The sequence below is a fragment of the Pseudomonas sp. PS02303 genome (genome assembly GCF_029959925.1).
GTDB classification, from domain to species: domain Bacteria; phylum Pseudomonadota; class Gammaproteobacteria; order Pseudomonadales; family Pseudomonadaceae; genus Aquipseudomonas; species Aquipseudomonas mandelii.
This window is the reverse complement of record NZ_JASCOM010000028.1, coordinates 1-51,375: the sequence shown is the minus strand read 5'-3', so window position 1 is coordinate 51,375 and position 51,375 is coordinate 1. Positions and strand designations below refer to the sequence as shown.

Annotated in this window: 60 protein-coding genes and 1 tRNA gene; 22 read left to right on the top strand and 39 right to left on the bottom strand. The window is 57.6% G+C overall.

From position 1 onward, the window contains the following. From QMX98_RS10260 to QMX98_RS10225, 8 genes are all read left to right on the top strand, one after another. Positions 1-1,322 (top strand): carboxyltransferase domain-containing protein (locus QMX98_RS10260; protein WP_282410711.1); only part of this gene is annotated, 1,322 nt, incomplete at its 5' end. A gap of 26 nt (positions 1,323-1,348) precedes the next feature. Further along, a complete protein-coding gene (atzF, locus tag QMX98_RS10255) occupies positions 1,349-3,115 on the top strand; it encodes an allophanate hydrolase (RefSeq protein WP_282410710.1) in 1,767 nt (588 codons plus the stop codon). Between the two features lie 210 nt (positions 3,116-3,325). After that, positions 3,326-4,813: a sensor domain-containing diguanylate cyclase gene (locus tag QMX98_RS10250; protein ID WP_282410709.1), complete on the top strand. Its 1,488-nt coding sequence runs from the start codon at positions 3,326-3,328 to the stop codon at positions 4,811-4,813. Positions 4,814-4,819: 6 nt separating this feature from the next. After that, positions 4,820-5,014 (top strand): cysteine-rich CWC family protein, encoded by a 195-nt coding sequence (locus QMX98_RS10245; RefSeq protein WP_282410708.1) that lies wholly within the window; start codon positions 4,820-4,822, stop codon positions 5,012-5,014. Positions 5,015-5,071: 57 nt separating this feature from the next. Beyond that, a complete protein-coding gene (locus QMX98_RS10240; protein WP_010462322.1) occupies positions 5,072-5,764 on the top strand; it encodes a pseudouridine synthase in 693 nt (230 codons plus the stop codon). Between the two features lie 313 nt (positions 5,765-6,077). Next, positions 6,078-6,962: an alpha/beta hydrolase gene (locus QMX98_RS10235; RefSeq protein ID WP_145307415.1), complete on the top strand. Its 885-nt coding sequence runs from the start codon at positions 6,078-6,080 to the stop codon at positions 6,960-6,962. A 181-nt stretch (positions 6,963-7,143) separates the two neighbouring features. After that, positions 7,144-7,217, top strand: a tRNA-Gly gene (locus tag QMX98_RS10230). Positions 7,218-7,559: 342 nt separating this feature from the next. Next, positions 7,560-8,408, top strand: a complete 849-nt coding sequence (locus tag QMX98_RS10225) for a hypothetical protein (RefSeq protein ID WP_282410707.1) — start codon at positions 7,560-7,562, stop codon at positions 8,406-8,408. Positions 8,409-8,847: 439 nt separating this feature from the next. On the opposite strand, the gene QMX98_RS10220 is transcribed toward QMX98_RS10225, so the two are convergent. The 37 genes from QMX98_RS10220 to QMX98_RS10040 all read right to left on the bottom strand — a co-directional run bounded on the left by QMX98_RS10220 (position 8,848) and on the right by QMX98_RS10040 (position 41,348). Beyond that, positions 8,848-11,442, bottom strand: a complete 2,595-nt coding sequence (locus QMX98_RS10220; protein ID WP_282410706.1) for a hypothetical protein — start codon at positions 11,440-11,442, stop codon at positions 8,848-8,850. A 54-nt stretch (positions 11,443-11,496) separates the two neighbouring features. Further along, positions 11,497-11,922: a GtrA family protein gene (locus tag QMX98_RS10215; protein WP_142579812.1), complete on the bottom strand. Its 426-nt coding sequence runs from the start codon at positions 11,920-11,922 to the stop codon at positions 11,497-11,499. 239 nt (positions 11,923-12,161) lie between these two features. Next, complete coding sequence (locus QMX98_RS10210; protein WP_282410705.1) at positions 12,162-13,121, bottom strand: glycosyltransferase family 2 protein; 960 nt, start codon at positions 13,119-13,121, stop codon at positions 12,162-12,164. 353 nt (positions 13,122-13,474) lie between these two features. After that, positions 13,475-14,269: a DNA adenine methylase gene (locus QMX98_RS10205; protein WP_142579814.1), complete on the bottom strand. Its 795-nt coding sequence runs from the start codon at positions 14,267-14,269 to the stop codon at positions 13,475-13,477. Between the two features lie 151 nt (positions 14,270-14,420). Continuing rightward, positions 14,421-14,963, bottom strand: a complete 543-nt coding sequence (locus QMX98_RS10200) for a lysis system i-spanin subunit Rz (protein ID WP_282410704.1) — start codon at positions 14,961-14,963, stop codon at positions 14,421-14,423. After that, positions 14,945-15,508, bottom strand: coding sequence for a glycoside hydrolase family 19 protein (locus tag QMX98_RS10195; protein ID WP_282410703.1), 564 nt, complete (start codon positions 15,506-15,508; stop codon positions 14,945-14,947). Before QMX98_RS10195 ends, QMX98_RS10200 begins: the two co-directional genes overlap by 19 nt. Before the next feature lie 48 nt (positions 15,509-15,556). Then, the gene (locus QMX98_RS10190) at positions 15,557-16,603 is read right to left on the bottom strand and encodes a contractile injection system protein, VgrG/Pvc8 family (RefSeq protein WP_282410702.1); all 1,047 of its coding nucleotides are present in this window, start codon (positions 16,601-16,603) and stop codon (positions 15,557-15,559) included. A 98-nt stretch (positions 16,604-16,701) separates the two neighbouring features. Continuing rightward, positions 16,702-16,908 (bottom strand): tail protein X, encoded by a 207-nt coding sequence (locus tag QMX98_RS10185; protein WP_282410701.1) that lies wholly within the window; start codon positions 16,906-16,908, stop codon positions 16,702-16,704. Next, positions 16,883-17,743, bottom strand: a complete 861-nt coding sequence (locus tag QMX98_RS10180; protein WP_282410700.1) for a phage tail protein — start codon at positions 17,741-17,743, stop codon at positions 16,883-16,885. Before QMX98_RS10180 ends, QMX98_RS10185 begins: the two co-directional genes overlap by 26 nt. 12 nt (positions 17,744-17,755) lie before the next feature. After that, the gene (locus tag QMX98_RS10175; protein ID WP_282410699.1) at positions 17,756-20,515 is read right to left on the bottom strand and encodes a phage tail tape measure protein; all 2,760 of its coding nucleotides are present in this window, start codon (positions 20,513-20,515) and stop codon (positions 17,756-17,758) included. Positions 20,516-20,663: 148 nt separating this feature from the next. Next, entirely contained in the window at positions 20,664-20,984 is a 321-nt protein-coding gene (locus QMX98_RS10170; RefSeq protein ID WP_282410698.1) for a phage tail assembly protein, read from the bottom strand. 13 nt (positions 20,985-20,997) lie between these two features. Continuing rightward, positions 20,998-21,501, bottom strand: a complete 504-nt coding sequence (locus tag QMX98_RS10165; protein WP_282410697.1) for a phage major tail tube protein — start codon at positions 21,499-21,501, stop codon at positions 20,998-21,000. Between the two features lie 12 nt (positions 21,502-21,513). Continuing rightward, positions 21,514-22,686, bottom strand: a complete 1,173-nt coding sequence (locus QMX98_RS10160; RefSeq protein ID WP_282410696.1) for a phage tail sheath family protein — start codon at positions 22,684-22,686, stop codon at positions 21,514-21,516. A 102-nt stretch (positions 22,687-22,788) separates the two neighbouring features. After that, positions 22,789-23,220 carry a phage tail protein gene (locus QMX98_RS10155; RefSeq protein ID WP_282410695.1) on the bottom strand — a complete coding sequence of 144 codons (432 nt, stop codon included), beginning with the start codon at positions 23,218-23,220 and terminating at the stop codon, positions 22,789-22,791. Continuing rightward, positions 23,217-24,767 carry a phage tail protein gene (locus tag QMX98_RS10150; protein ID WP_282410694.1) on the bottom strand — a complete coding sequence of 517 codons (1,551 nt, stop codon included), beginning with the start codon at positions 24,765-24,767 and terminating at the stop codon, positions 23,217-23,219. The genes QMX98_RS10155 and QMX98_RS10150 overlap by 4 nt, the downstream gene beginning before the upstream one ends. Beyond that, the gene (locus tag QMX98_RS10145) at positions 24,760-25,368 is read right to left on the bottom strand and encodes a phage tail protein I (protein ID WP_282410693.1); all 609 of its coding nucleotides are present in this window, start codon (positions 25,366-25,368) and stop codon (positions 24,760-24,762) included. Before QMX98_RS10145 ends, QMX98_RS10150 begins: the two co-directional genes overlap by 8 nt. Then, entirely contained in the window at positions 25,365-26,252 is an 888-nt protein-coding gene (locus QMX98_RS10140) for a baseplate J/gp47 family protein (protein WP_282410692.1), read from the bottom strand. Before QMX98_RS10140 ends, QMX98_RS10145 begins: the two co-directional genes overlap by 4 nt. After that, a complete protein-coding gene (locus QMX98_RS10135; protein WP_083376233.1) occupies positions 26,249-26,575 on the bottom strand; it encodes a GPW/gp25 family protein in 327 nt (108 codons plus the stop codon). Before QMX98_RS10135 ends, QMX98_RS10140 begins: the two co-directional genes overlap by 4 nt. 5 nt (positions 26,576-26,580) lie before the next feature. Further along, complete coding sequence (locus QMX98_RS10130) at positions 26,581-26,841, bottom strand: hypothetical protein (protein ID WP_282410691.1); 261 nt, start codon at positions 26,839-26,841, stop codon at positions 26,581-26,583. 54 nt (positions 26,842-26,895) lie between these two features. Further along, complete coding sequence (locus QMX98_RS10125) at positions 26,896-27,429, bottom strand: phage baseplate assembly protein V (protein ID WP_282410712.1); 534 nt, start codon at positions 27,427-27,429, stop codon at positions 26,896-26,898. A gap of 29 nt (positions 27,430-27,458) precedes the next feature. Then, positions 27,459-27,974: a hypothetical protein gene (locus QMX98_RS10120; RefSeq protein ID WP_282410690.1), complete on the bottom strand. Its 516-nt coding sequence runs from the start codon at positions 27,972-27,974 to the stop codon at positions 27,459-27,461. After that, on the bottom strand, positions 27,974-28,633 hold the full coding sequence (locus QMX98_RS10115; RefSeq protein ID WP_282410689.1) for a hypothetical protein: 660 nt from the start codon (positions 28,631-28,633) through the stop codon (positions 27,974-27,976). The genes QMX98_RS10120 and QMX98_RS10115 overlap by 1 nt, the downstream gene beginning before the upstream one ends. Further along, positions 28,630-28,950: a hypothetical protein gene (locus QMX98_RS10110; protein WP_282410688.1), complete on the bottom strand. Its 321-nt coding sequence runs from the start codon at positions 28,948-28,950 to the stop codon at positions 28,630-28,632. Before QMX98_RS10110 ends, QMX98_RS10115 begins: the two co-directional genes overlap by 4 nt. Before the next feature lie 2 nt (positions 28,951-28,952). Continuing rightward, positions 28,953-29,948: a major capsid protein gene (locus QMX98_RS10105; RefSeq protein WP_282410687.1), complete on the bottom strand. Its 996-nt coding sequence runs from the start codon at positions 29,946-29,948 to the stop codon at positions 28,953-28,955. Positions 29,949-30,010: 62 nt separating this feature from the next. Continuing rightward, positions 30,011-30,355, bottom strand: a complete 345-nt coding sequence (locus tag QMX98_RS10100) for a head decoration protein (RefSeq protein WP_282410686.1) — start codon at positions 30,353-30,355, stop codon at positions 30,011-30,013. Next, on the bottom strand, positions 30,352-31,512 hold the full coding sequence (locus QMX98_RS10095) for a head maturation protease, ClpP-related (RefSeq protein ID WP_282410685.1): 1,161 nt from the start codon (positions 31,510-31,512) through the stop codon (positions 30,352-30,354). The genes QMX98_RS10100 and QMX98_RS10095 overlap by 4 nt, the downstream gene beginning before the upstream one ends. Beyond that, positions 31,509-32,990, bottom strand: a complete 1,482-nt coding sequence (locus QMX98_RS10090; RefSeq protein ID WP_282410684.1) for a phage portal protein — start codon at positions 32,988-32,990, stop codon at positions 31,509-31,511. The genes QMX98_RS10095 and QMX98_RS10090 overlap by 4 nt, the downstream gene beginning before the upstream one ends. Continuing rightward, a complete protein-coding gene (locus tag QMX98_RS10085) occupies positions 32,990-33,196 on the bottom strand; it encodes a hypothetical protein (RefSeq protein WP_282410683.1) in 207 nt (68 codons plus the stop codon). The genes QMX98_RS10090 and QMX98_RS10085 overlap by 1 nt, the downstream gene beginning before the upstream one ends. Before the next feature lies 1 nt (position 33,197). After that, positions 33,198-35,219: a phage terminase large subunit family protein gene (locus QMX98_RS10080; protein ID WP_282410682.1), complete on the bottom strand. Its 2,022-nt coding sequence runs from the start codon at positions 35,217-35,219 to the stop codon at positions 33,198-33,200. Between the two features lie 4 nt (positions 35,220-35,223). Continuing rightward, a complete protein-coding gene (locus QMX98_RS10075; RefSeq protein ID WP_282410681.1) occupies positions 35,224-35,826 on the bottom strand; it encodes a terminase small subunit in 603 nt (200 codons plus the stop codon). 167 nt (positions 35,827-35,993) lie between these two features. Continuing rightward, complete coding sequence (locus tag QMX98_RS10070; protein WP_095128712.1) at positions 35,994-36,338, bottom strand: phage holin family protein; 345 nt, start codon at positions 36,336-36,338, stop codon at positions 35,994-35,996. Between the two features lie 268 nt (positions 36,339-36,606). Further along, positions 36,607-37,086 (bottom strand): hypothetical protein, encoded by a 480-nt coding sequence (locus QMX98_RS10065; protein WP_282410680.1) that lies wholly within the window; start codon positions 37,084-37,086, stop codon positions 36,607-36,609. Beyond that, on the bottom strand, positions 37,083-37,418 hold the full coding sequence (locus QMX98_RS10060) for a hypothetical protein (RefSeq protein WP_282410679.1): 336 nt from the start codon (positions 37,416-37,418) through the stop codon (positions 37,083-37,085). The genes QMX98_RS10065 and QMX98_RS10060 overlap by 4 nt, the downstream gene beginning before the upstream one ends. Next, on the bottom strand, positions 37,415-40,114 hold the full coding sequence (locus QMX98_RS10055; protein WP_282410678.1) for a DUF5906 domain-containing protein: 2,700 nt from the start codon (positions 40,112-40,114) through the stop codon (positions 37,415-37,417). Before QMX98_RS10055 ends, QMX98_RS10060 begins: the two co-directional genes overlap by 4 nt. Then, the gene (locus QMX98_RS10050) at positions 40,111-40,317 is read right to left on the bottom strand and encodes a TraR/DksA C4-type zinc finger protein (RefSeq protein ID WP_282410677.1); all 207 of its coding nucleotides are present in this window, start codon (positions 40,315-40,317) and stop codon (positions 40,111-40,113) included. Before QMX98_RS10050 ends, QMX98_RS10055 begins: the two co-directional genes overlap by 4 nt. Continuing rightward, positions 40,310-40,798 (bottom strand): phage regulatory CII family protein, encoded by a 489-nt coding sequence (locus QMX98_RS10045; protein ID WP_095128716.1) that lies wholly within the window; start codon positions 40,796-40,798, stop codon positions 40,310-40,312. Before QMX98_RS10045 ends, QMX98_RS10050 begins: the two co-directional genes overlap by 8 nt. A gap of 322 nt (positions 40,799-41,120) precedes the next feature. Further along, on the bottom strand, positions 41,121-41,348 hold the full coding sequence (locus QMX98_RS10040) for a YdaS family helix-turn-helix protein (RefSeq protein WP_282410676.1): 228 nt from the start codon (positions 41,346-41,348) through the stop codon (positions 41,121-41,123). A gap of 99 nt (positions 41,349-41,447) precedes the next feature. Between QMX98_RS10040 and QMX98_RS10035 the strand changes: the two genes are divergently transcribed. The 11 genes from QMX98_RS10035 (at position 41,448) to QMX98_RS09985 (ending at position 47,796) form a co-directional block, all read left to right on the top strand. Continuing rightward, positions 41,448-42,191 (top strand): helix-turn-helix transcriptional regulator, encoded by a 744-nt coding sequence (locus tag QMX98_RS10035; protein ID WP_282410675.1) that lies wholly within the window; start codon positions 41,448-41,450, stop codon positions 42,189-42,191. A 338-nt stretch (positions 42,192-42,529) separates the two neighbouring features. Next, positions 42,530-43,102: a deoxynucleotide monophosphate kinase gene (locus QMX98_RS10030; protein WP_282410674.1), complete on the top strand. Its 573-nt coding sequence runs from the start codon at positions 42,530-42,532 to the stop codon at positions 43,100-43,102. An 11-nt stretch (positions 43,103-43,113) separates the two neighbouring features. Continuing rightward, entirely contained in the window at positions 43,114-43,395 is a 282-nt protein-coding gene (locus QMX98_RS10025; protein ID WP_282410673.1) for a hypothetical protein, read from the top strand. Continuing rightward, entirely contained in the window at positions 43,392-43,766 is a 375-nt protein-coding gene (locus tag QMX98_RS10020; protein ID WP_282410672.1) for a hypothetical protein, read from the top strand. Before QMX98_RS10025 ends, QMX98_RS10020 begins: the two co-directional genes overlap by 4 nt. Beyond that, positions 43,763-44,002 (top strand): pyocin activator PrtN family protein, encoded by a 240-nt coding sequence (locus QMX98_RS10015; RefSeq protein ID WP_282410671.1) that lies wholly within the window; start codon positions 43,763-43,765, stop codon positions 44,000-44,002. The genes QMX98_RS10020 and QMX98_RS10015 overlap by 4 nt, the downstream gene beginning before the upstream one ends. Before the next feature lie 59 nt (positions 44,003-44,061). Continuing rightward, complete coding sequence (locus tag QMX98_RS10010; RefSeq protein ID WP_095128723.1) at positions 44,062-44,412, top strand: hypothetical protein; 351 nt, start codon at positions 44,062-44,064, stop codon at positions 44,410-44,412. Between the two features lie 42 nt (positions 44,413-44,454). After that, positions 44,455-45,267 carry a DUF2303 family protein gene (locus QMX98_RS10005; RefSeq protein WP_282410670.1) on the top strand — a complete coding sequence of 271 codons (813 nt, stop codon included), beginning with the start codon at positions 44,455-44,457 and terminating at the stop codon, positions 45,265-45,267. A 74-nt stretch (positions 45,268-45,341) separates the two neighbouring features. Next, positions 45,342-45,812 (top strand): hypothetical protein, encoded by a 471-nt coding sequence (locus QMX98_RS10000; protein WP_282410669.1) that lies wholly within the window; start codon positions 45,342-45,344, stop codon positions 45,810-45,812. A gap of 267 nt (positions 45,813-46,079) precedes the next feature. Then, complete coding sequence (locus tag QMX98_RS09995; protein ID WP_282410668.1) at positions 46,080-46,643, top strand: hypothetical protein; 564 nt, start codon at positions 46,080-46,082, stop codon at positions 46,641-46,643. Positions 46,644-46,647: 4 nt separating this feature from the next. Beyond that, positions 46,648-46,851, top strand: a complete 204-nt coding sequence (locus tag QMX98_RS09990; protein ID WP_282410667.1) for an AlpA family phage regulatory protein — start codon at positions 46,648-46,650, stop codon at positions 46,849-46,851. A gap of 75 nt (positions 46,852-46,926) precedes the next feature. Next, on the top strand, positions 46,927-47,796 hold the full coding sequence (locus QMX98_RS09985; protein WP_282410666.1) for a hypothetical protein: 870 nt from the start codon (positions 46,927-46,929) through the stop codon (positions 47,794-47,796). A 17-nt stretch (positions 47,797-47,813) separates the two neighbouring features. Here the strand turns inward: QMX98_RS09985 and QMX98_RS09980 are convergent, their stop codons facing one another. After that, on the bottom strand, positions 47,814-49,016 hold the full coding sequence (locus QMX98_RS09980; protein WP_282410665.1) for an integrase family protein: 1,203 nt from the start codon (positions 49,014-49,016) through the stop codon (positions 47,814-47,816). 484 nt (positions 49,017-49,500) lie between these two features. On the opposite strand from QMX98_RS09980, the gene QMX98_RS09975 reads away from it, so the two are divergent. Then, on the top strand, positions 49,501-49,803 hold the full coding sequence (locus QMX98_RS09975; RefSeq protein ID WP_169856199.1) for a type II toxin-antitoxin system HigB family toxin: 303 nt from the start codon (positions 49,501-49,503) through the stop codon (positions 49,801-49,803). Further along, the gene (locus QMX98_RS09970; protein WP_077749600.1) at positions 49,803-50,162 is read left to right on the top strand and encodes a transcriptional regulator; all 360 of its coding nucleotides are present in this window, start codon (positions 49,803-49,805) and stop codon (positions 50,160-50,162) included. Before QMX98_RS09975 ends, QMX98_RS09970 begins: the two co-directional genes overlap by 1 nt. Before the next feature lie 144 nt (positions 50,163-50,306). On the opposite strand, the gene QMX98_RS09965 is transcribed toward QMX98_RS09970, so the two are convergent. Beyond that, the gene (locus QMX98_RS09965; RefSeq protein ID WP_229801735.1) at positions 50,307-50,528 is read right to left on the bottom strand and encodes a DUF6500 family protein; all 222 of its coding nucleotides are present in this window, start codon (positions 50,526-50,528) and stop codon (positions 50,307-50,309) included. Positions 50,529-50,937: 409 nt separating this feature from the next. On the opposite strand from QMX98_RS09965, the gene QMX98_RS09960 reads away from it, so the two are divergent. Continuing rightward, complete coding sequence (locus tag QMX98_RS09960; protein ID WP_010462435.1) at positions 50,938-51,201, top strand: hypothetical protein; 264 nt, start codon at positions 50,938-50,940, stop codon at positions 51,199-51,201. Positions 51,202-51,375 lie beyond the last annotated feature (174 nt).

Genomic DNA, 51,375 nt, shown 5'->3' with positions numbered 1-51,375 from the left:
GCGGCGGTACAGCCAACGTTGATGTGACTGACACACCGCTATCGCGAGCAGGCTCACGCCTACAAGAGATTGTGTCGCCTGTGGTGTTGGCTTTGGGTCAGGGCGATACGCGACTTGTGGCGAGGTTGTCGGGGGATACGCACCTTCTCCTTGAGATCGGCGCACCTGAACTTGACCTGGTCCTGCGCTTCCGCGCCCACGCCCTCATGCAAGCCCTGGAAAGCAAAACCCTGCATGGTGTCATCGACCTCACACCGGGCATTCGCTCGCTGCAAATCCACTACCAACCCGAACAACTGCCGCTGGCCGACCTGCTCGGCATTGTCGCCGGTGAATGGGACGCCGTGTGCGCCGCCCGGGACCTGCAAGTACCGTCGCGCATCGTGCATTTGCCGCTGTCCTGGGACGACCCGGCCTGTCAGTTGGCGATCGAAAAATACATGACCACCGTGCGCAAAGACGCCCCGTGGTGCCCGAGCAATCTGGAGTTCATCCGTCGCATCAACGACCTGCCGAACCTCGACGAAGTGCAGCGCACGGTGTTCGACGCCAGCTATCTGGTGATGGGCCTGGGCGACGTTTACCTCGGCGCACCGGTCGCCACCCCGCTCGACCCGCGCCATCGCCTGGTAACCACCAAATACAACCCCGCGCGCACCTGGACGGCGGAAAACTCGGTGGGCATCGGTGGCGCCTACATGTGCGTTTACGGCATGGAAGGCCCCGGCGGTTATCAGTTTGTCGGTCGCACGTTGCAGATGTGGAACCGTTATCGCGAAGTCGCCGCGTTCGACGGCAAACCGTGGCTGCTACGCTTTTTCGATCAGATCCGCTTCTACCCGGTGAGCGCCGAGGAACTGCTGCGCATCCGTCGGGACTTCCCGCTCGGGCGCTTCGATTTGAACATCGAACACAGTCAGTTGAACCTCGCGGATTACCAGGCCTTCTTGACGAAAGAGGCCGATACCATCGCGGCGTTTCGCGATCAGCAAAAAGGCGCGTTCAACGCCGAACGCGAGCGCTGGATCGCCAGCGGCCAGGCGCATTTCGACAGCGAGGAACCGGCCCCCGAAGCCACCGAAGACGCACCACTCGCCAGCAATGAAATGAGCGTCGACAGCCACATCGCCGGCAACCTCTGGCAGGTTCAGGTCCAGACCGGAAGCCGGGTCGCCGCCGGTGATGTGCTGGTGATTCTGGAGTCGATGAAGATGGAAATTCCGCTGCTCGCGCCCATGGCCGGCGTGGTGCGCGAGGTCCGCGTGCAACCGGGTTCGGCGGTGCGCGCCGGACAGCGCGTCGTGGTGCTGGAACTCGACTGAACCCATTTTGAAAAAGGAATGACGCCATGAATATCAATCTGCAACTCGACGCCCTGCGCAGCGCTTATCGCGTCGGCAACATCACGCCCCGTCAATTGCTGCTGGGCCTGCGTGACAAAGCCGCAGCGCTGAACCCGGATTATCACCTGTTCATCCACTTGCTCAGTGTCGAGGAACTGGAACCGTACCTCGCCGCGCTCGACGGTGGCGACCTCGACAGCCTGCCGCTGTACGGCGTGCCCTTCGCGATCAAGGACAACATCGACCTGGCGGGCATTCCCACCACCGCCGCGTGCCCGGCGTTTGCCTATGTGCCGCAGCGTTCGGCGACCATCGTCGAGCAGTTGCTGGCGCTGGGCGCGATTCCGCTGGGCAAGACCAATCTGGATCAGTTCGCGACCGGGTTGAACGGCAGCCGCTCGCCGTATGGCGCGTGCCCGAACAGCGTATTGCCGGAGTATCCGTCGGGCGGTTCCAGCGCCGGCTCGTCGCTGGCGGTGGCGCTGGGCGTGGCGAGTTTTTCGTTGGGTACGGACACGGCAGGATCGGGACGTGTGCCGGCGGCGTTGAATAATCTGGTGGGATTGAAAGCCACCAAAGGGCTTATCTCCACGGCGGGTGTGGTGCCGGCCTGTCGCACGCTCGATTGCGTGACGACGTTCACCGCAACGGCTCGGGAGGCCAGCCAGTTGCTGGCGCTGACCGCGCACCTCGATCCGCGAGATGAATACAGCCGCAGCAACCCGATGTGGAATGACGGGTCGGCGTTCGGTACGCCGCGTCCGTTCCGTTTCGGCGTCCCGCGTGCGCAGGACCTGGAATTCTTCGGCTGCCCTGAAAGCCCGCTGTTGTTCGGTGATGCCATTGATCGGCTCAAGGCGCTGGGCGGTACAGCTGTGGAACTGGATCTGTCGCCTTTCCTCGAAGCGGCGCGTTTGCTCTATGAAGGCCCGTGGGTGGCCGAGCGTTACAGCGTGGCCGGCGAGTTGATGGAGCAGAATCCCGAAGCCGTTTTGCCGGTGATTCGCGCGGTGCTGGCCAAGGCGCCGGCGGTGACGGGCGTGCAGGCGTTCCGTGCCCAATATCGGCTGCAAGCCTTGAAGGCGTTGTGCGACAAGGCGCTGGAAAATCTTGATTGTGTCGTCACGCCCACCATCGGCCGCCCCGTCACATCGGCGGAACTGGACGCCGAACCGGTCCTGCGCAATTCGGAACTGGGTTACTACACCAACTTCATGAACCTGCTCGATTACGCGGCCGTCGCCGTGCCCAGCGGCTTCATGGGCAATGGTTTGCCCTGGGGTGTGACCGTGTTTGGCCGGGCGTTTACCGATCAGTATTTGTTGGGAGTGGCGGATGCCTTGCAGCGCCGCTCGGCTGAGCCTGCACCGACGACTGTCGCTCGCCATGATCGCGCACGACTGGTGGTCTGTGGCGCGCATCTGGATGGGTTGGCGTTGAACTGGCAACTGAAGCGACGCGGGGCTCGGTTGGTTGAGACGACTTACAGTTCGCCGGATTATCAGCTGTATGCGTTGGCCGGCGGTCCGCCGTTTCGTCCGGGGATGGTGCGGGTGAAGGATGGCGGCGTGGCGATTGCGGTGGAGGTTTGGGAATTGCCGAGCAGTGAACTGGGCTCTTTTCTGACGGGGATTCCTGCGCCGCTGGGGTTGGGCAAGGTGCAACTGGCGGACGGGCGCTGGGAGAGCGGGTTTATCTGTGAAGCGTATGGGTTGGAGGGGGCAGCCAATATCAGCCATTTAGGCGGATGGCGTGCTTACCTCGCCAAATGATTGTTCCCACGCTCTGAGTGGAAATGCCGCCCGGGACGCTCCGCGTCCCATCGCAAGCGTCACAGGATGCATTCCCACGCGGAGCGTGGGAATGATCAAGCTCCCGCAGGAGGCGTGTGTGGACAATCATTCGCGCTGCACATAGAGCAGTTATTTTTCCCGCAGTGCCATTAGAATGCCTGCCATTGGGTCACTGCCGACGGAATCGCCATGCCGCTTCACTCGCCGCTGTATTCGCAACGTTCGTTGGTCCTGACGCTTATCGCGTTGTTGGGCGCAGGCTTTCTCGCGACCTCTTTGCTCAGTTACTACGCCTCGCGAGCCTCCATCCGTGACAGCATCGTCAACACCGAGCTGCCGCTGACCTCGGACACGGTCTACTCGGAAATCCAGAAAGACCTTGTCAGACCGATCCTGATTTCCTCGATGATGTCCCGCGACACCTTCATGCGTGACTGGGTGGTCAACGGCGAGCAAGACGCCGAGAAAATAACTCGCTACCTCAACGAGGTCATGACCCACTACGGCGCCTACACGGCATTTTTTGTCTCCAACACCAGCCTCACCTACTACCACGCCAAAGGCGTGCTCAAACAGGTCAAGTCCACGGAACCTCGCGATGCCTGGTATTTCCGTGTCCGCGACATGGCCGATCCCTACGAGATCAATGTCGACCCGGACCTCGCCAACAAGGACAACCTGACCTTCTTCATCAACTACAAGGTTTATGACTACAACAACCGTTTCATCGGCGCTGCCGGCGTTGGCCTGACGGTCGATGCGGTGATCAAGCTGATCGACAAATACCAACAGCGTTACCAGCGCAGCGTGTATTTCGTCGACAACTTCGGCCGCCTGGTGCTGACGGGCGCCGAGGGTGGCCCGCAAGGCGCGCACATCGGCCAGAAGCTCGGCGACCTCGATTACATGAAGGACCTGGTCAGCCAGCTGCCAAAACCTCACAGCGGCAGCTACGAATATTCCGTCCAGGGCCAGGGCCATTTCCTCAACGTGCGGTTCATTCCCGAGCTGAACTGGTACCTGTTTGTCGACAAGCGCGAGGACGGCGCCCTCAGTGAAATCCGCCAGTCGCTGTACCTCAATCTGCTGATTTGTCTGCTTGTCACGCTGATCGTGCTGTTGCTGCTCAACCGTGTGATCAAGCGCTACCAAGGCAAGATCCAGGCACAATCGACGCTCGACAGCCTGACCGAACTGCCGAATCGTCGTGGCTTCGACCTGCTGGCGGCGCAGGCCATGCTCGAAGCCCGGCGCGAGCCCAAGCCGCTGACTGCGATGTTGTTGGACCTGGATCATTTCAAGGCTTTGAACGACACCTACGGTCACCTGGCCGGCGATCAGGTGCTGATCGGTTTCGCGCGGGATCTGGAGAGTTGCCTGCGGCACTCCGACATCGTCTGCCGCTGGGGTGGCGAAGAGTTCATCGTGCTGCTCAAGGACACCGACGGTGAGACCGGTCTGATGATCGCCGAGAAAATTCGTCAACATGTCGAACAACAGCGTTATGCCTACGACGGCAAGGAACTGCAGTTGACCGTCAGCATCGGCCTCACCACCTTGCAAGTCGATGAAACCTTGCACACCCTGCTCTCCCGGGCCGATCATGCGATGTACCGGGCCAAACAGGCCGGCCGTAACCGAACCTGCGTGGAATTGCCTCACTCCAGCTATGAATAGTCCTGCATGAACAAGCCAGACCAATGCCCCGCCTGCGGCGCCGCCAACGCCTGCACCCTGGCCGACCCGCGCACCGTCGATCAGGCGTGCTGGTGCTTTGGCGTCAGTATCGACCCCGCTGTGCTTGAAGCGCTGCCAGCCGAACTGCGCGACAAATCCTGCCTGTGCCCGCGCTGCGTCGAGGTCGAGGCGCAGTTGTAAGCAGCCGCCGGGCCGATCACGTAAGATACGCGGCCCTTTTCCAACCGATCCCCAGCCATGCGCGTTGACCGTTTCCTCAGCAACCTGCCGCGCTTCAACCGTAAGCAGGTACGCCTGTTGCTGGTGGAAAAGCGCGTTCAGGTTGACGGAAAAATCGTCAGCGACCCGCATGCCGAAGTGCTCGAGTTCAGCCGTGTCGAGGTCGACGGGGAAGTCCTGCAAGTCGGCAAGCCCGCACGCTACTTCATGCTGCACAAACCGCCCGGCTGCGTCAGCGCCACCCGCGACCCGGAGCATCCGACCGTACTCGACCTGATCCATGAGCCGGACAGCGATGACCTGCACATCGCCGGTCGCCTGGATTTCAACACCACCGGCCTGATGCTGATCACCAACGACGGCAGCTGGTCGCGGCGCCTGACTCAGCCGCAGACCAAACTGCCGAAGGTCTATTACGTCGAGACCGAGCAGGAGATTGGCCCGCAATACGCATTGAAATTTGCCGAGGGTCTGTACTTCGCGTTCGAAGACCTCACCACGCAACCGGCCGAGCTGATCGTACTCGGGCCGAAAGCGGCGCGACTGAGCATCGTCGAGGGCCGGTACCATCAGGTGAAGCGGATGTTCGGCCACTTCGACAACAAAGTGCTGCGCCTGCACCGCGAAAGCATGGGCCCGCTGGTGCTCGATAATGCGCTGAAACCGGGCGAGTACCGAGCACTGCGCACCGAAGAGATCCATTTGATCTAAGCAGCCTACCGCTCAGCAGAAGTTGTCGAACAATTTACGAATGACACTTGCGCGATGACGTGACCCCTGCTTGAATCAGGACGTCGGCCGAAATGTGACCGACGAGTCACAACATACTTCTAAGAAACTTTTTGCCGGTTAGAGAACCCTCAGGTTCCGCCTCAGACCGGCAGACTGCCCGCCAATAACAATACCCGTCGACCGGACTGCACTGGATCGACATGGGCCTCCAAATTCAAGGCGTATGCCTACCTGTCACAAAGCTCGTGCAATCTCATTTGCGCGCATACCCGCTTGCTTGGAGTCTTATGACATGAGGCCAGAAATCGCTGTGCTGGATATACAGGGTCAGTATCGGGTTTACACGGAGTTCTATCGCGCAGACGCCGCAGAGAAGACCATAATTCTGGTCAACGGCTCGATGGCCACGACTGCGTCGTTTGCACAAACCGTGAAAAACCTTCACCCGCAGTTCAATGTGGTCTGCTACGACCAGCCCTACGCGGGCAAGTCAAAAGCCCACAACCTGCATGAGAAATTGCTGACCAAGGAAGTCGAAGGGCAGATCCTCCTGGAGCTGATCGACCACTTCGCCGCCGAACACGTGCTGTCGTTTTCCTGGGGTGGCGCCGCGACCCTGGTTGCCCTGGCCCAACAGCCACGACGCATCGAAAAAGCCGTGATCAGCTCGTTCTCCCCGGAGATCAACGCGCACATGCTCGATTACCTCGAGCGCGGCATCGATTACCTCGGCAGTCGGGATGGGGATCGGGTCGGCAACCTGGTGAACAGCACCATCGGCAAACACCTGCCGACGTTGTTCAAGCGTTTCAACTATCGCCACGTCAGCTCGCTCGCCGAGCATGAATACGGGCAGATGCACTTCCACATCAGCGACCTGCTCCATAGCGACCGCCAGTGCTTTCTCAAAGCGGCAGAGAAAATCAACGTGCCAGTGCTGTTCATGAACGGCGAATGGGACGAATACACCGCCGCCGATGGCGCCCGGTTGTTCGCCAACCACGTGCAAAACGCCACCTTCAGCACCCTGCAGGCCACCGGCCACTTTCTCGACATGGAACACAAAGCCGCCTGCCGAGACAGCCGAGACGCACTGATGGGCTTCCTGAAACCGGCGCAACACACCAGCCGACCGCGTTACCACTACGTCCAGGACCAACATGCATTGGCCATCTGAAACAGCGTCATCGCGAGCAAGCTTCGCACTACAGTGTTGAACGCATTCCTGTAGGCGCGAGGCTTGCCCGCGAACGACCGTCACGTGGTCTGATGTCTTGTGTCACCTGCGCCAAAGCTATCCGGCGCAAAGAAAAACTTCATTTCCACGCGCACATCTGGTACAAAGTCAGCCGCTCTGAGCGGGTGTCGTATAATGGCATTACTCCAGCTTCCCAAGCTGATAACGAGGGTTCGATTCCCTTCACCCGCTCCACTATTTTCAAGGCCTCCAGCCTACCCCGCTACTCCAAGGTGTCTGTTAAGGTGTCTGTTACCGTATTCACGCGACTGACAACGAACAGAAACAGACACCTCCGTCATCTGCAGGCCATCGTCTACAACTGATCAAGCCTGGCCCTATAGCTCTGACTCTCCATCCCGCACCGCCCCCCACATTCAGTACCTTCCACAAAGAATAACAAAACGCGACTCCACACAATTCGAGCGAGCGATTCACTAGAATCCCCTACGGAAATTGCCAGGATCGCATCGATAGCAAAGCTGGCTTTGCGCCCTCCCAGCAGGGGCAGCCACCAACGACGGAGCGGTGTCCCGTATGGGTTCAGAGATAGCGCGGGTCAAGCAACGATCCGCAAGCAGGAAGCTGATCGAGGATTTGTACGAAGAGTCGCAACGGGCGTACGTGGTGCACTATTCGTGCGAATCGTTCTATGAGAACTCCACGGGAGGGTCCACCAGAGTTACGTCGATCGCTATTCGCAACCTTCAGTCGGCACAGACCAAGTCATGGTCGATTCACAAGGCAGCCGAACTTCAAGGATGCCTTGGCGAAATCAACGAAAACTTTCCTGCCCTGGAGAAAGCGATGCTTGAGGGATACTTCGATTTCCTTCGGCAAAACAGTGGGTGCCGATTCCTTCACTGGAACATGCGCGACGAAAATTACGGTTTCTTCGCCTTGGAGCACAGGTATCGAACGCTCGGAGGGACACCCTTCGAGCTTCAGGATGACCGGAAAGTAGATCTTGCTCGTATTCTGGTATCAATCTACGGTCGACAGTACGCCTCTCACACGTCTGAGTCGGGACGAAAAGGCAGGATTTTCAGCATCGTCGAACTCAACAAGATTGCGGACAAAGACGGGCTCACCGGCGCGCAGGAAGCTGAAGCTTTTGAGAAAGGTGAGTACTTGAAACTGCATCAATCCACACTCAGAAAGCTCGACATGTTCTGCAATATTTTCGAGCGAATGCATGCGAAGAACCTCAAGACGAGCGGAAGCTGGCTTGACGTAAACGGCATTCATCCGGTGTACATACTCGAACAGATAAAGACACACTGGTTAACCACATTGATCGTAGTCTCGGGCGGGCTGATAGGCGCGGGTGTCAAATACTGGGATGCCATCAAAGCGATCTTTGGTGGCGGACCCGGCGCCGCATAGATGTCCACGAAACAATTGTGAGTTTCACCGCACGGCGCCCCCCCTCTCCTGCGCTTTTCTCAGCCTAAACGAAAAAGCCCCGTAGCTTCTCAGCTACGGGGCTTTTCGATTAATGGCAGAGATAGGGATTCGAACCCACTCCAGCGCCCTTGCAGGCCGCTTAAGGCCTATAATTAGTGCATAGCCGCTCTTTGCCTTTGGCCCAATGCGGTCTATAACGGCCCAGAGTTTGCCCTAAATATGCCCTAAGCCAGGGCTCCCTAAATCCTGCCACATCAGATCTGGCCACTTCCCAAACTGTGTCGCACGTAGTTTTTTGGAGAGGAGCCCAAAAACGCCTTAGCTCAACGTTTTCATTAGACGCAGCCCTGAGCAACGCAATCCACTGCTCTGCGCTGCGCAAGGCCTCTTATGTTTAAAACCAGGTGAAACCGTTTTTTCACTGACCACCAGCTAGGCTGGAGTGTCCAGAGTCCTTACTTCCCAAGAATCGTTTAACAAGATTATCGTACTCATCATTAGTGATCCCCCTAATTGATCGATAGGCATAAATCTCGATATTGTCACCCATTAAAAATACCTTAGGGGTTCGCTCAACAGACATACCGATACCAGTCCCCTTTACCATATCTTCTTGAATAATCCCCAAAGTATATTGTTGATTAGGCTGCACATGTGCTTGAAAAGGTACCCCAACCAAAAATATCTCACATTGTTTAACAAGCGGAACAGGAGGACCATTAACGCTATCTATTTGGCCAAGTTGAATCAAGCGCTGATCGTAAGCGTTCTTTGTAATACCTGGAACTACCTGCCACAACTCGCCAAAAATAGCTTGATTTATTGTTTCACTTGAAGCAATGAGACAGAATTTTTTCGTTTCATTTTCCGGTAATGCGAGCCACTGAGCCAAGTGGACATAGCCGTCAATATACTTTTGATGTTTTGGCATCCAGCCTTCAAAACTGGCAAAAAGCGTGACACCAAACCTCTTATTTATTGGACTCATTGATAGAGAGGCAGCCAAAACCAAAAACATAGTAAAAAAGAAAGACGCCGCAACGCCAAATCGACGAGCCATCAGTATTGCTAATCCAGCTAGTGATGCGCCAAACATTGGCATAAGCAACATATAGTGGTGACGGGCGGGGCTTTGAACATACAAAAACAGTGCACAAGCTACAAAAGTCGAAACTAGAAGAATGAAAAATAGTCGCCGAGCCTTTCCTAGATAACATAGCAATCCGGCACCACCAGCACAAAGCAATGGTACAACAACACCAAACCACCTCATAAAAACACCAACATCATGCGCTGATGAAAATTTATAAGAAGCATACAAATTCGCATAATCATGCTGACCGAAGTCACGTGCCCACGCGAACAACACCCAACACAAAAACGGCAATACAGAAAACACGATCAGAACAACAGAGGCAATGGCACGAAAGAATATTATCTTACGAAATCCCCGCGAGAGCAGAATTTCTACTAGGACAAGAAAAAACAGGGAGAATGCTATTCCCACTGCAGCAAATACATACCAGCGCCGAAAAACAAACATAACACTGAGAATCACACCGAGACTGATACTAGATCGGAAAAGCTCTTTCGACACCAGCGAACGCTCAGTAGAAGAGTTCCGACTTACAACCGTATCAATCAAACTTGAAGCACACAATACCGCTCCAACAAATAAGGCAACTCCCCCTATATCAGGCATCAAATAAAGTGTGACATCAAAGTAGAGCGGAAGACCAAAAAACACTGCAAGACTAGCCAAAACCCAACCGCCACGTACGTATGTATCCGCGGCGACCGTGTTACCATCAATAAGCCTTTTTGCCAAATACGCAATCATAATATATGCTGGAACAGCATACAGCACAGTTATTGAAAGAGCATAAGTTATTCTGCTCGGATACCCCACGATCAAACTCAACAACGCTGGCAACACTGTTGGCAACATGGAATAATCTGCGGCATAAGTAGTCGAAAATACATTCGCAATCTGCGCCCAGGCACCAGAGCGAATAAGCTCGTACATCAACTCTGTTTTTGACCAGTAGTTCCTATAGTCCCAAAAATACACATAGGATGTGCTAAATTGAGACCAGTATGCTACAAGCGCAATACAAACCAGAACTAAAAAACCATAAAAATAAAGCTTAGAGAAAACAAGCTGACGACGAACTGCAGAACCTGAAAAAAAACTATTAAAATTAAGTATCAAAGACAGTAGTATAAGAAAAAAACCTACGCACACAAGCACAACCTTACCTACAACCTCTGCATACGCGTACCAATTTGAAACTCGAAACCCAACAATTGTAGAGTCATAGTTTGGTGTACTCCCTTCCGCCCCCCAACCCAAAGTAACCTTTATCGAAGCAATTCCCTCCTCCGCCTTTACAGTAGTTTTAATCCATCTATCCTTAAGAAACTCATCTTGTGATATTAAAAACCTCTTCGAATAGCTAATATTACCTTCGACATCGAAAGCGTTCAGCTCGACTGATATACCATCACTTTCGGTCGCTTTTCCATCCTCAAGAAAAAGAGCTGATTTCGGCTTTGTAAACAGAACACTTACTTCTTTCGGGCGAGATGAAAAATTAGCTACCAGAGAGTCCGGCACTACAGCTGCGCCGTACGCAGGATGCATATCGTAACCATACACTAACTGCCCCCAAAGGCTCACGACATTGGGTTTCATCCCCTCCGTTTTTGTGCCATCCGAATAGTAAACTTGGGCAGAGTCCGCAGACTGATCATCAACTCCGAAATTGGCGAGTAGTCCCAACCCAAGCAATAGCGTGAGACAAAGCAACCAATATTTTGCTACTCCCATTTGCCGTATCGTTTGACACATAAATAGTCCAGCCAAAAAGAATATGACCGCGACCAAAAAGGCTGAAAGCATCCTTATACTATAGGGCATTGACCCTAGTGCCTGATAAAATACAAAAGAGATCGGTGCGACAATCAACACACCTAACAACATAAACATCACCGCGCACTTCTTATTAATCATTTTCAAATCCCTTCACATCGTTCCAGTTGCCGCCTATGAACCTATCGAACATCGTTAATGATCAGCTTTATCATTAGCCCCCTTGGGCGAGAGGCTTGAAGAGAACACAAAAAAACGAGTCAAGCAATACATAGAAACTGTATAACATCCCGCCGCGACAAGCTGTGCCAACACAACTGGAAAGTTTGGCCACTTCATAAGAGCATGCAAAACTACAAAATTCAAAAAAAACGCAACAAAGAATGCGACTAAATACCTCACACTCTCCATCACAAATCCACCATTACTACGGAAAACTATCTTCTTGGACAATATAAAACCAAATACAAAGCCAACAGCATAGCCTGCTATATTTGCGACAAATGGCGAGACACCTGCCCACATCAAAGCAAAAATGATGGAAAACCCTATCAACGTATTGAACGCACCACTGCCAGCATAACGCTTTAAATAAATCGACTCAGCACGCCATTTAGACATAGCAGTTTTTCCTCGCAAAAAAGCATATAAGCAAACCACACCACTCCTACAAAACCAAAACCCTCAAAAACAAAGAGATCTAGCACAGTGAAGAACTGCTTTGCCCCTTACAAAGCCCCTCAAATATCTCGTTGTCGGCCATAACAAGACTTTTTGAAAAACCTCGAAATTCTGTAAGAGCCTGAAGAGGTTAATCTTCAGCCCCCATACAGAAGCCTATAAGTAAACTACTACAGACGTCATCCAGCGCGCCTTCCCCAAGTAGTACTACCTATAATAAATTGCTGCCGCCTATTGAGTTTCAAATAGGTTCGACCAAGATACTCACCTACCATACCAATACACAAAGTTTGTACCCCACCTATAAATAGGATCACTGCAATTAACGACGCCCATCCAGGTGGGTATTCTGGATGCAAAAACTTAGCTACCACAACGAAGACAACCATAACTAGACTTAGTGCAGCCAAAGCAAAGCCCATATACGTAGCAAATCTTAACGGGAGGATCGAAAAGCTAGTCGCCATCTTTAACCACAATGATAAAAGCCGACGAAGATTATAGTTACTTTCACCTTCATGGCGCGCTTGGTGAACAATATCAACCGATGTAATAGATTGAGTAACATCCAAAATCAACCCATCAATATAAGTGTAAGGCCCATCATACTTTATGATCTCGTCAACAATCTCACGTCGCATCGCTTTAAATGAAGATAGGTATAGCCCTTTAGGCTTACCCAACAACAATGTCGCAACATAATCATTGAAGCGACTACCAGCCTGCTTCCACCCTGCATGCTGTCTATTTAAATATTTCGTGTAGCACACGTCATGCCCTTCTTCAAGAGCACGCATAATATCTATTAATGCGCTCGGCGGATGCTGAAGATCATCATCCATAACAGCAACTATACGGCCGCGGACATGATTAAATCCTGCCATAATTGCATTATGCTGCCCCGCATTCTTCCGAAGATTGATACCTCGAATAAATTTATGGGTTTCAGCTAAGGATCGTATTACATCCCAGCTATTATCAGGGCCTGCGTCGTTTACGAGAATGAGTTCGAACGCATCTGAAAGCCCTTCGTTAACCATTACTTCCTGAACCTGCTGCACAAGCACCGGCAAAATAGAAGCACTTCGGTATACCGGCACAACAATCGAAAGCTTCAGAGTTTCATCTTTTAAATCCATAAGTTTCAACATTCCAGTTTTCGCCAGCCATCATTAGTTAATTCTAAAAACCACAAACCACTTCTTTCCGCGCTGAACCGGCACTCTCAGCAAGCCAAAAACAAACCTATCCTTCCTAGCCTTATAAAAAGCAACTCGCTTAATTTTGCTACTAGTTAAAAAGCACTTATTTTATTTTTTGCTAACAATTTTACTCACAAAAGATGTTTGGTTGGAAGCATTTTTCTGCTATCGCGTGTATCTCGGGATTCGTAACAGCTTCAACAGCAGAGAGCGCCTATCGACAGCGAGGCGTCTTATTTCACATCTGTAATATTGAAATTCGCAGTCAAAGCATTCCTGCGCCTCGAACGCTAGAACAATGCTCCCAGCTCCTCTGGCTGCCAATTCATGATCACCAACTCACCCCTAACCTCCGATTTTCCCTGGCGCTGGTTGCTGTTGCTGTAGCGAATATTCAATGTCTCGAAGTGGAAACCTCCGAACACACGGCGGATGTCCGGGTGATCGTTAATACTGACCATCACCTTACCTTTGCAGCGCCGCATGAAATCGGCCATTCGCTCGTAATTTTCGAACGGAAAATCTACGCCGTAGCCGGCGGTCTGCCAGTAAGGGGGATCCATGTAGTGGAAGGTGTGGGCACGGTCGTAGCGTTCGGCGCATTCCAGCCAGGGCAGGTTTTCGACGTACGTGCCGGACAGGCGCTGCCAAGCGGCCGAAAGGTTCTCCTCGATCCGCAGCAGGTTAATGGCCGGGCCGGTGGTGGCGGTACCGAACGTCTGCCCGGTGACCTTGCCGGCGAAGGCATGGTGCTGCAGGTAGAAAAATCGAGCGGCGCGCTGGATGTCGGTGAGGGTTTCGGGGCGGGTCATCTTCTGCCATTCGAACACCTGACGAGAGCTGAGCGCCCACTTGAACTGGCGCACAAATTCTTCAAGGTGGTTCTGCACGACGCGGTACAGCGTCACCAGGTCGCCATTGATGTCATTGAGGACTTCCACGGGCGCGGCCTGGGGTCGCATGAAGTACAGCGCGGCACCGCCGGCAAAGACTTCGACGTAGCATTCGTGTGGCGGAAAAAGCGGAATGAGGCGGTCGGCCAGGCGGCGTTTGCCGCCCATCCAAGGGATGATGGGTGTAGACATTGAGAGCAAGACCTTTACTGTATGGATAAACAGGTGCTAGGCTCGTCGCGCTTCGTGCACGGAGTATGAGCCTAGGCTGGACTTGCAGGGCCAATCTGCGAGGACGGCGGTCGGGCTGGATGTTGACGCATCCACTCCGACCGCTCTTTTTTCACTTCGGTGTTGAGACTTCTTTGGCGTAGGCCTGACAGGCCGCCAACGCGATCAATCCTTGGTCGCCGGCATCGGTGATGCCGATAATTCGTTGAGCATGCGCTGGGTCAAGTTGGGCTCTTGTGGCGCCATGAACCAGGCCGCTGGTTGAGGTGGGGGCTGGCACTGTGTCGTTGCCGGCGGTCGCGGTGGCATCGAGTAGGACTGACAGGCGCAGATCAGCAGTAGCAAGGCGGTCGCGCAGGCGAGCCTGGTTGGTTTGTGCATCACTCAGTTCCTTGTAGTGGGTTTGTTCACTGGCCGACAGCCGCTGCTCAAGGTCCCGGCGGTTGTCCTGTGCCGTGCGCAGCTGGTGAGCGGCGGCGTTGCCGATGGCGATCAGATCGTCCTTGTGCAGACCGGCCTGTTCGGCGAGTTGCTGGCCGTAGCGCCAGTCCTGAACCTTCCAGGCCGACGCGGCAGATCCGCCGGCCAATGCGGTCAGCAGCACGCCAACGGCCAACAGCCGGAACGGCGCGGGGATCAGGTCGACGACACGCATAGCACTGCCCTCGCCCGTTTCCACAGCTGCAGCCGATCCCCCAGGCCGTTGAGTCCACCGTTGATCTTGCGGGTGATCGCCTCGAACTCATCCCGATCCGCCAGGGCATTCAGTTCGCGCACCCACCAGAACCACGCGGCCGACTCGGCAGCCCATTGCGGCTGCTCGAGCAGCTCAGGAGTGCGCAACAAACGTTCGTCACCGAACAACGCTAGGCTGCAGCGCAGGTAGTTGCTATGGCCGGTCACCTGGATCAGGCCGCGACCGCGATAGCGCTGGCCATCGCCGTCAGCCTCTGGGGTGTTGCCCAGTTTCACGGCCAGATTGCCGGTGTCGTACTTGCTCAGGTACTGATCGCCCCCCAACTCACGGACGTACTGCAGCTGGCCCGACTCGTGTCCGAGCTGGGCCAGGAACGCCGCCTGACGTTTCGACGTATTGATTTGCCGATGCGCCATGGCCGCGTTTAAGGCGGATACAAAAACGCCCGCTTGGCGGCGGGCGTTGGGCATGATGCGTTGTAGCTGTTGCTCCGTAATGGACATACACACTCCTGACATAAAAAAACCGCACTCAGGCGGTGATGGGATGCGCTATTGCTTCTCGACGCTCACAACCTTGAGCGGCGGTTTAGCTTTCTTTTTCTTACCCTTGGATTTGCCCTGCTTGCCGGCATTGCACTCGACGGTGGTCGACCAGCCGGATTGGGTAAACACCTGCTCCACCGAATCCGCCAAGTACTCGCCATCAAGGCCGACCTTGAAGCCCTGGGCGTTAATCGGCCGCTCGGCAAAGATATCGGTCCGGCCGGGCATCTCGAAACGCACGTCAGCGGTCGAGCGATTGAACGCCGCCAAACGCGCCTTGGCGGCCGACTCGGCGGCGGTCTTGTTCGGGTAGATATGCCGATCGGTATGCACCGCCGGCAGGCCGGCCGGCAGGTCGTCATTGTCCAGGGACACCACCACCAGCTTTCCGGTTTTCTTGTCCTGATGCTTGGCCCCGACCGACTTGTGTGTGTTGCGATCGCCGAGGCTGAATTGCCAGCGACTCACGTCGCTGCGCGTCAGGGTGATCGCGCCGAAGGCCTTGCCGCTGGCGGTCTGCCCGCCCTGACGCGGCATCACCAACAACTTGCCGTCCGCCACCTTGGCCGTACAGTCGTATTGCTTAGCCAGGCGCGTGATGAAATTGAAGTCCGATTCATTGAGCTGGTCCGCCCGGGCGACCTTCGTCGACACCGGACACCCCGGCGCCCAACCGTTACGCGCGGCGATATCGCCGACGATCTTCGACAATGGCACGCCCTCCCAGCTCCCGCTGCGGATGGTCTTGCCACTGCCGCGCATGTCGCTGGCCTTGCCCTTGATCACGATCGTATCCGGCGGGCCGGACACCGTGACCTCGTCGACCACGTAGCGGCCCAGGCGAGCCAGCCCCGTCTCGGCATAGCCAAGATAGACCTCGATCCCGATGCCGCGCCGAGGCAAGGTCACCAGCCCGTCGCGGTCATCAATGCGCAGTTCGAACGTGTCCGAATCCATGCCCGGCTTGTCGGTGGTGCTGAGCTGAATCAGCCGATCGTTGATCAGGCCGGTGATGTCGGCGCCATCGGCCACGATGCGAAACATGGGGGTCATGGATTTTTTCCAAAAGAAAACCCGCACAAGGCGGGCTAAAGGTGGGAGTGAGCGTTACGCGTAACGAACTGATTCGCCGGCAGGCGCGCCGGACGGCGTCAGTCCCACAGCGTGACTTGCTCCTGGGCGGGGGCCGCCAGATCCGGCAACAGGATCACCACGCCGTCGCGGTACGGTTGCGGCTCATCGGCCAGCCCCTGATTGGCATCAAGGACCGCCTCCACGCTGCCGCTGAGGTGGCCATAGAAGTTATGGCAGATGGTGTCCAGCAGATCCCCGTCAGACGTTCTGCATGTCGTCGCCATAGCGCACAAACTCCAGAGTGAACCCTTGTTTACGCGGAATGCCGCCCTGCATCAGCGCGCTTTGTTCTTCGTCGACGCTTTTCAGGCACCAGGTGCCGAGCGCGTCGCCGTAGCCCGTGGTCAGGGTCAGCGGCTTGAGCTGGGCGCCGAGCGCGCGCAGCGTGTCGAGCTGCTTCAGGCCGCCCTTGAACCCGGGGAAAATCGCGCCCTTGAGCGTGATCTTTTCGTCGCCCATGCCGACACCTTGTTGCGCCGGGCGACGCGACAGGCGCTCTTGGGAGGCCCAGCGGAATTCGGTCGAGCGGCGCAGCTCATCAAAGGCCGCCGTGTCGAGATTGAAAAAATACGGCGGGGCCTTGGGGTCTTGCGGCTGGATGATCAGCAGGTGCGGAAACGGCTTCACCGCCTCCGGCGCCGGCGTCTGGTCCGTGGCAAAGGCCCCCGTGGGCACGATGTTGGCCAGCGACGGACTGACCTTGCCGGCGATCTTGTTGATCGCCGTCGCCGCCTTGCCCGCCTGTTCCTTCAGCACCCCCATACGCTCATCAATCTGCGACAGCGCCCGGGTGGCCGTGCCGTACATGGCCACCACTTTTCCAACCTGGGCCTGAGCCGCATTCACCCCGCGCATGACGCGCTGAAGCTTGGCCCCGATCGCCGGCCCGACGAAGGGCAAGCCCTCCAGCTCGGACGCCGCGCCGGTGATTTCCCCGATCGCCCCATTCACCGGCCCCAACATGCCGTCCAGGCTGCGCCGGCCGGTTTCCCCAGCCGTGGCCAGAAACTTCATTCCCGACTGTAACTGCTGCAATGCAGTCTTGTTTTGATCAGACATAGGCCCTCCCGATTAAACGTGCGGCGCGTCAAAGAGCTGAGCGCTTCCCACCTGCTTGGCCATGTCGCGATAGTACTGATCGAGCTGCGGCTTGATCTGCGCAAAAAGCTGATTGCCATCCTTCACGTCGCCGTTGACCGTCAGCGAAAACGGCGCCTGAATCGCCACATTGGACTCGACTTTGGGCGCCTCCGCTTTCGCCGCCATCGGCTTGACCAAGGCCCCCGCCGCCGCGTCCGCGCTGGCCGGCGGCAACATCATGGCTTTGGCCGCTTGCCCCGGTTGCGGCGCCGGATCTTCCAAGCCCGAACGAATGACTTTCGGTCGACGCAACTCAGAGCCCGGAAAGCGCACCTTGTTGGCAAAGTGCGGCATCAGCATGGCGTCTTTCGAGTCGAGGTCGCGCGGGTCATACGACACCGGCGGCGCGGCCGGCATGATCGGCGCAGCGGCCGTCGTCGCGGCGACACTCGCCCCCGGGCCGGCGCCGGGATTGGCCAGCATCAGCGGCCCGGTGGTCGCCGGGGCGAACGACTGGGCAATCCCGCCCAGCACCGGCGGGATGTCCTTGCCGGCATTGGCCATCATCAGCGGCCCCGCCGCCGGCAGGCGCTTCAGCTCGTCGGGCGTGCCAAACGCCGCCTTGCCCAGATAGCCCCCCAAAACGTCGCCGCCCATGTTGCCGAGGACACCGCCGACAAGGCCGCCAATCGCCGTACCAATGACCGGCAATAGCAGGGTGCCCAACGCGGCGCCCGCAGCAGCCCCGGACAACGTACCCGCCAAGCCCCCAGCGGCCGCGCCGTAGCCTTCGGCCTTTTCGTCCTGCGTCACCGCGTTGTCGTAGGTGTCCTTGGCCTTCAGACCCGCCTCAACGACCGCAAAGATGGCCGGCCCCTTGACCCCCGAGGCCACGGTTCGACCGACGCCACTCACCGCCCGCCCGACCGAACCGGCAGCGCCGGCCGTGCTGGCCGCCTTGGCCGTGTTTGCGGCGGTCGAGGCGACACCGCCCAACTTGCCGCCTTTACCACCCCGGCGGCCCTTCCTGCCCTTCTTGTCGCGCTTGCCGTCGTCGTCCAGATCGCCGGCATCCAGACCACCACCCCCGCCGCCACCGCCACCGCCACCGCCCACCACAATGACTTTTTGCGGGATGTTCGGGTTACCCATCAGCGAACCGCGCCCGATGTTGAGCAAGCCCTTGGCGATCTTGAAGGTACTCATGGCGCTCTGAAAGGCGATCACCGCCGCCACGGCCGCGCCGATCCCGGTCACCAGCTTGGGCGATTCGTCAGACAGTTTGCTCAGGCCTTGGGTGACGTAGGTCAGCCCGTCCGCCACGGCATCGGTGACCGGGCGAAACGCGTCGCCGATCGCGCGCATGGCGTCGTCCGCGCCCTGGGCCATTTCCGCCCACTTCTGCGCCGACGATTGCCGGCGTTCCTCCAGGTTCTTGTCCAAGATCCCGGTGGCGTTGGCCGAGTCCTTTTTCAGACTGGCGTACAGCTCCTTGTTTTGCATGAACGCCGTCAAGGCGCCCTTGACCTGCATGTCGGCGAACAGATCACCGGTGCGCAAGGCTTGCTCCAGGGACGCGATCATGGCCTTGGCCTTTTCCGGGTCGGCCTCCTTGCTGATCTTGGCCGTGGCTTCGGCCATGGCGGCGGCCTTCTTCGGATCGGTCGCGGCGATGTACTTTTGCGCCAGTTCAAAGCTGGATTCCAGAGTGGATTTACCATTCTGCAGCCCGGTATTCATCGACGCCTGATAGTCAATGCCCACGTCTTTGTAGGCCTTTACCGTATCCCCCGAGCCGATCTTTTCCATCCAGTTTTTGAGGTTGTTGGCCGCCTCATCGGAGCCGCCGGCAGTCTTCATTTGCACCTGAAGCATGGCGCCCAGTTGCGACACCGAGTCCATGCCGGTGATGCCCAGCTTGCCCATCCCCGCCAGCAACTCGGGGAACCAACGCGCCATGTCGGCCGCCTCAAAACTGCCCGCCTGCCCTTGGTAGGCGATCGCCTCCAGGGCCTTTTGCATCATGGCCGGGTCGGTGATCTTGGCGTTCTGCCCCAGGGCGTTGATCATGCGCGCCGTTTCGCCGCCGTCGGATCCCTGCCCCACGGCGAACTTGGCGGCGGTCGGGGCGTATTGCAGGGCCTTGTCCAGCTCCATACCGGCGCCCACCAGGGCGTTGACCACCTCGGCCACCTGATTGCGTGCCATGCCCGTATCGCGCGACGTGTCGACGATCTTTTTCGACAGCTGCGCTTCTTCGGGTTTGTTGGCAATGTTCGACTTGATCGCGATGTCACGGATGATCGCGCCATAGTCCGCGCTGACCTTGGTCGGAATGGCCATCGCCGCCGTGGCGGCCACCGCTTGGCCGACACTGCTTTTGAGTTTCTGCTTGCCTTCGTCGAGTTGCTGGTGACCTTTGGCCTTTAGCTCGGCCTTGTTCGCCGCCTGCCCCATGGCCGCATAGGCCTTGGTCAGATTGCGCACTTCCACGCCTTCTTTCTTCAGGCTGTTCAGGTTGCTTTCGAGTTGCTTTTGCAACGCCGAGGCACCCTTCTCGCCCGCCATGTGCGCCCGGCGCCATTCGTCGCGCAGGCGCATGGTGTCGCCAATGGTCTTTTCCAGCACCCGGGCTTTTTTGCCTTCCGTCTCCAGGCGCTTGATGCGACTGGTGACGTCCTTGAACGCCGAGCCCACCGTGGAGCTGACCGCCCCGCCAATGACCAGACCGAGCGCGAGTTTGTTCGCCATGTGCGTGCCCTATACGTCGGGGAGTTCAAAGGCGGCTCAATCCGTGAGCCACCACAGCATCTGATCGAAGGGCAGCGACTCAATCTCGGCCGCCGAGAACCCAGTCTCTTTGGCCAAGCGTTGAGCCGTGCCCTGGAGCGTGACGGTGTTAAACGTCGTCTTCTTCGACCAGGCGAAAATAGCCCGCCGAAAGACGGTTGTAGTCCTTGTATTTCAAGGTCAGCAGGTCCGCTTCGGTCAGTCCGGTCATGCTGCCAAACAACGACAGTTCCTGTTTTTCATAGTCACCGTTGCCGGCGACCTTGGACGCGCGCCAGTCCTTGACGCTGGGCGCGCGCATGGTCACCACGTCGGTCAACACATTGCTGATCAGGGTTGGATATTTGAGCGTTACGGTCACACCCTCATCGCTCAGCTTCAGCCACTTCGGCAAGGACGGCGCGGTGGTGTCTTGGGTTGCTTGAGTCATGTTCTTTGAGTCCTTAGAGGCCGAGGGCCGAACGTTCTGCCGCCAGTTGATCGACACCGTCGACCACCTGAATCATGTTGAGTGGGTCGATTTCGTACATCACGCGACCGTCGATTTCGAGCTTGTAATAAATGCCCTTGATCGCATGCTTGATTTCCGCCTTGTCGCCCGGCTTCCAGTCGCCCATGTCGACCTCTTTGATACCGCCGCGCAGGGTGACCACTACCGGCGTGATCGCACCCCTGAGGCCCTTGAAGGCGCCTCGAAACACGATGGTGCAAGCGGTCTGATCGGCCAGCCCGAAGTACTTCAGCGATTCACGGCGCACGCCGTTGGTGGTGAACGCCGCTTCCAGCTTTTCCAGGCCCATGCCCATTTCGATCGGGGCAGACATGCCGCCCCCCTGATAGTCGTCGGTCTTTTGCGTCAGCTTGGGCAGCGACAGGGTGGGCACGTCGCCGGCGAAACTCACACCGTCGACAAACGCGTTCATGTTGGAGAGAACTTGAGGAATCATTGAGCGGCCCCCTTAGGCGGTTTCAAGAACTTCGGTCAGCCATTCGTTGGTGACTTCAATGAGGAAATTCGGGTTTTCTGCCGGCGGCACGTCGGTGAAGCGGATGCGCCAGTAAATTTTGCCCTGCTCGATTTGGCTGGCCGTGTTCATCTCCTTGTCCGCATAGACTTCGAAGTTGATCACCGCGCCGGCGTTCTTCTGGTCGCGCATGAATGCCTGAAGGCCTTCGGTCACGTCCTGCACGTAGGTCTTGGTGATCGAGCGATCGACCGCCCATTTGTGCCCGGCCTGGATCGCATCCATGAGGATGTCGCAGGTGCGCACCCGGGTGACGAACGCCCATTTCGGATCGCTGGACAGCGTGCGGTTGCCCCACAGGCGATAACCGCCGTCACGCAAAATCGTGGCGATGTTCGCGTTATTCAGCAGGTTCGCCCGGCAGGTTTCGTCACCGTCCAAGTACTCGATCGGGCGCGTGGTGCCGGTGATGCCGACAAACTCTTTGTTCGACGGCGACGCCCAGTAGCCGTAATTGGCATCGGTCCAGGCGAACAGACCCGCCACCCACGCCGAACCCGGCGCGTCGACCGCGGCACTGGTGACGGTGTCCCAATACTTGACGCCGGGGTCGACCAGATACAGACGCTTGCTGCCGAACTCCAGGGCGTAGGCCATGGCCGCCTCATCGGTGGTGTTCGGGCCGTCGATAATCGCGATCGCGCGCAACTTGCCGGCCAGCGCATCCATGGCCGTGGCCACCGCTTGCGTCGAGGAATGTCCCGGGGCGATCAGCAGCTTGGGCTGGGCGTTGTGCTTGCTCTTGCCGTCCAGCAGCGCTTGCAGGCCGGTACGCTGGCCATCGGCCAGAACGCCACCAATGATGGCGGACGTTTGCAACGCCTCGTCAGCGAGCTTAGGCACGCCGATGGCGACGATCACCGCCTTGGCGCGCACGTAGATCGCCTGGGCGGCCTTGGTGATTGCCGAGTCAGGGCCGAACGCGGCAATGGCTTCGCGTTCGGACGTGAGCAACACCAGCTCGCCGGCCAGGGCCTTGCCGCCGCCCAGCAGTCCCGGGGTGAAGGTGCCGCACAGACCAATGATCGACGACGACGGCAGCGAGATGGTGCGCGCACCGGTGTCGATCAGCGTGGTGGTGACGCCGTGGAAAAATCCAGTAGCCATTTATCAATCTCCAGAAACGAAAAAACCCCGCATAAGCGAGGCTGTTCAGGGTGTTCGTGTTACGCGTAACGGAAAAGAAAACGCCCCGTCAGTGCGGGGCGTTTATTGCGGCAGCGTTGAAAGCCATTCTGGCACTGAGGGTCGGTGCTCACTCAGGGGAAATTCGCCAGCTTCTGGCCAGTTGCGCAATAACCGGCGGTACGCCTGCAACTCTGCGTATTGCTCAAGGGTTAGCGTGGTTGGCGAACCTTCCTCCACCTCGTCACGGTGACGAGTCACTATCCCGTCAGTTGTCGTCAACTGCACCGACCGCCAATAACGCTCGATTTCGGCCAGCTCATCCGGCGACTGCGCAAAGGCATCCATCAGCACCGGTAATCCGTCCGGCCCACAGACCAAACGTCTGCCGTTACTGACTTGTGCAAGAAGCGCATCCCGCTCTTCTGCTGCGAACTCATGGGCGTCCTCAGGAATGAACGTAGAAACCCGGTCATCGTAAAAGTAGCCAGTTCCTGGGCTATAGAAAACAGTCATGCTCTACCCCTCACTCTCCAAAAGAAAGACGCCGCCGATCCGTACAAGTTGCGCACAGTGATGGTCCCCAACGTGCTGTTTCTTGCCTGTAAGACTGGAGCTTGGCCGACGGCGATGGAGTTGTAAAAATCGGCAAATGTCAGCTCGATATGGGTCGGCGCCGCTAGCATCGCCACCGGCAGCGTAACCACCACATCCGCCCCAGATGGCGCAGCCAAATAGACCCCCCATTGCTCGATGTCACCGCCAGTCAGCCTTTGATAGCAATTAGGCCCAGGTAACGATGAGGCAAACTCATTGGAGTACTTGAGTATGGAAAGTCCTTCCTCAAGGACAAACTGGGCGTTCCCAGTTGCGAGCACCGCGTTGGATACCGTCTGAATAGTGAAGCTTGTAAGCGTCTTTGAGAACGCCACGATAACGTCAGCGCCTTGACGAACTGCCGTTACATCAGCAGGTGATGTGCTGTGGATGTAAAACTTTGAACCGACAGGACACGACGAAAACGCTGGCAACGTTAGTGTCCCCGTCCCGCTAAGCACAATCCTGGTACCCGCCATCTCGGGAGTTATTGTCGCGGGCAAGGTGAGGCTTGTCTGGGCAGCAAAGTTACCCTGTGCGCGCCGTACAAATTCGGTAGTCGCCAGCAACTTGCTGCTGTCGAACTGGATAGCCGTGGGGGCCGTTGGGGTGCCCAGCAAGGCCGGGGAGTTGATCGGCGCAAACCCTTGAGTCACGTTCTGGAACGTCAGGGCCGTAGTGCCCAGGACAATCACCCCATCAGTGATCAACTGCCAACGGGTGTCGGCCTGCGTGGTGCCCTGCTCGACCGATACCAGCAGCGCCGAGGTCACTTCGGCATTGGTGTCGGCATCCAGCGCGCGCACCCAAGCAGGCGCGCCGGCAATGTAAATGCCGTTGTCCTTGGCCACGGTCTGGTTTTTCACCAACACCCGGTCGCCTGCCAACAACGTGACACCGTCGATAACCTGAAGACCCGCTAGTGCGATGTTGGCCGTGGTGGCCACCCGCACCGACTGCTTGCTGTCGAGCTTGTACAGCTCTTCCATGATCCGCGTATCGACATATTCGCGGGTCGCCAGCACCACCGCCGGGTCAATCTTGAGCGTGATGTTGCCGGTGCTGGATACGATGAAATTCATCCGCACCACTTGCGTGCGGCCGGAACCTTGCGACAGCACCGGCTTGAAGCTCGGCGCGCAGTTGGCCACCGCCACCAGATCGCCGTCCGCGTCATACAGCCCGATTTCGCGAATCCAGAAACCACCCTCATCGGCCGGAATGACTTGCTCGGCAATGATCACCGCCGGGTTGACCGGATCAATCTTGAGCTGATTGAGCGGACGGCGGCGCCATTCGCGGATCAGTTGGGTTTGCGTTGCGCTCGGAATCGGGTCGGTCAGGTTGGCATCACCCACGCCCATTTCCGTAAGCTTCCAGGGAATGCCGAGTGCGTCGGCGTTCGCCTGCTTGGCCATCCCCACGTTCGTGAGGATCGCAAAAAACTGCGAATTCGCATCAATCATAATAAACGTCCAGGGTGTCTATGGAGTGTTCGCGGCCGACTACGCCGACGGTTCCGGTGACCTCGATGTCACGCATGACCGGCGGATATACGTCGATTTCGTCGCCGTCATACACGGCGACACTGATGTCTAAAACGCCTTGGGTTTCCAGGCTGATCGCCAACCCGGTCAGGTGCCGCGTGACGGGTTTCGCGTCGTCGATCAGGCGTTCCAGCTCCTGATACATTTCCTCGGTGATCCCGGTGTCCAGCACGCCGACCTTCAGCGCAAAGGTGCCCGGCGGGCCTTCCGGCACCGCGTTAAACCACTCGACGATTTCAATCAGGTAACCCAAGGGCTCGACCACCCGGCGCAACGCGCCGATGGTCCCCTTGTGGGCATGGATGTAATAAGACGCCTTGATGGCCGCGCGCTTGGTCGCCTCGGTCCACCCGGGATCCCAGCGATCGACCGACCACGCCCACGCCAAATGCGGCAGCAGATGCACCGGGCAGGTATCGGCGTTGTACAGGGTGCGCAACGGGACAATGGTTCGCTCATAAAACGCCGCCTCCAGGGCGCGCTCCAGTTGCGTGCTATTGCTCGGCAGCAGGCTTTTCATGATGCCCCCGCCAGCTTCACGTCATAGTCCACGCAATACGCCGCCTGCGCCTTGGTCGGCGCCAGATCCGACCAGCCGACCAGCTCAACCCGGGCCACGCCGGCAACGTGCAATTGCGCGTCGACCGCCGAGCGCGCCACCTCGACCCCCAAGCGCTTGCGCGGATTGATCCACGCCGCCAAGCGTCGGTTGGCTTCGGCCAAACTGGCATCCCCTTCAGGCCCCACGCCGGCCATGTGCAAAATGGCGTCAATGCGATAATCAATAATCTGCGCACTCTGCACCGTCACCCGATCGCACACCGGCCGCACGTCTTCGTCATTCAACGCCGCCTTGACCGTGGCCAGCAGCTCGGCACTGGCCTCCCCCTTGCCTTCGGAACTCAACACCGTGACGGTGACGTAACACGGCGCCGGGCTTTCCGCCGTGGCGTCCATCACCAACCCCGAGGCGTTACGGGCATGCAGGATGTAGCTTGCGCGCGGACCGGCCGTGGTCAGCCCCTCAAAGGCCAACTGGATGCGCTCGCGAAACGGGTCGTCCTGCTCCTTGACCTCAGGCACCGGCGGCACCGCCGACAGATCCTCGGCCTGAATCACCAGGCGATCGAGGTTGTAATTGGCGCCCAGGTGATCAAGGTCAGGGCCGATCGCATGGGCCAACAGCAGCGCCTTGCAGCCATCGTTAACCCGGGCACGGTTAGTGACCTTCATATAGGCCCCCACCTCCAGCACCTTAACCACCGGCTCGCTCTCAATCGGCGCGCTCCAGTTGTCGCCCATGTAGCCGCGAAACGTGCCCAGGGCTTCGTCATAGGTGTCTTCGAAGTCCAACGGCTCCAGCACGTCCGGCGCCGGCAGCGCCGACAGATCCACGATGCTCATACGCTCACCTCAAACAGAAAACGGTCGCCGAGGTATTCGCCGGCAATGCTCAGATTGATTTGCCCGCCCAGCACCGAGAGTGCGCGGACGCGCTCCAGCTTGACGCGCGGCTCCCAGCGGCTAATCGCCCGGACCGCCTCGGCTTGCACCGAGCTTTTCCAGCCTTCGTTAACCGGCATGTCGACGTACAAGGGGACATTGCTGCCGTATTCCGGCCGGTGCCGGCGACTGCCCACCCGCGTGCCCAGGATGTCGGCAATGCACTGGCGCAGATGCGCGATGCCGGAAATGGGTTGGCCGGTGTGGCGATCCATTCCGATCATCTAAATCACTCCTTCAGCGGCTCGAATTCTTCGTTGGCTTTCAGGAACTTGACGGCGTCGGTATCGGACGCCAGCACTTCTACCACCCCTTTGTTCACCGGCAAGGTACGGTCGGTGTCGGGGACGATCAGCAGCCGCGACGTATAGACTTTGTCGCGGAACTTGAGCAGCTCCGATGTCGCCGATGCAGTAAGCAATAGCGGTTCCCGCATCGGTGATGCGGACACTTGTTCATCGGAAACAAGTGCGTCGACGATCTTGGCCATGTGTTTCTCCAGGCATGAAAAAACCCGCACTGGGCGGGCTGTCGTAAGTTGAAATTAATGCGTGTGATGGTTGCTGTTGCCGCCAGCGTCGATGATCGCGCCGGCACTGGTGATGCCCTTCGTGACGTGTAACGCACCGTCGATGGTCACCGCCGCCTTTAGGTTGATGTTGCCGGTGGTCACGTTCACGGCGCTGTCCGTTATAACCGCCTCCGTGCTGGCGACTTTGATCGTCACCGTACCGCTGGGCAGGGTGATGCTGTAGCTCTTGGCCTGCCAGTCGTAGATCAGCGAACCACCATCATCAAAGCGCCAGACTTCCACATGATCTCGGTTATCCGGTGGTGCGCCGGCATTGCCATACAAGCCTGGGATAAACGTGCCTTGTGCCACGTCACCGCTGGCACTGACCAACGTCCCCTGCTCCAACATGGACGGCGCCCGCCAGTGCCTGGCCTTACCGGCAGCGATACTGTGCCAGCGCACCCACGCGCTGACCCATTCGCCATCCGAAACGCGGCACACCGGCGGGGAGGCGGTCAGGTCGACCGCCACCACATAACAAGCCTTCACCACCCCGGCGAGCATGCGATCGTGCTGGGCGCTTGCGTAGCCGCTCACATGTCCTCCGCTGGCACAAAGTCCTCTTTGACATCGTTGTTAAATCCGAACAACAGCGAGCCCGGGGGTTGATCAGGCCAAGGCCACTCCTCGGGGCCGACGTACACCTGCTGCGTCCATTCCACCAGCCAGACGGTGTAGCCATCCAACGCCGGCTGGGTCCAGTCCTGCAGAGCCTGAACGAACTCGGCCGGCTCGACCTCCAGCCCCCAGGTCTGTGCCCGCAGTAGGACGGCGAGCTGAGTGGCCAGCTGCACGGCCTGCTGCTGATGAAGCGGCTGGATCGGGTCAACGATGATGCGCGCCTCGAACTTGCAGACCAACGTGGTTTCGCCCGTGCCGATGTCGGTGCCCGGTTCAATCTCGGCCAGCTCCAGAAACACCGCCGGTAATGCGATGCGGTCTTGGATGTTCGGCCAGGCACTCACGGTCTGAACCCCCGGCAGATGGGTCGTCAGGTGTTGCTCGACCGCCTGGTAAAGCTGGTCCAGGCTAAAAGGTTGGTCGGACATTAAGCATTCCTCTTGAGGTACTTCTGTAGCTCAAAGTTGAGCTCCTGTTTCAGGATCTCCAGCAAGCGTTCATCGGCCTTTTGTACCCAGCTTTCAAAGTGCGGTCGGGCTTGCTCCAGAGACACTTTGGCCTTGGCCAACGGAAAGCGACTGCCATTTTCCGCCACCCACCCCGAACTCGGCCCGCGACCCGGTGACACCGTGCTGTCGGGGTAGTCGTCCGCGTTGAAGTGCTTGCTCGCCGTGCGAATCCAGATGTCGGGCTTGTTGCCGTAGACCTTCTTGAGGAACGCGCCCTGGTACCGCCGCCCGGCTACCGACACACCGCTGCCGGTCTGCCGCGCCCGGCCGATCCGGCTGGACTCGATGGCGTTTAGACCAAACCACAGCTTGCCGCTGGAAGCCCCGCCGGAAACCGGGTAGCTGCGCAACCGTTGACGCACCGCCGCAACAGCGATGCGCTCCTGCCGGCTGACGGCCCGGGCGATATGCGTGCGCAACCAACCCAACGTCTTGTTGATCGCACGTCGGTGCGCCGTTGCCGCCGCCTTGGGTACCAACTTGGCAAAGTCCTGAAACGCCTGAAGGTCCGTGGCCGAGGACTGGATAGAAATCATCCCGCCGCCGGCCGAGGGTTTGAAATGGCTACCGACACTCATGGGCGCATCCTCAGGATCAGGGCTACCAGGCCGTCGCCGCTCGGTTCCAGCTGCAGCAGGTCGTAATCACCGCCGCCATCCAAGGCGGGCAAATCGATACTGACCAACAGGCCCTGCACCAGGCCCTGCGAATCGCTAACGCGGATCTCGAAACGCGGCTCGCGTAACCCGGTGTTGAGCTTGCCGAACTTCGGCTGCAACCAGGGCGCGGCAAACATACCGAACACCGGCTCCTCGCGACCCTCAATCCGTGCGGTGTCGCCCAGCGTTTCGAACACCACCGCGTCGACCTCGGCGATCAGATCGCGAAAGCCCACGGTCAGAGTTCCAGGAGGATCTGTGCACGCGGTCGAGTGCACAGGTGCAACGGGTTGGACTGGGCTTCACCGGCCATGCCTTTATTGAACGGCAGCGGCTCGATCATGCTGTAGTAAGGGATTCCCTGAGTGTTGACCGTCTCCATGTAGTCCGCCGGAGCAAACACCGAGATGTACAAATCAGGCACACCCTCAGGGACCAACAACGCCTTGTCGTCGTGGACGAAAGAAACACCCGCCACCTTGCCACGGTAGCGCTCCCAGATAATGCCGCCAAACTCGAAGCTCTCCCGGGCGTCACCACGCAAGGCCGCCGCCTGCTGGCTGTTGAGGTAAGTTTCCTTCACCGACTTGTGAACAATCAGCTTGTTCCAGAAGTTCTTGCCGCAGAAGGCGCGAGAGCCGGTACTGGTCACACTGCCGAGCGCGTCTTCTTGCATATCCAGCGCTTCACCGCATTTAACCCGCAACTCAGTGCTTGGGTCCGCCAAGCCCATGGGCAGCTTCTGACGCTGCACACCGAAGCGGTCATACAGGTCCAGCAGCACCGTCGAACCATCAGCATCAAGGATCAGGCCATTGAGCGCGCCCATGCGCTGGAACTCATGGGTCGCGTCCAACTGACGACGCGCTTTGGCCAGACGGGTATTGACCACATCCTGCACCGCCTGCAACTCGGTGCGGGTACCGAAGGCGCGAATGCCTTGGATCTCGTCGGCCTTGATGGTGAAGCGCTCCGGCAGGTGCACGGTGTTGAACGGGATCAGGTTGCGCTTGCTCGCCGCGACCACCAGACCAGAGCCGCCCCGTTCACCGGCAGGCACCAGGGCCAGGGTATCGCCGTCCTTTTCGATCTGAACGGTCAGGGTGGTGATGCCTTCCTCGCGGAACAGGCCCAGGGCGCTGATGCGGCCCGGCAGGTAGGGTTGATCGTTGAGTGCAGCAGTCAACGCAGTGACGGTAAACGCTTCGTCGTCAAAAATGGCGATCTCGGCCATGGGTACTCTCCAGAAATGAAAAACCCCGCTCAAGGCGGGGTGGATAAAAGTGACTGAGGGTCTTAACGAACGATCAGGAAATGGGCGGCCAGAGCCTTTTCGGCATCAAGATCAAGTCCAGTCAGATGCGCTTCGCTGATCTCAGCCAGGCGCACCACGGCGCGACCACGGCGCACGACGTCCGACTCTCCCAGCGGGCCGAAGAGAATGGCCACGGCGGTCTGGGTGCCGTCTTCGGCGGTCGGGTGGTACGGTGCAAATTCGCCCGTCGCCGTGACCAGACCCAGGACTTGCCCCGGATCCAGCGCCGGGCCTGCTGCAACGTTGATCGATTCCCGCGAAATGTTCCCGGCGCCCTCGGACAGGAGAAATTCACCTGCGTGGATCGGCTCTTTTTTGATGGTCATGTTCTTGCTCCTTTCGCGCCGTGCGCGGTTCCAGATTGAGCCGTTTGTCGCGCGGCCCAGATCGAGGTGGGATCAGGTTGTTTGGCCAGCACCTTGGGTACTGGGTCGTTGTCCAGCGGCAGGCTGTTGTCGATTTCAAAGCCCTTGCCGCTGGTGACAATCTTGTCGAACAGACGCGCTCGAACCGCTGCAGCATCCAGACCCGCCGCGACATACTCGGCGCTGAACTCCGGCAAGCGGGCAGCCACGCAGAGGTCATTCACCGCCTTGGCACGGGCCAGGCCGGCCAGAACAATCTCTTCGCTTTCGAGCTGGGTCGAGCTGAGCAGCGGCTCGACCAGGTTGCTGATGCCCGCCGCCGTGCAGCGCTGGGTGATCATCAGTGCCAACTTGGCCGAATCGACTACCGGCGGCACCAATGGTGGATCGACCGGATCCAGCTCCAGATCCGGATCCGTTTCGGGTGGCTCGTCGAGCTGGGCCAGCAACTCAGCCGGCGCGTGCTGGTAACGCTGCAGTACGCCACCCTGGCCGAGGCAGGCCTTGACCTTGATCCCGTCGCCGACTTCATCGGCCAGACCCAGGGCCACGGCTTCATTGGCGGTGAGCCAAGTTTCAGCAGAGACCAGCCGCCGCAGTTCGACCTCATCGATGTCCGGCGCCTTGGCCTTGTACGCCGCAATGATCGCTTCCATCGTCTGGTCGAGGACGTCGGCCACCTTGCGGAAGTCTTCGGCATCGCCGGCCGCATAGGTCCAGGGGTTGTGAATCATCAGCATGGCGTTGGCCGCGATCACGACCTTGTGTGCGCCACACACCGCCACGCTGGCGGCACTGGCGGCCAACGCATCGATACGGCCGGTGCAACGCTCGCCCAGACGCGACAGCGCGTTGTGCATGGCGAGCCCGTCAAACAAATCACCGCCGATGCTGTTGAATGCCGCGATCACCTCCGAGGTGCCGTCATCCATGGCGCGCAGGTCCTGCACGAACTGATTCGCGGTGATGCCCCAGGCGCCGATCTCGCCATAGACGAAGACTTCGATCACCCGTTCGGTTTCCTCGCCGCTGGCCTGCACGGCGTACCAGGTCTTGTCCTGAACCTGCACGCGCTGGCCAGCGCGGTTGTAAATGCGCGGTCGCGCTTTTTTGCTCATGGTTGCTCCTTGTCGTCGATTGGCTCGACGGCATCAAGGGTGTTGTAGTTGAGGCCCAGTGCTGTGGCCCGCGCCAGATCGGCGGCGTTTTCCTGATCGACAGTTTCAGCGTCGTAGCCGGTGCGCAGGACCATCTCGCTGCGCGAGGCAAAGCCGGCCTGTACTTCCATCCGTCGAGCCTGAACATCCTGTACTGGCTGGATGTAGGCCCAACCTTGCGGCACCCAGCGGGTACGCAGGTAGTCGCGGCGCTTCTGCGCGTAATCGCCCAGCACCAGGACACCGGACAACACAGCCATGTCCATCCAGGCCGCCCGCACTGGCCGGCAGAGCTGGTGGACGTAAACGCTGAATTGCAGTTGTTCCAGGCGGCGCCGAAACTCGTTGAGCACCACCCGTAGCGCCCGGTCGTTGATCCCGCGCATGTCGCCGGTGAGGATCTCGTAAGGCGTGCCGGATCCCGCTGCTGCGGCCATCAGTTGTTGCCGCATGAAGTCCGGGTAGTTATTGCCCGCGTCCGGCGGCTTGGAGAATTCAACCTCCTCACCTGGCCCCAGCTCCTGCATGGTGCCGGGCTCCAGCGCGACCATCGGCGTAAAGCCGTCGCGATCCAGGCTCAGCGGCGCGCCAGTCACCGGATCTCTGGGAACAGGTCCAGACTCCGGCGTAGGCCGCTTGATAAAGCCGGCAAACAGGTTGGCCACTTCCTGGCGGAACAACACCGCGTCGTCATAGTTGTCCAGGCTGCGCAGACGCTTGAGCACCGGCGACAATCGCGGCACTCCGCGCAACTGACCCGGCTCGACCGGCTCAAAGATGTGCAGCACCTGGGAGGCCGGCACGCGGACCAACTGGTTGTAACCAGCGTTCAGCGACGCCGCATCGCGCGGATGCGACAGATACATCCAGTACGCCACCCGCTTGCCGCCTGGGTTGAACTCAATCCCGGCGCGGATGATGTTGCCGGTTTTGGTACTCTCGTATTTGTCGTGCGGGACAAACTCCGGCGCCAGAATCTGGAGCTGCAGCGGAACCGCCAAGCCCTCGTCCAGGCTGCGCGGTCGCAGCCGCACAAAGCACTCGCCCGAAGTTTCAACCGTGCGCGCCACCAAGGCCTGCTGGCCGTAGAAGTCGGTACGATCATCCGCATCCGATTCATCGACCCAATCACCCCACAGTTCCTGCAGCAACTTGCGTAGAGCATCATCATCGGTCGTCGGCCGAGGGGTGATGCCTGTGCCGATCAAGTTGCTAACGCGCTTGTCGATGACGTTGAAGGCATACGGGTCATTGCGAACCGCTGCCCGGGAGCGCGACCGCAGGTTGCGCAGTGCCGGGGTGTTGATGCTGTTGATCCCGTTATCGGGAGCATCCCAGCCAGTGGAGCGGCGCCCTTCGCCGGCGCCTTCGTAACTGGCCTTGATGTTGGACGGCAGCACAAATCCGTTACGGGTCAACGTCGGAAACTGGCGGGCCATTAGACTCCCTTACCCCCGTGGTACAGCCGGACTACGCGCGAACGTGGACCGGCGGCGCTGACCAGCGACGAGCGTATTTCTTCGCGAGCCTTGAGCAGCTCATCTACCGTGCGGTACTCCACGGTGCGGTCGGTGTACCGCACAACTTTTTCACCGCGAGCAATGGCCGCCTCAACCGCGTCGAGGTGCTTCTTTGTAAAGGACATATCAGCGTCTCTTCAGGTAGCCGCTGGCAGAGCTGCGGCGTTGAGGGGATGCTGCAGCCGGTCGCGATGTCGCGACCGGTGCAGCAGGTTGCGGTGCGGGTCGCGCGGTGACGGCGACCGAAGTTGGTGCTGCACTGGCGACACGCTCGCCCTGAACGGGCTTGATGCCTGTGGCGTCGTCAAACAAACCGGACTGCGCCAACGACTGACGGACCCGCTCCCAGTCGTGTTCCTGATAACGGTTGATGCCCAAGTAATGCGCCATGGCCAGGCAGTACACCATCAGGTCGAGCGCTTCGTTGCGTTCGGCCTTGCCCTTGACCCACTCGATGCGCTTGTGGCCGCGAACATAGCGGGCGACCTTGCGTTCGGCCACGCACTGAGCGAAGAACTCGTCCGGCAGGTCGTTGGCAAAGTGCAGTGACCCCGGCCCATCCGGGAACGGGTAGCGGTTGTAGATCCAGTCTTTGGCGGTGTCGGTACCGACGAACCACAGCTCGGCGCCGTTGCGTTCGGTCTGGCCTTTCCATGTCACGTCGACCATGGACGGGCGCTGAGCGATCACCGGTCTACTCGGTTTGCTTGCGCCCTTGATAGCGAAGACGTTTCGCCAGCGCCGAACGCGGCAGAACTGGTAGACCTCGTCGGTGTGGTGACCGCCGGAGTCGACGCCGGTGGCAAGGATCGCTAAGCCGACGCCGCACGGATGCCGGTACCGTGCCTTGAGTTTCTCGTCCAACACGGCCCAGGTGCGCTCGTCCGCTGGGTCACCCCAGATGATCTGGTGATCAACAACCCAGCGCTCCATGCCGACGCCGAAGCCCATCACCATCAGCTCCAGGCGGTTGGCCTGGACGTCGACAGCACCGGTCAACATCAGCACGCCGGCCGGCATCGCGCCGAGGGTGTAAGTTTCGAGTCGCGCCCGAGCGATCAGCACTTCGGCCTTCGTTTGCTCCTGCGCACTGTCCCAGACTTTGGCGAGGCGGGTGTTGTAGAACACCTGCATCAGCCCCATGTCGCCCTTGGACTGGGCCTTTTTCGCTTCCTCAAATTCCTCAGCGAGCGTGCCCCAAGTCATCCAACCGGTCGGTGAATACAGGGCATTGAGATGAAAGCCAACCGTCTTGCCATCACCTTTACCGTGGGCACGCCACTCACCCCGGGCGAGCATATCGCCCTTGTGGTGTTCCTCGATCAGCACGTCGCATTCAGACGCCGCACACTCGTAATGCACGGTGCTGAAGTCTTTGCTGTAGTGCAGCCGCTCCCATTCCAACACCTGCATATGACCGCAGGTGGGGCATGGCACGTAGTAGTGTCGCTGGTCGCTGGACTCGAACAGATCGGCGATCCGCGAAGCGCCCTTGATCGTCGGCGAGCTGGAGAAGTAGATCTTGGCATTGCGGCCGAAGTTGGTCGCTCGCGTCTCCGCCAGGGCGATGGGATCACCTTCCTGACCGACATCGTTCTCCCAACGATCAACCTCATCGCCGTAGATGTAGCGCGCCGACAGCTCCGACAGGTTGGCTGCGGAGCCTGCAGTGGTGACGTACAGCGAGCCGCCTTCGAACTCCTTGGTGTCCATCGTATTGCGCGCATCCCGCGAGCGGGTCGCCGCGACACGCTCCCGCAGAACGGGCGTGGCCTTGATGGTCTTGCTGATCCGACCGGAGACCCGCTTGGACAATCCGAGGCTGGGTAGCAGCGCCAGTATGTTGGACGGAGCCATGTGGATCAGGCCGCCCATCCAGTTGAGGGCGATCTGGGTTTTCATCAACTGCGAGGCCACCATGGTAACCACGCGCCTGCAGGGGTGAGCCGGTGACAAGCAGCGCATAGGCTCACGAGCATAAGGTGTCCGTGAGGTGCGGTACTGGCCTGGCTCAGGGGCGCCGGTGTCTCGCGGGATCCGCATGTACTCGTCGGCCCATTCGTCGATCCAGAGGTCAGGGTCGGGGCGCAGTCCACGGAAATAGTTCTCACGGTACACCTTTGCACCGTCAGAAAATTCCGTGTGCATGGGTTCAGTCCGGTGTCAGGGCATGTTCTAGATCTGCTGAAGAGAGGCGCTCGGCCTCTTCCAGCGTTTTACGAAACGTGGCCGCTAGATGTTTTTCGATCAGCCAAGGATCGGTCATGGTGGCAAGGTCGTGGGACAACTGAGGCAGCGGCCCGAACAACTGATCGCGCAGCAGTCGACCGGCGTCGTATGCGCCAGTCTCGACCGCTTTCTTGGAGACTAAAGACCCCTGAGCCTTAAGCCGCTCGATCTCGGCAAGCATGGCCATGTTGTGCTCGCGCAGGGCGCGGGATTTTTGGAAGTCCGGCTGCTGGCTGTCACCGGTCATGAGTTGCTGCGGCGCAGCCGTGGGAGTCGGTGCTACCGAAGTGGACAGTTGGCTGTAAACGTCACGCTGAATCCGGTCCTGTTGGTGGCGGTCGGCAACGGCGGCCTTACTGGGGTCGGCGGTGTCGCGAATGAGCGCTTCGGTGGCATGCACATCAACCTGTTTGCCGTTGGGTGAAAGCACCAGCCGGTTGTTGTCTTTCAGCCAGGTGATGTAACTCGGTGACCTGCCGAGTCGGGCCGCGAAGGCGCTCTTTGACAGGTAGGTTGGTTCTGTCATGAGTCCTCCTTTTCAACGTATTTCAATGAATCCTTTCAAGATTTCAATGATTGAAATTTCAGTAAGCTGGCGGGCCTGCCGCTAACAGTTTCCCGCGGGTTTCCGACCCCGTACCCCCCGAATAACCCCAGGGTCCCCGGCAGTTTTCGGCGGCCCGCCGCGGTTCCTCACCCCTGTTCGCCACTGGCAGGTGGCACATCGGAGACGCCCAGCCGCTTGGCGGCCCAGCGTTCGTACAACCCGATGGCGACATCAGCGCCGGCCATCGCGGTAAGGCAACCCAAGCTGCCGGCCGTCCAGATCGTCATGCCCGCGCCGATCATCAGCATCATCGCCGACACCCCGCAGACAATGCAGGCACCGGACCGAAGCGCAAGGCGCCGCAACAACGCCCAGCCCCGCGCGCCGTCCTTATCGGCTCGCCACATTTCCCCGCTCACGCCGCCGACCAGAGCCAGGACGATCACGAGCCAGATCGGCATCTCAGCCAATGCTTGTTGTTCAGTAGTCATGGTGTGCCTCAAAAGAAATAGCTGAGCGCTGGAAAAAGAAAACCCCGCCAGGTCGGCAGGGTTTTCAATGTCCCGGTAAGGGCCGGGGCAGAGTGCACAGCACGTGCTCGGGGAGCGACTCAGGCGCAAATCGCAGATCATGGCGACTTTGTACCTGCCTTCGGAAAAACCGAAAAGCAGTGTTTAACGGTTGGGCCGAGTTCGACCGCAGTTCGACCACACTTCGACCACACTTCGACAAAACACCCAGACGAACGGTATCACCGGACTACACAGCGTGACGCAGCGGGGACGCTCGCGTGAGGTTCTTCTCAACTGATCCACCTTCCCGGACATAGCCCCGGGTAGTGCCGGCCCGCGCCGTTAGAATCGAAAGCACGCGTAAATGAAGACGTTCTACCCAGTTGCGATAAGTCCGGTCAGCCCCTTCGGCGATACCCAGAATTCGCATCTGCTCTCTGACAGGACTCGCCGGAACATGCAGGTACCGAAGTTCAGCCAATTTAGCCAGTCCCTGGCCGCGAACCTTATCCCGCATCAACTCAGCAACAGCAGCTCCGATCTCATTGCCGATGTAGTCCATGCCGGTGGTGGCTCCCATCAACTCTCGCGAACCTGGTGTACCGCGTGGCGCGCAACCACCCCACTCCATGATCGCCCCCATCTGACTGCCCATCCCCCCACCCAGGCCTAGCCGGTGCTGCTGTTCGCCCCAGTGCACCATCAACGCTTCAATTTCCTCAATCATCGCCCCTCCCCCCGAAAAACCGAACCCAACACAGAAAAACCACAACCAAACACAAACCCAACACAACTAAATCCCTTTAAAATCAATATCTTTAACAATGTTGAGTTGAGTGTGTTGGGTTTGTTGGGTTTATTGGTTCTCGCATAAGAAAAAATTCTTACCCTTGCTTTCGATTCAAATAACGTCATGCATGCGCGTGCGCGATACGAAACCCAACACACCCCGCACAACATCCGCAAACCCGCGTAATTCAAGGCCTGAAATTGTGTGGGGTCTCCAAAACCAACCCAACACACACCCGACACACCCAACACACTTTTAGGGATAGTCATGCGGCAACCGCCTTGATGTGGTCCCAGCTGTCTACATGCCAGCCCGCCAACTTCGCCTTGGCCCGCCAGTGTTCCACCTGCTTGCCCAGCTCGGCCGCCTTCAGTGATGGGGGTGGGGAAGCATCCGGATCAACAGGAAAGAAGAACGCGCCAAAGCGGCGGTTGTTGCCATCGGTCCAGGGAATGGCCCGGGTTTTATCCACCTCTGAGTTGATGAACAGCGAGAACTTCGTCTGACTCATCACGTGTTCTTTATTGCGCTGGCACCACTCAAGGAACAGCGAATACAGGTCGGTGGACAGACACGGCCCCCAGAGACCGTGGCCCAGCTCGCTGTATTTCCACAGGTGCAGGAATGTCTGCCAACCGGCCCGACTCAAGGCCACTAAGCGCTCACGAGCGTCCGTCGATGGCGGTCGCGTCCGTTGGTTGAAGTCGCCCAGATCGATCGACAACAACCAGCCGTACAGTGCCGCAACACCACCCTGCTCCAGCTCTCGTCCGATCGCCTTTTGCCGCTCGACTGGCAAGGTTTCCATGGGCCACATCACCAGCATTCGCCGATCACTCTCGCTGATGGGCCACGGGAGAATCTCGTTGCTCAGAAACACCGCGTTCATGTGGTTGGCTTCTTCCCAGCCATTTATGAACTTCGATTCCATCCGGACCGTTTTGCCGGTGATCAAGTGCTTGATCTTGCCTACCTGGTTGTACCGCTGATCGCGGCTGACGACCTCTTCGAACACTGACCACAATTTACGGCTTTGCCAGGCGTTGAAGTTGCTCTCCAGCTGCGTCTGGCCGACCGTCGCGGCGTATTGGCCGTAAAGCATGCCGAGCGCATCAGCAAACAGAAGACTCTTACCCGAGCCCTCCATGATCGAGTGCATCAGTACGGCGGTGTCCATCTTGGCCCCCAGGTGCTGCAGCGGATATGCCAGCCAGCGAATCAGCCAACCGGCAGCCGCTTCGTCGTGGTTGCACAAGAACGAAATCAGCCAACGCAGGTTGGCGCAGGCTTCGTCATCACGCACCGGTTCCAGCGGCAGACCATCAAAGGTATTGATGTACACCGCGGGATCCTTGGTCATCGTCGGGTCAAACACGATATGTTCGACGTCCACCGTGCGCCGCTCGCTGCTGTTCAACCACAGCGGATAGGTGTCACCCAACGCCATCTTCACTGCGCCTTCGGCAATGCGTCGTTTCTTCTCCCGGTCCCACACGTCCTTGGTGCCATCGATGTACACATAGCGATCGGTCGGTGGCATGCCCATGGCACCACCCTTTTTACCCGCCATACGCCGGGTCTGTTCGATGTCGCGGACGTGATCATCAGAGATCAACCGCTTGCCCATGTCATCCAGCCATGCTTTGGCCAGCGGCTTGCCAACCCGCGCTTCGAACGCGGACTTTTTCATCACTCGCGACTGATCGCAGTCCCACACGTGTGTGGTGCCCTCGACCAACGCGAAACGACGAAGCAAATGGTCAAGCGTCAATGCCTCCCCCGCCCCCCCGTCAGATGCAGGAGCAGCCTCGCTAGGCACGTCGGCATCAATAGGGCTCGGCACGCTCGAGTCAGCGGATGGGGTCGGGGGAAGATCACTCGGATCAGGTCGCGAGGAACGCTGCATACCCAACATACGCGCAGCGTCCTTCACCGCCTTCGACTGGTCACCGCCGTGCTCGAGCAAACAGAAAACCTCGAAGGCATCATTCTGATGTCCGTTGGCGAGCGGATCTGCGCCGTGGTGCGAATAGACTTTGCCGTCACTGATCGTCACCCCCGGCAGGCCGGTGCTGCTCTGCGGGTAAAGCCACTTGCTGCCACGCTTGATGTAGCCGTGCGCACGCAGAAGCTCTTCGACGTCGTGACAACGGTTGAATTCATCGATCACCGATGGCTGCTTACCCGCAGCGGGCACTATGCGTTTGGCGACCTTTGCCGTCGGCGCTGTTGCTTTGATTGCCCACGGGCACGCCGCTTCGGCATCGCGCTTGAATAGGTCCCAGTTTTGCCAGATGGCCAGCAGGTCGGTGGTCAGCGTCGGCAAACCGTCTGTAACGTTAGGCGGGGTTTTCCAGGTGTAAGGCTTACCGGTACCCGGATGAATCGAAGGAGGGAATACGTCCTGCACCAGGCCGGCACGCAATTCAAACACCGTGAAGCGCTTGAATGGATCGGCCTCCGCGCGTGCTGCGGCTTCCCCAACAACATCGCCCTGCTCTTTCGCGGCCTTGGCTTTGTCCATCAGGCCTTTGAAAATCGAACCGTCAGGGTCATTTTCATTCGGCCAAGAAAGAGAGTGCCGGGTCAGCTCAACGCCGTCCGGCAACTTGAACAACACCCGAAAGCGCAGCGGGTTACCGACAATGGTTGGGTAAACCACCGACATAGCATCCAGATCGACACCCAGCAGCTCATACAACACATGGCGCGTCCACTGAACATCGTCGACGTCCAACGAACAGACGCGACTCGGCCCAAGCACGACGCCGAGGTTATGGTTGGGGTTTCGCTGCCAGAATGCTTCAGCCGTGGCGGCATCAGTGATGTAACCGCCGGGCTTGTTCCAACCCATGCCCTTTGGAGCCTTTTCACCTGGCTCGATGGATACCAAGGCAAGGTCGAAGGTATTGATGTAACGCTTTGCCCATGTGGCGATGGCTGTTCCCTTTGCCAGTTCACTCATCGCCGAGCCTCCCGCAACTCCTGACAGGGGACGCAGGTTTCGCAACCTTCAATCTTCTGCTGTCGAAGCGACGGGATAGGATCGTCACAGTCCTCGCAAAATTGAGCGCTGACACGAGTCGAAGGCACACGGCGACTGCGGTGAAGTGCTACATCAAGCAGGTATTGCGCCTGGTCGTTGGCGCGATCGATATCGTCAGCCATTGTCCTGACCCTCCATCGCTTCCCGGGCACCAGCCATGATGCCTAGTACCGCACGGATCACATCAGCTCCGTGCTTCTCCAGCGCGAGGACCTCATGAAGCTCCCAGACGTTGTCCTTGGCAGCTTCATGCATGCTCGATACGAACTCTGCGGTCTCACCCAAAACATTACCAACCGCTTTGAGCGCTTCCGAGGTTGCGGGTACCGGCACTGGCTTGTACCAAACCACCCCGGCAGGGCGCATCAGCGCATCCAACAGCAATGGATTGGCCGTCAGCCGGACAACTTCTTCCAGCTCGTCCGGCGTCAGCCAGCGGCGCTCTTCGTCGAGTTTCAGTTTCTTCTGAAGCGCGTCGTTATCCATGACCATGTCGAAAGCCAGGGCTGTGATGCCGCCCCGATAATCACGCCCGGCGCGGTAAAGCGCATGACGCAGAGAAAGGACCGGACCAGCGTCCGGCAAAAGATCTGTGCGACTCATAACCGTAAATCCCCTGTTTACGGTGTGGCCGTAGAGTCAAACACGCTCTATTCTACGACCACGACCGATGTGCTGTGCGAATCGTGCTGTGCAGCACGGTTCATCGTTCCAGTCGGCCCAGGGGATTCTTATGGTGAGAGGTCCTGAGCCGACGCGCTGTGTAGCGACTTGCATGTTCCTTGTGTAGCTCGTTACTTCCGGCCTGGAGTTTCTTTGGTGAGAGGTTCAGGCCGGTGTTTCATGTGGCGGTATGGTATGTGCTGCGTATCGCCACCGCTGGGCCGGGGGATTCTTATGGTGAGAGGCCCCAGCTCAGCACCCTTTAAGCTCCTTTGGAGCCGCGCAAATAAGCCCAGTCGATATCTGCGCGAAGCTGTTCGCAAGTGACTGAACCCGCTGACTCTCGCTCGATGCCTACCGCTAAAGCAGCGCTGGCCCGACGATTACCGTAAGAGACCTGCTTCAACTGGCCTACTGACGTACCGCACCGGCTCGCAAATGCATCCAGCGACGCCCTATCAAGACTTTTTAAATACTCGTGCAAGGTCATAAGCACCTCCTTCTGAGCGCCGAGATTAGCAATTGCTAATGCATTGAGCAATAGCAAAACGTAATTTACTGTTTGCTAACGGAAAGCGATGATTGGCGAATGGATATAAAGAAAATGCGAATTCAAGTTTTGCGCGACTTGATGGGTGAAAGATCCCAGAAAGAGTTCGCTGAGCATTACAACCTCGACGCCTCATATCTCTCCCAGCTTCTCAACGGGCATAGATCGCTTGGCGAAAAAGCGGCGGCGAATCTTGAAGCAAAAATCGGCCTCGCTGAGGGAACCCTCACAGCGCCGTTTACCTCGATGCGCAACTCAACAACTGGAACGCCACCTTCGGAGAATCTGTCCGTCGATAGCAACGCCGAATACCTCGGCCCAATCGACGTCTGGGACGACGATACCCCCTTGGATGATGACGAGGTTTACGTGCCTTTCCTTAAGGAAGTTGAATTGTCCGCGGGAAGCGGCCGGACTGCGGTTCACCAGTCGCACAAACAAAAACTTCGATTTGGAAAGATGACGCTCAGGCGGCAAAACGTTCAAGCGAATGAGGCCGTATGCGTAACAGTTAACGGCAACAGCATGGAACCTGTACTGCCTCACGGCAGCACCGTCGGTGTTGATCAGGGCTGTACAACCATCACAGATGGAAAAATGTACGCGCTGAATCACGGCGGTCAGCTACGAGTGAAGACGCTCTACCGCTTACCTGGTGGGGGCTTACGAATGCGCAGCTACAATCGTGAAGAGCATCCCGACGAAGAGTACAGCGCGACCGAGCTCGTCAAAAACGAGATCATCGTAATCGGCAAAGTCTTCTGGTATTCCGTGTTGCTGTAGCCCCTCCTACATCGAAGAACCCGCCATGTGCGGGTTTTTTTTGCTCATCGCAAAACTAAATTAGCATCTGCTATTGCATGTTTATTTAGCTGTTGCTAATTTTGCACTCGTATCTACCTCTCACCAAGAGTACGAGCTATGCAAACCACACAGCAGAGCACCACCCGCTGCCAGGTGTATCTACACCCTGCAGCCTGCACCAGTCCAACAGCCGTTGAAGCTATCCAGCGGAACACTGGCCTGTTGGTCATCACCAATCCCAACAGCCGCGCAATGGCTGTCAGCCCTACTCGCCCTGTTGCCTCTGACGACTTCAGGCCTTGGGGAGGTGACGCCGCATGAGCCAACTTCTTATCGGCCTCGCGGGCCGCGCCAGAACAGGCAAGACCACCGCCGCCAATCACCTGGCGAATACCCATGGGCTCGTGGCTTACGCATTTGCTGACCCGCTTCGCGATGGCCTGATGCACATCTTCAATCTGAGCCCATGCGACTTTGACGATGAACGCAAAGAGCTGACGATCGACTGGCTTGGCCGCTCGCCTCGTGAGCTTATGCAATCCATGGGCACCGATTGGGGTCGCCACCAGGTGCACCCGGAACTCTGGCTGTTGTTGGCCGAACAGAACCTCGAGTTTCTGGGCCAGACCAACGACAACGCCCGCGGATTCGTGATCAGCGACCTGCGTTTCGAGAATGAAGCTGACTTCGTGCGCAAGCGGGGCGGGATAGTGGTCCACCTCTTCCGAGCAGACGCCGCCGAGGTCAACCCGCATATCAGCGAAACCGGTATCGGCATTCAGGACAACGATCTGGTCCTGCACAACGACGGCGCTATAGAAGACCTTACCGGGCAACTGGATGAGATCTTCGGAGCGCTGTGCGCACGCGCAAATAGCGCCGCAGCCTGAGGTCGAACGTCATGAATCGCACCCTGGACGCAACGGCAGCCTTGCTCGGCCTTAAACCTCGAACCTTCCGCAAGCAACTGCGTGAACTCGGCATCCTGACCCAAGCCGGCGAACTGGCGAGCCAGCACCGCGACCAGGGTTATTTGTTTGTCGACTCCCGTAGCCGCTGGAATCCGAACATCAACACCTTCAGTCATTACGCTGTCGTGATGGTCAAGGAAGCGGGCATTGCCTGGCTGGCAAAGCAACTCGGCATTGAGATCACCACCAAGCACAAGGACGCCGCAGCATGAATCAGAACGCTATTACATCAGCCATTGGCGCCTTGAAGCTGGTCCCAATGCACCTCAATTACCCAACCGTCATCAGCCGCGCCACCTTGATTGGTGCGTCGGCTGAGGCTGTCGCGTTGCTGGAGGGACTTCCACCAGTGAGCGCGGAACTGGCAGAAGTCTTTCGCTGCGTGGATGCCGTCATAGGCGAAGGGCAGATCGCCTATGTCACCCCCACCAAATGCCCCGAATACCCATACGGCGCTGTTGTCGCGGACAAAGCGGGGAATGTCTGCGCCGCTGCAAAGGGCAAAAGCAAAGAAGGTCTCGCCGAACTGATCCGCCTCAAGTTGCTGCCCCCAACGGAGGGGCTCGGGGAGGAAGTGGCGTGAGCGACACCCTTGACCACCTACGCGAAGAGTTTGCAACACCGTGCCCCACCTTGGCCGCAGTCCGAGAGCGTTACTTCTCTCACATCTCAAGCGACCGCTACCTACTACGGAAGATAAATGCAGGCCAGATTGCACTAAAGGTTACTCGCCTGGGAGGTCGGCAGGGCCGACCGGGAGTCTACCTGCACGACCTAGCCGACTACCTCGACTCGCAATCGAAGAGAGAGGCCGCCTGATTCAACGGTGGCCCCTGTCGTTCAGATGCAAACAACTAGCACTCAATGAGGCACAGCACATGAAACCTACAGACACAGCCGAATTCATCGGCGAACTCAACGCAGGCGTCTTCGCCAACCAGATCGGCCACGCCCTTTCCGAAGTGGCGTCGGGCGTGGTGGATAACGGCAAGGTTGGCTCAGTCACGCTGACCTTCACCCTGAAGCAGATTGCCAACAGCCACCAGGTCACCGTCAACCACAAGCTCGCTTACAAGGTGCCAACCAAACGCGGCAGCCGCAGCGAAGACACCACCCTCGACACACCGATGCACGTCAATGAGGGCGGATGCCTGACCTTGTTCGCCGAAGCTCCCCGCGCTGGCCAGCTGTTCAACCGAGACGACGCGCCGATTCACGCGAAGTCCTAAAGCGCTCTACTCCATACCTCTCACCAAAAGGACATTAATCCAATGGAAGCCAAAGCAATTCAGTTGATTCAAGACACCGCCGTTCTGGCCTATGCCAAGCCGCTGAGCACGTTCACCCCGGCGCTGGTATTGCCGTCTGACCAGAAGATCCACAGCATCGAGAAGTTCCAAGCCGCTCGCAGCCGTTTCCGCGGCACGCTTACCACTCACTCGTTGCTGGACTTCGGCAATTACGTGATGACGCAAAGTGCCGAGATTGTCGCATCTGGTTTTGTCGACGCGGAAGCAATGGCGTGCACCGTGATTTTCAACCTGGGCGACACCAAGGCACCGGGGCATGGCGACTTCACCGCGACCCTCAACTTGAGAAAAACCGCTGCCTTTCGGGCGCTGGAGCGGGCAGCCTCCATTCAGTTCGCGCAGAAAGACCTCAGCGACTGGATCGAGGATTGGGCATCGAATCTCCAAGCCCTCGCAGCCGATGACAGTCCCATCGATTTGCGCAAAGCCGCGAGCGCCATCCGCTCCATCAGCATCGAGCAAGCACGCAAAAGCGAACATATCGTCGGCGACATGAGCGCATCTCGTTCAGCGATGGACCAGATTGAGGCCAAGTCCTCGGAAGGTTTGCCTGCTGAATTCCTGTTCACCGTCGAGCCATATGAAGGGCTGAAGGTCCAGATCATCCGCCTGCGTGTAGCCGTTCTCACCGGCGGTGACAAGCCCATGCTGCGCCTGCGCTGGATTGGCGAGGAACAACTGCGCGAAGACTTGGCGCAAGAGTTCAAGGACGTCGTGCAACAAGAAGTCGGAGGCGGCGCGAACTTGACCATCGGCAGTTTCAACCTGGGCTAACCACCACTGCAACAACCCGTCGCCGGCCTCTCACCAAGCATCCCGGCGGCGGGCTCTACTGAGGTTCACAGCACATGCAAACCCAACACCTGATTATCATTGCAGCCTGCTCAATCATCGGCCTATTGCTGATGGCCTACTTCATCCGCCGAGCAATCGTGCGGACCTTTGCAAGGATGGCCGCGATCCATACCGCCGAGCTCAATTTAAGGCGTGAGCATATTGCTGAACTGAGCTCCCACATAGCCAAACTCATTCGAGATCGGAAGGACACAAAGGCCCGCCGTCGACAGGAAATCAAAAACCTGAAAGATGCCTATCTCTCGACCCGAACCCTAATGCAGGACCCAGACGCCCCAATCTTCGGAAAGGCCGACCATCAACTTCTGATGCAAGTCCATGTGATGCTTTTGCTAGCAAAACAGACCTGGCACGCGATGCCGGGAACCGAGCCGATCAAACTGAAGGCTGAAACGCAGGCCCAAAAAGTCCTCGAGCTGGCCGATCGCATCAGCAACGCCCTTCAGCAAGGCGTGCCTGCATGAAAGAGCGCCCGATTCTATTCAGCGCGCCGATGGTGCGGGCCAACCTTACAGACAAGAACCCATTTGTTTGGGCCGTCGAGTTCAAGCAGGTGGAGCCATGACAGCCCTTCGCCGAACTGTTCGATTACGTCGCGGCCAGATGCCACCTCTCGACCTGAATACCATTTGCGACAAATGCAACAAGTCGCGGGCACATGGAAACCACCAAAAATGCAGCAAACAGCGTCAGGCCGAAGGCGTCGCACGGCGCGCAGGAGAGCAACACCAATGAAAACTCCAAGTTTCCAACTTGCTGACGGAATTTTCCCAAATAAGGGAGCTTTCATCGCCGTCTCAGTACCGCCTGCGTGGCTTACACAAAAAGCATTTGAAAATCATCGTGATCTCGAGCCCATATTTTACATCGACCTTCACGACCTTATACAAAAGCGCATAGTTGATGGGCGAAGCCCTCTACATCATCCAAACGCCTCCCAAGCAAAATCCAATATCGCGCTGCTCAGAAATTACGCTGACCTGCTCGAGAAAACCTTCGTTGTTTCAGCGGACGCCGTTGACGAGGATGAGGATGGTGAAGAAGTATTGATAAACAGCGAAAAACCAGATGCGCGAATTTATCTAACCCGCGCGGAAACAGGCAACCTCACCGGCAAGTGGGATTTACTGCCGTGCAGCAAAGGCCACACTGATCTAAGCGCTCAAAACTCAGTCGTCCGCTGCGAAGTGTGTAACGAACAAGTCACCGGAGGGTGGACCAAGGAGGCGATATTTTTTTGGAATCTTGAGCGCGCCAGTGACCAACACACCAACCTCCCAATAAGATGGTGGTGACCTCATGAGTACCCTTGATCGATATTTAAAGGAAGCCGAGGTACTGTCCGTAACTTCACTCTCACACGCCACGCTATGGCGCGAAGTGAAAGCAAAAAGGTTTCCTGCTCAGGTTCGTATTTCACCAGGAAGGGTTGGCTGGAGAGCATCAGAAATCGCATCCTGGCAAGCAGACCCCGCGCTTTGGCAAGTGAAATTCGCAGCTTAAATCCAGCGAAATTGGACAAAGCAATGCGAAGGCGCTAAATATGGCTTTCGCTTTTTTTCGTGGCCAGACATATTCATGACAAGCAATATTGCAGACGAGCATCCCGAACCCGTATCACAAACTTTTGCTGAATTCTTGGAAAGCTCCCCGCCGAACCAGCCGGTGCAAATAACAGACTTAACTGAGCTGAAATGGAATGGCGCGAACCAGCGTAGGTACTTAAAGACTCCTGAAATTCAGATTCATTGTTCAGAAGAGTCCTGCAATGGCGTCAGATTCCATCGCTGTATGGATGGCCAATATACGTTGACCGAAGGTGGAAAACCAATTAATTGCTTTCTTACCTATCTGTGCTCTAACTGCCAAAACCATACTAAAATTTTTTCAATTAGGGCATATAGAGAAGATGGGGGATTCAATGGGCCAATGATCAAGTTTGGGGAAAACCCCGTATTTGGCCCTCCCATTCCCGCGAGGCTACTCAAGTTAATCGGACCTGATAGGGATACTTTCTTAAAAGGCAGACGTTGTGAAAACCAAGGCTTAGGAGTAGGCGCGTTTGTTTACTACAGGCGAGTAGTCGAACAACAAAAAATCAGGATTTTCAAAGAAATTGTTAAGGTGTCCGAAAAAATTGGCGCTCCCAAAGAAAAGCTGACGATCCTAAATGCCGCGATGGTGGAGGGTCAGTTCACAAAAGCGCTGGACATGGCAAAAGATGCAATGCCAGAAAGCTTGCTAATTAATGGACACAGCCCACTTAAGCTTTTATATAAAGCCTTAAGTGAAGGCATTCATAATCTAACTGACGAGCAATGCTTAGGCTTGGCGTCCAGCGTACGAGTAGTACTAGGCGAACTATCCGACCGCTTAGCACAGGCTCTTAAGGACGAGGCTGAAATCACCAACGCCCTTGCCCGCCTGCTCACTCCTACTAAACAGTAGCGAAGAAATACCCTGTATTATTCCTGTATGATCTTCGCCTCATGTTCGAGCCAGGCAGCCCAAACTTCTAGAGCTGCCTGCTTTTCCTTGAAATAGTCATAGCGATCATAGTGCTTGGACGACACATCAGAAAACGCATGCCCCTGGATCCGGTCCCGGATTTCTTTGCTGATCCCCGCCACACCCATCAAGGTTTTGCACGTCCTCCGAATATCCCTCAGCGTGAAAGGACCGGCGAACTCTTCCTTATGCCTTGAGTAAAGCTTGGTGACCGCGCGCGACAACGAATTGGTATGTATTGATTCGGTGAGATCCTTGCCGGAGAACGGGTATGGATCTTTGGCGGTTATCATCGACAATCGCTCCAGACATCCCAACGCCAGCTCGTTAAGCGGCACGGCGTGCGCAGTCCGCTCCCCCGCCTTGCCCTTCGCATCCCGGATCAAGACATGGTCCTTGTGATACATGCTCCGATCCGAGTTCAGTAACTGGGTAGGCCGCTGGCCACCCGTAGCGATAAGGAACTTGATCAGCTCAGACGTCACGATACTGAGTTCTTCCGGCAGCAGGTTCCACAACGTACCCAGCTCCTTGGCGGATAGAGCACGCTCACCAGGTTTCTCCCAGTCTTTCTGAACAGGGACGCCCGTCACGGGGTTATGTTTCAACCCGAACTGAATCCCGTCTTTCAGATACTCCCGAGGGTTGTTTTCTTGGTTAAGCCCGTGCTGAAACGCCGCATGCAGCCGGGCTCTAACACGGTTCGTAAACGTGGTCACACCGGCCTGGATCATCTTCGACAGAATGTCCTTGATGTGGCCAGGCTCGATCAGGGTGGCCGGCAGCTTCGCAATCTCTGGATGCGGCTCAGTGACGTATTTCTTGAATGACCACTTCACGTCATCGTGCGATGCCGCGCCTTCGGCCTTGAGTTTTGAAACGTAGGAATCGAGGAGCAGCGAGAGTGAACCACCAGACGCATCGGTTTCGCCGGCCTCACTGCAAAGGAGCCGCGCGTCGGACAATGTCATGTCCGGCCAATTGCCTAGCTTTTTGCGGCGGATCTTCTGCTGGATATAGCGAACATAATAAAGCTCTTTGACGCCGGTGGTTTTAACCTTGACCACCAGCACACCGCTGCCGCGAGAACCTCGCTGATCGGATCGTGTGTAGTCGGTCTCGCCGGGTTTCATTGATCGTATTTGTTTGTCTGTTAGCATCAGGTAAGGTGTCTGTTAGAGGTGTCTGTTAGCCGGAATTAACAGCAGATTACCTGATACGCAGTGAGACGAGAAATGTGGTTTTAACACACTGATTTATAACGATTTTTATCACTATAAGAGACGGATAAAAATTTACTGATATTCCACGCTATTCAGCTTCCCAAGCTGATAACGAGGGTTCGATTCCCTTCACCCGCTCCAATCGAATTTTTGTCTCACGTTGTTTTTTGACGGGGGATGCAGGTAATGACAAAACCGGCCTTGATGGCCGGTTTTTTTGTGTCTGGGGTTTTGTGTTTCAAGGCGGAATTTAGCGTTTTCGCGCAAAAGTGATGTTTTGTTAGCGTTTTTCTTGCCTCATTAACAGATTTCATCATTGCAAGTCGGTTTCAAACCCCTTGCGAACCATTGCGGCATGGCACAGTGACGTTGCATCTCTCTTGAGCGAAGACTACTATCTCCCAAAACGGGAGGATGTGCGGTGCGTGTGATTGCAAAAGGGACCTTGCGGGAATTCTGGGAAAGCAGTCCGGCTTACACTGACGCCGAAACACCGCTTGTTGAATGGTATCGACATATGGAAAAAGCCATTTATCGCACGCCACAAGAGGTCAAGGCGGAGCTGAGAACGGCGAGCATCCTCAAGGGCGGCAGGGTTGTATTCAACATCGGCGGCAACAAATATCGAGTGATTCTGGCAATCGACTATCTGCGACAGCTTGGTTTCATACGATTCGTCGGCACCCACGCCCAATATGATCAGATCAACGCGGAGACCGTGTAATGGACATTAAACCGATTCGCAGCCAGGAAGATCTGACCGCTGCATTTACTCGTATAGAGCAACTGTGGGGGGCAGACATTGGTTCGCCTGAAGGTGATGAGCTGGAAATTCTGGCGCTGCTCATCGAAAAGTACGAAGACGAGCATTACCCAATGCCGCCCTCCGATCCGATTGAGGCCATTAAATTTCGTATGGAACAGCAAGGGCTGACCCCTCGCGACCTGGAACCCTTCATTGGGACGAGCGGGCGCGTATCCGAAGTGCTGAACCGCAAGCGCAAACTGAGCTTGTCGATGATCAAACGTCTACACGACGGGTTGCGGATACCTTACGAAAGTTTGCTTGCGGGTGTTGCCTGACGTGCAGCCCTGACAAAAAACCGGTCCTTGATAGCCGGTTTTTTTCTGGGTGGGATTCAGGTGATTTTTCCTGCTGAGGATGTGGCAGAAATCTGCGTACAGGCGTAAATCATTGCCAGGACGGGACAGACTGCGCCAGTGCTCCTAGTCTTTCCGCTCTACCATCTGCTTTATTTTTGCGGCCTTTTCAAAATGGTCGAGTTTGTGCTCAGCGATCCACCATTGGGCGGCTTCCATTAAAAGCACGGGATCATCATTTTTGTTTGCAAAGAAAGCGTAGAACGAGAGTCCGACAGTCGGCCCCTTCTGCTCCATTTTCTTGTTGCAGACCTCGATCATCTTTTGCCTCAAGCTTTCTCGCATCATTTCTCTCAATCCATTAATGGTCTCGGTAGCGGCCAAATTCAGTACCGATTGCCCATCTGCCGGGGCTTCGAGCGAAGCCGACTTTCAAAAAGGCAAGGTCCTACACGACGGTGGGAATTGTCCGTAGACTTGCGCATTGCAGTGTTTTTGTCACGAGGCCTATAGTCCGAGCGCGTCCAAAAGACGTATCGGGTTTGGCGACTCGATGACAACGATTCAGATTCACTCCGAGCTTATCGGAGTTTTTTCTGACTGCACTTTGCTGCGCTTTTTTTGGTAGCTGTGCGTGGGAGACCTTCGGGTCTGCCGGTTTCACCGTTGTCCGGTTCGCCAACCTGCGTACAGCTGCCACCCTATTGTTTGGCGACGATCGAGTGGTAGGTGTTTCACCTACTAACGGTAATCACTCATGAACGAATATATGGCTTTAACCAGCAACGCCGACGACCTTCCCTCGCTCTACGTCAACACCACCCAACCGCTGCATTCACTGCTCAGCACCGCCAGTTACAGAATCCGAGCCGTGACGCAGCTTCTTGAAAACCTCGCGATGCGAGGCGACATCACGTCTGACGCGGTGATCCTCAGCGACTTTGCGTTGCTGTGCTGCGTGCCCTTGCGCGACGGTTGCGATGTGCTGGACGTGATCGCTCGACGTATGGATGCGGAATAGTTCTGACGTTGGAGCGGGCGCCTATCGAGGCGCCCTTTGCGAGTCATGACCGGCTGTCATTGGTCACCAAGAGATCGCACGAGCGCTCTATCACTGTGGCGAGGGAGCTTGCTCCCGCCGGGTCGCGAAGCGGCCCCCAAAAAGGGACTGCTGCGCAGTCCGACGGGAGCAAGC

What these genes read in the sequence shown, in the direction of transcription:
- QMX98_RS10210 (WP_282410705.1), bottom strand. Translation starts at nt 13,121, where the DNA reads ATGGATTTAAAAGATGAAACTCTGAAGCTTTCGATTGTTGTGCCGGTA.
- atzF (WP_282410710.1), top strand. Translation starts at nt 1,349, where the DNA reads ATGAATATCAATCTGCAACTCGACGCCCTGCGCAGCGCTTATCGCGTC.
- QMX98_RS10175 (WP_282410699.1), bottom strand. Translation starts at nt 20,515, where the DNA reads ATGGCGAACAAACTCGCGCTCGGTCTGGTCATTGGCGGGGCGGTCAGC.
- QMX98_RS10115 (WP_282410689.1), bottom strand. Translation starts at nt 28,633, where the DNA reads ATGAGTGTCGGTAGCCATTTCAAACCCTCGGCCGGCGGCGGGATGATT.
- QMX98_RS10000 (WP_282410669.1), top strand. Translation starts at nt 45,342, where the DNA reads ATGCAAACCCAACACCTGATTATCATTGCAGCCTGCTCAATCATCGGC.
- QMX98_RS09980 (WP_282410665.1), bottom strand. Translation starts at nt 49,016, where the DNA reads ATGCTAACAGACAAACAAATACGATCAATGAAACCCGGCGAGACCGAC.
- QMX98_RS09970 (WP_077749600.1), top strand. Translation starts at nt 49,803, where the DNA reads ATGGACATTAAACCGATTCGCAGCCAGGAAGATCTGACCGCTGCATTT.
- QMX98_RS10090 (WP_282410684.1), bottom strand. Translation starts at nt 32,990, where the DNA reads ATGGCCCGCCAGTTTCCGACGTTGACCCGTAACGGATTTGTGCTGCCG.
- QMX98_RS10195 (WP_282410703.1), bottom strand. Translation starts at nt 15,508, where the DNA reads ATGTCCATTACGGAGCAACAGCTACAACGCATCATGCCCAACGCCCGC.
- QMX98_RS10045 (WP_095128716.1), bottom strand. Translation starts at nt 40,798, where the DNA reads ATGAGTCGCACAGATCTTTTGCCGGACGCTGGTCCGGTCCTTTCTCTG.
- QMX98_RS10085 (WP_282410683.1), bottom strand. Translation starts at nt 33,196, where the DNA reads ATGTCCTTTACAAAGAAGCACCTCGACGCGGTTGAGGCGGCCATTGCT.
- QMX98_RS09995 (WP_282410668.1), top strand. Translation starts at nt 46,080, where the DNA reads ATGAAAACTCCAAGTTTCCAACTTGCTGACGGAATTTTCCCAAATAAG.
- QMX98_RS09990 (WP_282410667.1), top strand. Translation starts at nt 46,648, where the DNA reads ATGAGTACCCTTGATCGATATTTAAAGGAAGCCGAGGTACTGTCCGTA.
- QMX98_RS10065 (WP_282410680.1), bottom strand. Translation starts at nt 37,086, where the DNA reads ATGATTGAGGAAATTGAAGCGTTGATGGTGCACTGGGGCGAACAGCAG.
- QMX98_RS09985 (WP_282410666.1), top strand. Translation starts at nt 46,927, where the DNA reads ATGACAAGCAATATTGCAGACGAGCATCCCGAACCCGTATCACAAACT.
- QMX98_RS10020 (WP_282410672.1), top strand. Translation starts at nt 43,392, where the DNA reads ATGAATCAGAACGCTATTACATCAGCCATTGGCGCCTTGAAGCTGGTC.
- QMX98_RS10225 (WP_282410707.1), top strand. Translation starts at nt 7,560, where the DNA reads ATGGGTTCAGAGATAGCGCGGGTCAAGCAACGATCCGCAAGCAGGAAG.
- QMX98_RS10095 (WP_282410685.1), bottom strand. Translation starts at nt 31,512, where the DNA reads ATGAGCAAAAAAGCGCGACCGCGCATTTACAACCGCGCTGGCCAGCGC.
- QMX98_RS10145 (WP_282410693.1), bottom strand. Translation starts at nt 25,368, where the DNA reads ATGAAAAGCCTGCTGCCGAGCAATAGCACGCAACTGGAGCGCGCCCTG.
- QMX98_RS10125 (WP_282410712.1), bottom strand. Translation starts at nt 27,429, where the DNA reads ATGCTCGCCGGGGTGGTGAAGGCTTGTTATGTGGTGGCGGTCGACCTG.
- QMX98_RS10105 (WP_282410687.1), bottom strand. Translation starts at nt 29,948, where the DNA reads ATGGCCGAGATCGCCATTTTTGACGACGAAGCGTTTACCGTCACTGCG.
- QMX98_RS10200 (WP_282410704.1), bottom strand. Translation starts at nt 14,963, where the DNA reads ATGCGTGTCGTCGACCTGATCCCCGCGCCGTTCCGGCTGTTGGCCGTT.
- QMX98_RS10005 (WP_282410670.1), top strand. Translation starts at nt 44,455, where the DNA reads ATGGAAGCCAAAGCAATTCAGTTGATTCAAGACACCGCCGTTCTGGCC.
- QMX98_RS10135 (WP_083376233.1), bottom strand. Translation starts at nt 26,575, where the DNA reads ATGATCGGAATGGATCGCCACACCGGCCAACCCATTTCCGGCATCGCG.
- QMX98_RS10250 (WP_282410709.1), top strand. Translation starts at nt 3,326, where the DNA reads ATGCCGCTTCACTCGCCGCTGTATTCGCAACGTTCGTTGGTCCTGACG.
- QMX98_RS10140 (WP_282410692.1), bottom strand. Translation starts at nt 26,252, where the DNA reads ATGAGCATCGTGGATCTGTCGGCGCTGCCGGCGCCGGACGTGCTGGAG.
- QMX98_RS10055 (WP_282410678.1), bottom strand. Translation starts at nt 40,114, where the DNA reads ATGAGTGAACTGGCAAAGGGAACAGCCATCGCCACATGGGCAAAGCGT.
- QMX98_RS10030 (WP_282410674.1), top strand. Translation starts at nt 42,530, where the DNA reads ATGAGCCAACTTCTTATCGGCCTCGCGGGCCGCGCCAGAACAGGCAAG.
- QMX98_RS10050 (WP_282410677.1), bottom strand. Translation starts at nt 40,317, where the DNA reads ATGGCTGACGATATCGATCGCGCCAACGACCAGGCGCAATACCTGCTT.
- QMX98_RS10220 (WP_282410706.1), bottom strand. Translation starts at nt 11,442, where the DNA reads ATGATTAATAAGAAGTGCGCGGTGATGTTTATGTTGTTAGGTGTGTTG.
- QMX98_RS10180 (WP_282410700.1), bottom strand. Translation starts at nt 17,743, where the DNA reads ATGTCTGATCAAAACAAGACTGCATTGCAGCAGTTACAGTCGGGAATG.
- QMX98_RS10170 (WP_282410698.1), bottom strand. Translation starts at nt 20,984, where the DNA reads ATGACTCAAGCAACCCAAGACACCACCGCGCCGTCCTTGCCGAAGTGG.
- QMX98_RS10080 (WP_282410682.1), bottom strand. Translation starts at nt 35,219, where the DNA reads ATGCACACGGAATTTTCTGACGGTGCAAAGGTGTACCGTGAGAACTAT.
- QMX98_RS09965 (WP_229801735.1), bottom strand. Translation starts at nt 50,528, where the DNA reads ATGATGCGAGAAAGCTTGAGGCAAAAGATGATCGAGGTCTGCAACAAG.
- QMX98_RS10235 (WP_145307415.1), top strand. Translation starts at nt 6,078, where the DNA reads ATGAGGCCAGAAATCGCTGTGCTGGATATACAGGGTCAGTATCGGGTT.
- QMX98_RS10185 (WP_282410701.1), bottom strand. Translation starts at nt 16,908, where the DNA reads ATGGCGACGACATGCAGAACGTCTGACGGGGATCTGCTGGACACCATC.
- QMX98_RS10160 (WP_282410696.1), bottom strand. Translation starts at nt 22,686, where the DNA reads ATGGCTACTGGATTTTTCCACGGCGTCACCACCACGCTGATCGACACC.
- QMX98_RS10165 (WP_282410697.1), bottom strand. Translation starts at nt 21,501, where the DNA reads ATGATTCCTCAAGTTCTCTCCAACATGAACGCGTTTGTCGACGGTGTG.
- QMX98_RS10010 (WP_095128723.1), top strand. Translation starts at nt 44,062, where the DNA reads ATGAAACCTACAGACACAGCCGAATTCATCGGCGAACTCAACGCAGGC.
- QMX98_RS10070 (WP_095128712.1), bottom strand. Translation starts at nt 36,338, where the DNA reads ATGACTACTGAACAACAAGCATTGGCTGAGATGCCGATCTGGCTCGTG.
- QMX98_RS10150 (WP_282410694.1), bottom strand. Translation starts at nt 24,767, where the DNA reads ATGATTGATGCGAATTCGCAGTTTTTTGCGATCCTCACGAACGTGGGG.
- QMX98_RS10100 (WP_282410686.1), bottom strand. Translation starts at nt 30,355, where the DNA reads ATGACCATCAAAAAAGAGCCGATCCACGCAGGTGAATTTCTCCTGTCC.
- QMX98_RS10130 (WP_282410691.1), bottom strand. Translation starts at nt 26,841, where the DNA reads ATGGCCAAGATCGTCGACGCACTTGTTTCCGATGAACAAGTGTCCGCA.
- QMX98_RS10205 (WP_142579814.1), bottom strand. Translation starts at nt 14,269, where the DNA reads ATGTCTACACCCATCATCCCTTGGATGGGCGGCAAACGCCGCCTGGCC.
- QMX98_RS10040 (WP_282410676.1), bottom strand. Translation starts at nt 41,348, where the DNA reads ATGACCTTGCACGAGTATTTAAAAAGTCTTGATAGGGCGTCGCTGGAT.
- QMX98_RS10190 (WP_282410702.1), bottom strand. Translation starts at nt 16,603, where the DNA reads ATGACCCCCATGTTTCGCATCGTGGCCGATGGCGCCGACATCACCGGC.
- QMX98_RS10060 (WP_282410679.1), bottom strand. Translation starts at nt 37,418, where the DNA reads ATGACTATCCCTAAAAGTGTGTTGGGTGTGTCGGGTGTGTGTTGGGTT.
- QMX98_RS10035 (WP_282410675.1), top strand. Translation starts at nt 41,448, where the DNA reads ATGGATATAAAGAAAATGCGAATTCAAGTTTTGCGCGACTTGATGGGT.
- QMX98_RS10025 (WP_282410673.1), top strand. Translation starts at nt 43,114, where the DNA reads ATGAATCGCACCCTGGACGCAACGGCAGCCTTGCTCGGCCTTAAACCT.
- QMX98_RS10245 (WP_282410708.1), top strand. Translation starts at nt 4,820, where the DNA reads ATGAACAAGCCAGACCAATGCCCCGCCTGCGGCGCCGCCAACGCCTGC.
- QMX98_RS09960 (WP_010462435.1), top strand. Translation starts at nt 50,938, where the DNA reads ATGAACGAATATATGGCTTTAACCAGCAACGCCGACGACCTTCCCTCG.
- QMX98_RS10215 (WP_142579812.1), bottom strand. Translation starts at nt 11,922, where the DNA reads ATGTCTAAATGGCGTGCTGAGTCGATTTATTTAAAGCGTTATGCTGGC.
- QMX98_RS10240 (WP_010462322.1), top strand. Translation starts at nt 5,072, where the DNA reads ATGCGCGTTGACCGTTTCCTCAGCAACCTGCCGCGCTTCAACCGTAAG.
- QMX98_RS10120 (WP_282410690.1), bottom strand. Translation starts at nt 27,974, where the DNA reads ATGTCCGACCAACCTTTTAGCCTGGACCAGCTTTACCAGGCGGTCGAG.
- QMX98_RS10155 (WP_282410695.1), bottom strand. Translation starts at nt 23,220, where the DNA reads ATGACTGTTTTCTATAGCCCAGGAACTGGCTACTTTTACGATGACCGG.
- QMX98_RS10075 (WP_282410681.1), bottom strand. Translation starts at nt 35,826, where the DNA reads ATGACAGAACCAACCTACCTGTCAAAGAGCGCCTTCGCGGCCCGACTC.